Annotated in this window: 43 protein-coding genes and 1 pseudogene (1 of these 44 running past the window's edge); 26 read left to right on the forward strand and 18 right to left on the reverse strand. The window is 68.9% G+C overall.

Features of this window, described 5'->3' with window-relative positions; genetic code table 11:
* Positions 1-67: 67 nt before the first annotated feature.
* The 4 genes from ABZ793_RS10065 to ABZ793_RS10080 form a co-directional block, all read right to left on the reverse strand.
* A complete protein-coding gene (locus ABZ793_RS10065) occupies positions 68-1,378 on the reverse strand; it encodes a hypothetical protein (protein WP_357454781.1) in 1,311 nt (436 codons plus the stop codon).
* Entirely contained in the window at positions 1,375-1,899 is a 525-nt protein-coding gene (locus tag ABZ793_RS10070; RefSeq protein WP_357454784.1) for a SigE family RNA polymerase sigma factor, read from the reverse strand. Before ABZ793_RS10070 ends, ABZ793_RS10065 begins: the two co-directional genes overlap by 4 nt.
* An 86-nt stretch (positions 1,900-1,985) precedes the next feature.
* Positions 1,986-5,333, reverse strand: a complete 3,348-nt coding sequence (locus ABZ793_RS10075; RefSeq protein ID WP_357454787.1) for an AAA family ATPase — start codon at positions 5,331-5,333, stop codon at positions 1,986-1,988.
* A 72-nt stretch (positions 5,334-5,405) separates the two neighbouring features.
* Complete coding sequence (locus tag ABZ793_RS10080) at positions 5,406-6,101, reverse strand: hypothetical protein (protein WP_357454790.1); 696 nt, start codon at positions 6,099-6,101, stop codon at positions 5,406-5,408.
* Positions 6,102-6,313: 212 nt separating this feature from the next.
* Between ABZ793_RS10080 and ABZ793_RS10085 the strand changes: the two genes are divergently transcribed.
* Positions 6,314-7,042, forward strand: coding sequence for a DUF981 domain-containing protein (locus ABZ793_RS10085; RefSeq protein WP_357454793.1), 729 nt, complete (start codon positions 6,314-6,316; stop codon positions 7,040-7,042).
* 61 nt (positions 7,043-7,103) lie between these two features.
* On the opposite strand, the gene ABZ793_RS10090 is transcribed toward ABZ793_RS10085, so the two are convergent.
* The 3 genes from ABZ793_RS10090 to ABZ793_RS10100 are packed head-to-tail and all read right to left on the reverse strand — an operon-like array spanning position 7,104 to position 8,477.
* The gene (locus tag ABZ793_RS10090) at positions 7,104-7,505 is read right to left on the reverse strand and encodes a hypothetical protein (RefSeq protein ID WP_357454796.1); all 402 of its coding nucleotides are present in this window, start codon (positions 7,503-7,505) and stop codon (positions 7,104-7,106) included.
* The gene (locus tag ABZ793_RS10095; RefSeq protein ID WP_350703007.1) at positions 7,502-7,762 is read right to left on the reverse strand and encodes a hypothetical protein; all 261 of its coding nucleotides are present in this window, start codon (positions 7,760-7,762) and stop codon (positions 7,502-7,504) included. Before ABZ793_RS10095 ends, ABZ793_RS10090 begins: the two co-directional genes overlap by 4 nt.
* Before the next feature lie 4 nt (positions 7,763-7,766).
* Positions 7,767-8,477: a hypothetical protein gene (locus tag ABZ793_RS10100; RefSeq protein ID WP_357454800.1), complete on the reverse strand. Its 711-nt coding sequence runs from the start codon at positions 8,475-8,477 to the stop codon at positions 7,767-7,769.
* A 350-nt stretch (positions 8,478-8,827) separates the two neighbouring features.
* On the opposite strand from ABZ793_RS10100, the gene ABZ793_RS10105 reads away from it, so the two are divergent.
* Positions 8,828-9,049, forward strand: a complete 222-nt coding sequence (locus ABZ793_RS10105) for a hypothetical protein (protein WP_357454803.1) — start codon at positions 8,828-8,830, stop codon at positions 9,047-9,049.
* Positions 9,050-9,083: 34 nt separating this feature from the next.
* Positions 9,084-9,404 carry a GYD domain-containing protein gene (locus ABZ793_RS10110; protein WP_357454806.1) on the forward strand — a complete coding sequence of 107 codons (321 nt, stop codon included), beginning with the start codon at positions 9,084-9,086 and terminating at the stop codon, positions 9,402-9,404.
* A 60-nt stretch (positions 9,405-9,464) separates the two neighbouring features.
* Here ABZ793_RS10110 and ABZ793_RS10115 read toward each other — a convergent pair whose 3' ends face one another.
* Positions 9,465-10,826, reverse strand: a complete 1,362-nt coding sequence (locus ABZ793_RS10115) for an AAA domain-containing protein (protein ID WP_357454809.1) — start codon at positions 10,824-10,826, stop codon at positions 9,465-9,467.
* A gap of 179 nt (positions 10,827-11,005) precedes the next feature.
* On the opposite strand from ABZ793_RS10115, the gene ABZ793_RS10120 reads away from it, so the two are divergent.
* On the forward strand, positions 11,006-14,299 hold the full coding sequence (locus tag ABZ793_RS10120) for an NACHT domain-containing protein (protein ID WP_357454812.1): 3,294 nt from the start codon (positions 11,006-11,008) through the stop codon (positions 14,297-14,299).
* A gap of 56 nt (positions 14,300-14,355) precedes the next feature.
* On the opposite strand, the gene ABZ793_RS10125 is transcribed toward ABZ793_RS10120, so the two are convergent.
* Positions 14,356-14,598: a hypothetical protein gene (locus tag ABZ793_RS10125; RefSeq protein ID WP_357454815.1), complete on the reverse strand. Its 243-nt coding sequence runs from the start codon at positions 14,596-14,598 to the stop codon at positions 14,356-14,358.
* A 141-nt stretch (positions 14,599-14,739) separates the two neighbouring features.
* On the opposite strand from ABZ793_RS10125, the gene ABZ793_RS10130 reads away from it, so the two are divergent.
* The 17 genes from ABZ793_RS10130 to dpdD all read left to right on the forward strand — a co-directional run bounded on the left by ABZ793_RS10130 (position 14,740) and on the right by dpdD (position 40,440).
* On the forward strand, positions 14,740-15,195 hold the full coding sequence (locus tag ABZ793_RS10130) for a hypothetical protein (RefSeq protein WP_357454818.1): 456 nt from the start codon (positions 14,740-14,742) through the stop codon (positions 15,193-15,195).
* A gap of 567 nt (positions 15,196-15,762) precedes the next feature.
* Entirely contained in the window at positions 15,763-16,467 is a 705-nt protein-coding gene (queC, locus tag ABZ793_RS10135; RefSeq protein WP_088986540.1) for a 7-cyano-7-deazaguanine synthase QueC, read from the forward strand.
* Positions 16,468-16,472: 5 nt separating this feature from the next.
* Positions 16,473-17,111, forward strand: coding sequence for a 7-carboxy-7-deazaguanine synthase (queE, locus tag ABZ793_RS10140; RefSeq protein WP_231924450.1), 639 nt, complete (start codon positions 16,473-16,475; stop codon positions 17,109-17,111).
* Entirely contained in the window at positions 17,111-17,467 is a 357-nt protein-coding gene (queD, locus tag ABZ793_RS10145) for a 6-carboxytetrahydropterin synthase QueD (RefSeq protein WP_088986542.1), read from the forward strand. Before queE ends, queD begins: the two co-directional genes overlap by 1 nt.
* The gene (gene folE2 / locus ABZ793_RS10150) at positions 17,467-18,267 is read left to right on the forward strand and encodes a GTP cyclohydrolase FolE2 (RefSeq protein WP_357454824.1); all 801 of its coding nucleotides are present in this window, start codon (positions 17,467-17,469) and stop codon (positions 18,265-18,267) included. Before queD ends, folE2 begins: the two co-directional genes overlap by 1 nt.
* Positions 18,268-18,281: 14 nt before the next feature.
* The gene (locus ABZ793_RS10155) at positions 18,282-19,217 is read left to right on the forward strand and encodes a hypothetical protein (protein WP_357454827.1); all 936 of its coding nucleotides are present in this window, start codon (positions 18,282-18,284) and stop codon (positions 19,215-19,217) included.
* Entirely contained in the window at positions 19,217-20,359 is a 1,143-nt protein-coding gene (gene dbpB / locus ABZ793_RS10160) for a DGQHR domain-containing protein DpdB (protein WP_357454830.1), read from the forward strand. Before ABZ793_RS10155 ends, dbpB (ABZ793_RS10160) begins: the two co-directional genes overlap by 1 nt.
* Positions 20,356-21,594 (forward strand): tRNA-guanine transglycosylase DpdA, encoded by a 1,239-nt coding sequence (dpdA, locus tag ABZ793_RS10165; RefSeq protein WP_357454833.1) that lies wholly within the window; start codon positions 20,356-20,358, stop codon positions 21,592-21,594. Before dbpB (ABZ793_RS10160) ends, dpdA begins: the two co-directional genes overlap by 4 nt.
* Entirely contained in the window at positions 21,591-22,751 is a 1,161-nt protein-coding gene (gene dbpB, locus ABZ793_RS10170) for a DGQHR domain-containing protein DpdB (RefSeq protein ID WP_357454836.1), read from the forward strand. The genes dpdA and dbpB (ABZ793_RS10170) overlap by 4 nt, the downstream gene beginning before the upstream one ends.
* Positions 22,752-23,010: 259 nt before the next feature.
* Positions 23,011-26,277, forward strand: a complete 3,267-nt coding sequence (gene dpdE, locus ABZ793_RS10175) for a protein DpdE (RefSeq protein WP_357454839.1) — start codon at positions 23,011-23,013, stop codon at positions 26,275-26,277.
* Complete coding sequence (gene dpdF / locus ABZ793_RS10180) at positions 26,270-28,852, forward strand: protein DpdF (protein WP_357454843.1); 2,583 nt, start codon at positions 26,270-26,272, stop codon at positions 28,850-28,852. The genes dpdE and dpdF overlap by 8 nt, the downstream gene beginning before the upstream one ends.
* Positions 28,853-29,761: a protein DpdG gene (gene dpdG / locus ABZ793_RS10185; RefSeq protein WP_357454846.1), complete on the forward strand. Its 909-nt coding sequence runs from the start codon at positions 28,853-28,855 to the stop codon at positions 29,759-29,761.
* Complete coding sequence (gene dpdH, locus ABZ793_RS10190) at positions 29,754-32,807, forward strand: protein DpdH (protein ID WP_357454849.1); 3,054 nt, start codon at positions 29,754-29,756, stop codon at positions 32,805-32,807. Before dpdG ends, dpdH begins: the two co-directional genes overlap by 8 nt.
* Entirely contained in the window at positions 32,804-33,481 is a 678-nt protein-coding gene (locus ABZ793_RS10195) for a hypothetical protein (RefSeq protein WP_357454852.1), read from the forward strand. Before dpdH ends, ABZ793_RS10195 begins: the two co-directional genes overlap by 4 nt.
* Positions 33,478-37,944, forward strand: coding sequence for a protein DpdJ (gene dpdJ / locus ABZ793_RS10200; RefSeq protein WP_357454855.1), 4,467 nt, complete (start codon positions 33,478-33,480; stop codon positions 37,942-37,944). Before ABZ793_RS10195 ends, dpdJ begins: the two co-directional genes overlap by 4 nt.
* Entirely contained in the window at positions 37,944-38,465 is a 522-nt protein-coding gene (gene dpdK / locus ABZ793_RS10205; protein ID WP_357207563.1) for a phospholipase D-like domain-containing protein DpdK, read from the forward strand. The genes dpdJ and dpdK overlap by 1 nt, the downstream gene beginning before the upstream one ends.
* The gene (gene dpdD, locus ABZ793_RS10210) at positions 38,455-40,440 is read left to right on the forward strand and encodes a protein DpdD (protein ID WP_357454860.1); all 1,986 of its coding nucleotides are present in this window, start codon (positions 38,455-38,457) and stop codon (positions 40,438-40,440) included. The genes dpdK and dpdD overlap by 11 nt, the downstream gene beginning before the upstream one ends.
* 138 nt (positions 40,441-40,578) lie before the next feature.
* On the opposite strand, the gene ABZ793_RS10215 is transcribed toward dpdD, so the two are convergent.
* From ABZ793_RS10215 to ABZ793_RS10230, 4 genes are all read right to left on the reverse strand, one after another.
* A complete protein-coding gene (locus ABZ793_RS10215) occupies positions 40,579-41,508 on the reverse strand; it encodes a hypothetical protein (protein ID WP_357454863.1) in 930 nt (309 codons plus the stop codon).
* A gap of 140 nt (positions 41,509-41,648) precedes the next feature.
* Complete coding sequence (locus ABZ793_RS10220; protein WP_357454866.1) at positions 41,649-43,181, reverse strand: hypothetical protein; 1,533 nt, start codon at positions 43,179-43,181, stop codon at positions 41,649-41,651.
* Between the two features lie 375 nt (positions 43,182-43,556).
* A complete protein-coding gene (locus ABZ793_RS10225) occupies positions 43,557-44,336 on the reverse strand; it encodes a hypothetical protein (RefSeq protein WP_357454869.1) in 780 nt (259 codons plus the stop codon).
* Positions 44,333-45,913, reverse strand: coding sequence for an AAA family ATPase (locus tag ABZ793_RS10230; RefSeq protein WP_357454872.1), 1,581 nt, complete (start codon positions 45,911-45,913; stop codon positions 44,333-44,335). The genes ABZ793_RS10225 and ABZ793_RS10230 overlap by 4 nt, the downstream gene beginning before the upstream one ends.
* A 575-nt stretch (positions 45,914-46,488) precedes the next feature.
* Between ABZ793_RS10230 and ABZ793_RS10235 the strand changes: the two genes are divergently transcribed.
* The 4 genes and pseudogenes from ABZ793_RS10235 to ABZ793_RS10250 all read left to right on the forward strand — a co-directional run bounded on the left by ABZ793_RS10235 (position 46,489) and on the right by ABZ793_RS10250 (position 50,532).
* The gene (locus tag ABZ793_RS10235; protein ID WP_357454875.1) at positions 46,489-47,658 is read left to right on the forward strand and encodes a hypothetical protein; all 1,170 of its coding nucleotides are present in this window, start codon (positions 46,489-46,491) and stop codon (positions 47,656-47,658) included.
* A gap of 195 nt (positions 47,659-47,853) precedes the next feature.
* Positions 47,854-48,999, forward strand: a complete 1,146-nt coding sequence (locus ABZ793_RS10240; protein ID WP_357454878.1) for a DUF4238 domain-containing protein — start codon at positions 47,854-47,856, stop codon at positions 48,997-48,999.
* A gap of 254 nt (positions 49,000-49,253) precedes the next feature.
* Positions 49,254-49,637, forward strand: a pseudogene (locus tag ABZ793_RS10245) (DUF3427 domain-containing protein); the annotation flags it as partial.
* 16 nt (positions 49,638-49,653) lie between these two features.
* Positions 49,654-50,532 (forward strand): phosphorothioated DNA-binding restriction endonuclease, encoded by an 879-nt coding sequence (locus ABZ793_RS10250; RefSeq protein WP_357454881.1) that lies wholly within the window; start codon positions 49,654-49,656, stop codon positions 50,530-50,532.
* 539 nt (positions 50,533-51,071) lie between these two features.
* On the opposite strand, the gene ABZ793_RS10255 is transcribed toward ABZ793_RS10250, so the two are convergent.
* From ABZ793_RS10255 to ABZ793_RS10275, 5 genes are all read right to left on the reverse strand, one after another.
* Complete coding sequence (locus tag ABZ793_RS10255) at positions 51,072-52,175, reverse strand: hypothetical protein (protein ID WP_357454884.1); 1,104 nt, start codon at positions 52,173-52,175, stop codon at positions 51,072-51,074.
* Between the two features lie 72 nt (positions 52,176-52,247).
* On the reverse strand, positions 52,248-52,901 hold the full coding sequence (locus ABZ793_RS10260; protein ID WP_357454887.1) for a GNAT family N-acetyltransferase: 654 nt from the start codon (positions 52,899-52,901) through the stop codon (positions 52,248-52,250).
* Between the two features lie 17 nt (positions 52,902-52,918).
* Positions 52,919-53,593 (reverse strand): GPP34 family phosphoprotein, encoded by a 675-nt coding sequence (locus ABZ793_RS10265; RefSeq protein WP_357454890.1) that lies wholly within the window; start codon positions 53,591-53,593, stop codon positions 52,919-52,921.
* Entirely contained in the window at positions 53,590-54,609 is a 1,020-nt protein-coding gene (locus ABZ793_RS10270) for an acetamidase/formamidase family protein (RefSeq protein WP_357454893.1), read from the reverse strand. Before ABZ793_RS10270 ends, ABZ793_RS10265 begins: the two co-directional genes overlap by 4 nt.
* 5 nt (positions 54,610-54,614) lie before the next feature.
* Positions 54,615-56,024 (reverse strand): APC family permease, encoded by a 1,410-nt coding sequence (locus ABZ793_RS10275; RefSeq protein ID WP_357454896.1) that lies wholly within the window; start codon positions 56,022-56,024, stop codon positions 54,615-54,617.
* A 1,004-nt stretch (positions 56,025-57,028) separates the two neighbouring features.
* Between ABZ793_RS10275 and ABZ793_RS10280 the strand changes: the two genes are divergently transcribed.
* Positions 57,029-57,671 carry the 5' portion of a prolyl oligopeptidase family serine peptidase gene (locus tag ABZ793_RS10280; protein ID WP_357455257.1) on the forward strand. It continues 545 nt past the right edge of the window, so only the first 643 of its 1,188 coding nucleotides appear in the window; its start codon is at positions 57,029-57,031; its stop codon lies off the right edge, out of view.

A 57,671-nucleotide genomic window follows, 5' to 3' on the forward strand; every position in this document is an offset into this window, starting at 1 on the left:
CTACCCGGGGGGGGGGGGCCCCCCCCCCGGGGGGGGGGGGGGGCCCCGCCCCCGATTCGATGGCCGGCTAGCGGCCGACGGGAACGGTGACGGCCTCGCCGCCGGCGGCGGTGACGCGCACTTCGGTGGCGTCGGCGGGTAGCAGCGCCGCGTCCCGCCCGGCGTCCTGCCACCGCCCGGAGCCGATCCGGTAGCTCAAACCCGCACCCTCGGCGGCGACGAGAACACCCTGCCCGTCCGGCAGCCGCAGCCGCACCGGCAGCGGGGCCTGCCAGTCGACGAACCCGCTCGCCGCCGCCTGGAAGGGGGCGCCGTCGCGGGCGAGCAGGGCGATCACGCGGGCCGGGTCGTCGTCGTACTGGATGGTCTGGAGCAGCAGCCGCCGACCGTCGGGCGTGGCCCCGTAGAGGGTGAACAGGGGCGAATCCCCCCCTCGGTGGTTGCCGCCGGCGTCGATGTAGGCGGCGAGCGGGTCCGCGTAGTGAGCCGCCGGGTCAGCCTGCCCGGCGGGGTTGGGGCCCCAGGCCCGTTCCGCGCCGGGCAACGTGTGGACGAGCTGGCGCGGTTGAGGGCTGTCCTGCCCGTCGGGGAATAGGATCTGGCTCGCGTTGCTGATGTGCACGGTGTTCTCCACGCTGACCGGCGGCCGCGACAGGGCGACGGTCACCTTGTGGCGCTGCGACGGCACCGGCAGGACAGCGGCCCCGTCCCGGAACGTCACCCGCTGGAAGGTGCGCTCGATCCGGCCGTCGGCGGCGTACCGGAACGTCGGTGAGAACTCCACCGGGTGTCCGGCGTCGAGCAGGACCAGCACGTCCCGCTGTGGCCCGACCAGCGCGGCCTGGGAGTTGCCCTCCGTTCCGGCGTCGGTGAGGGTCTCGACCGTCATGACCCGCGGCCCGTCGGCGGTGGGCTCGACGAACCCGCCCAGACCGATCATGCGGTCGCCGGACGGCTCGGACACCACCGGGTTCCTGAGGGTCCGCTGGGCGACGTAGGCCGCGGGGCCGGCCGGGGTGTTGCCCGCCCAGACCACGTGCGGATCGCCCCGGAGGTAGGTGCCGGTCGCCCGCGCCCGCTGCCGCCACGCCTCCCGCGCCTGCCGCAGGTACCTTTCGTCGCCGGCCAGGTCGCCGCGGGTGGGCTCGTCGAACAGCGGCGAGGCGACCTCGACCGTGGCCCCGCGGTCCGTGAGGTGCAGCGCACCTCCCACGGGTACGGCCAACACGGCCGCGCACGCCGCGGCCAGCACCACCCGACGTCGCAGCAGCCGGCGACGCCCACCCCGCCGTACGTCGTCGAGCAGCGTCGGCGGGCCGGTGAGGTCATCGGTCACCCGGTGCAGGACGGCCCGGACATCACTCTCGTTGATGGTCATCGCGAACTCCTGGTGCCGGTCGGAAAGGGCAAAACGAGACTCGATCCGGCCAGCGCCTCCCGGAGGCGGGCCAGCCCGCGGGAGGCGTGGCTCTTCACCGCCCCCTCCGAGCAGCGCAGCGCCGCCGCGACGTCGGCGACCGACAGGTCCTCCAGGTAGCGGAGCACGACGGCGGCGCGCTGCCGGGGCGGCAGGGTACGCAGCGCCGCGACGACCGCCTGGCGGAGCGCGATGTCGTCGGCGTGATCCCGGGCGACCCCGTCGTTGTCACCCAACGCCTGCTCCGGCCGCCGGGCGCGCCACCGCCACCGGTTGATCGACCGGTTCACCAGCGCCCGCCGGGCGTACGCCTCCGGCGACGCCTGCACCCGACGCCAGCGCACGTACACCTGCTCCAGCACGTCCTGGAGCAGGTCCTCGGCCGCGTGCCGGTCACCGGTCAGCAGGTAGGCGACCCGCAGCAGCGCCACCGACCGGGTACGGACGAAGTCGTCGAACTCCGCGCCACGCGCGTCTCGCATCTGGCCTCCTGGTCTCGTCAGTCAGCAAGACACCGCAGCGGGCCGCGAGGTTTACCCGTCCTCCAAGTCGACAGCTGACGCCGGATCTAGAGGCACCAGGGCAGCGGCTCGGGCGGGAGGTAGCGGCAGGTGCCGCCGGTGGAGACGGTGTCGCGCAGGTGGGCGGCGAGCGCCGGGTGCCGGTCGTCGAGCTTGCGCAGCACGTCCCGGATGCGGGCGGTCACCGTCTTGCGGGCACGCTCGGCCTCGTCGCCGAGGCGGCGGCTGCGGCCGGCCAGCCCGGCGGCGGCCCGCAGCTCGGCGAGCAGGGCCGCCCGCTCGGCGTCGAGGGCCGCCACCTTCGCCTCGTCGCCACGCCCGGCGGCCCGGTCGATCTCGGCGTCCAGCCGCTCCAGGTGCCGGCGGTAGCGGGCCTTCGCCTCCTCGTCGAGGACCGGGTCGCCGCCCATCCGGCGAGCGGCGACGAGTTCCGGCCCCGCCGCCGGGTCGAGCAGCTCGACCGCCGGGACGTCGACGCCGGGCCGGGCCAGCAGCAGGTGCAGGTCGTGCAGGCCCTTCGCGTCGGGCAGGTGCACGACCATGCCGGCGTACCCGAGCTGCCAGACCGGGCCGTCGCGGCGGAACTCGTACGCCTCGACCGACGGCTGCCCGACGACGGGGCCGGCGGACGGGAGCCGCCCCTGCGGCCCCGGGACCGCCGGCACGGACGCGACAGCCGGCACGGGCGCGGCGACCCCGTGCTGCCGCCCATCCGCGACAGCCCAGTGCTGCCGCGCCGCCGGGACCGGCGTGGGCGCCCCGGTCGGGTGGCCGGCCACCTGGCGCATGCCGAGCGTGGCGGCGTCCCGGGCGACGGCGGCGCGCAGCGCGGTGGCGGCGGTCGCGTCGCCGGGGCGGTCGCGCCCGGCCAGCGCGTCCGCCAGCGCGGCACGGGCCAGCACCGACCAGGGGCGGGCGCCCATCCGGTCGGCGGCGTCGCGGGCCGCGGCGAACCCGGCCACCGCGTCGTCCCAGCGCTGCTCCGCCGCGTCGACGGCGGCGAGCCAGTGGTCGACCGGGCCGCTGACGTCGCAGCCGAACAGCGCCGTCATCCACTGCCCGCGGTGCGGTCGCAGGGCCTGCCGGGCCTCGGCACAGCGGTCGGGGTTGCGGGTGGCGGCGGCGACCTGGGCGCGCAGCCGCAGCCACAGCGGCGCCACCATCCGGCTGTACGTGGTGCCGTCGGCCTCGATCCCGGCGGTCAGCCGCAGTGCCGTCGCGCCGTCGCCGCGCTCGGCCGCGGTGATGGCCCGGACGACCTGTAGGTAGGGGTGGTCGCCGGGGTCCAGCCCGTCGAGCAGGGCGTCGGCCTCGTCGTGCCGGCCCTGGAGCAGCAGCCACGACCAGCGCAGGTGGTGGCCCATGAAGGCGCTCTCGGAGTGGTCCCACTCGGACAGCTCGTCCAGCTCGGCGAGCAGCTCGCCGGCGCGGGTGAAGTCGCCCCGGAACCCGGCGATGATGCCGTCGTCGATGGTCGCGCCGATCCGGTGCCGGGCGTCGCCCTCGCGTGCTCCGGTGACGAACGTGGTGAGTTCGTGGTGGTATCGCGGATCGCCGAGTTCCAGCAGCGCCACCCAGCGCAGCGAGGTCGCCCAGAGCTGGGTCTCGCGGTCGCCGGTCCGCCGCGCCACCTCGCGGATCTCGGCGGTGATCGCGGCCCGGTCGGTGGCCGTGCCGAGCCCCCAGGTGGTGTCGTGCCGGGCCCACAGGCTGAAGGTGAGCGCCTCGTCGTCCCGGCCGCGCCGGGCGAGCGACTCGGTGGCGGTGATCAGGTCGGTGACGAGTGTGCCGGCCGCGAGGGTGGCCGCCGGCTCGCCGATCAGCCGCCGGTACGCCTCCCGCAGCAGGCCGTCCGCGTCCGGGCTGCGCGCGGAGCCGGACTGGTGGCGGTGACGGTGGACGGTCAGGGCGACGCGGGCCAGCACCACCGGGTCGTCGACCGTCAGGGCCAGCGTGGCGGCCTCGGCGACGAGGTGTCGGGCCTCGGCGCTGTCGCCGCAGTGGTGCAGCAGTTGGCCCAGCTCGACCATGATCTTCACTCGCCGGGTCGGGTCGCCGGCGACCTCCAGCGCGCGGCGGAAGTGGACGATCGACTCGTCCACGGCCAGCCGGCCGCTCGCGTCCCGGGCGGCGGCCACCAGCAGGTCGGTCGCGCGGGCCGGGTCGAGCGCGTCGCCGGCGAGGTGGGCGTGGCGGGCCAGGTCGGCCGGGATCAGCCGCTCGGCGAGCGCCGCCGACCCGTCGACGGCCCGCACGACGGCGGCGTGCCGGGCCCGCCGGTCGTCGTCGGCGAGCCCGTCGTAGAGGGTCTCCCGGACCAGGTCGTGGGCGAAGGCGAAGCGACCGCCGTTGCGGGCCAGCACGAGCCGGGCGGTCACCGCGCGGTCGAGGAGGCGGTCGACCTGCGCCGCCGGGGCGCCCGCGGTGGCCGCGAGGACCTGGCGGTGGAACTCGCGGCCCAGCACGGCGGCGACGGTGAGCAGGTCGGCCACCGGCGAGGGCAGTTGGGCGAGCCGCCGCCGCACCGCCTCCCGTACGCCGGGCGCGATCGTGCTCACCTGGCCGTCGGCGCGCCACAGCCGGGCGGTCTGCTCCACGAAGAACGGGTTGCCGCCGGTGCGCCGGTGCACCTCGTCGACGAGGTCGACGTCCGGCTCGCGGCCGGCGGTGCGGGCCATCAGCGCGCCCACCTCGTCGCGGGACAGGCCGGTGAGGGTGATGCTGGTCGCCTTCGCCACGAGCGGCATCAGCAGCGGGCGCAGCGGGTGGTCGGCGGCCTCCACCTCGGCGTCGCGGTAGGTGCCGACCAGCAGCAGCCGTTCGAACCAGGTGTGCTGGGCGGCGAACTGGAGCAGCCGCATCGACGCCGGGTCGGCCCAGTGCAGGTCGTCGAGGACGACCATGACCGGCCGGCGCTGGGAGACCGCGACGAGCGCGCCGGTCACCGCGTCGTAGAGGTCGAATTCCTCCCGGTCGGCCTGGTCGTCCCCGCTGCCGCCCGCCGGCCCGCCGATCGCCTCGCGGATCGTCTCGCGGATGGCCCGGTCGGCCGCCGCGCCGGTCGTCTCGCCGAGCAGGGCGGCCAGGCCCGGCTCGGCGGCCTCCCGCGCCACCGCCCAGTCGTCGGGCGAGCGGCGCAGCCCGCGCAGCACCTGCACCCACGGCCAGTAGCCGGGCGCGCTGTCGGAATCCCAGCAGGCCGCGCCGAGCACCAGGGCGCCGTGCTGGCGGGCCTCCCTGGCGGCGGCGGTGACCAGCGTGGTCTTGCCGATGCCGGGCTCGCCGGCGACCAGGACGAGGCCGCCGTGGCTGGCAGCCGCCCGGTCGACCTCGGCGCGCAGCAGGCCCGCGGGGTGCTCCCGCCCGATGACGACCTCGCCGAACCGCGGCTCCATGACGCCCCGACCGTAGCGGAACCGTCGGACATCCCGCCGCCTCCGACCCGCCGCCGGCGGACTGCTGCTCGGCTACGCGCGCCCCGCCGGCTGAGGGACCGGTGCGGGGGCGGCGGCCGACTCCGACCGCTCGGCCGCCGCCGCGCCGGTCGCGGCAAGGACCGCGCAGCCGGCCGCCAGCAGGTACGCCGGTGCCGGCAACCACGCCGCCGCCGTCATCGTCTCCCCCACCCCCTGCCCGGCGAGGATCGCGACGTTGACCAGGTGGAAGGCGGTGAACGCGAGCAGCAGCGCCACCACGAACCCGTGGTACACCTGGCGCAACCCGGCCGCCAGCGTGCCGGCGGCGGCCAGCAGCAGCACCGCCAGCGCGACGGTCACCAGCGCGAACAGCTGGTAGCGACGCACCTCGGCCGGCTCCCAGTGGTCCTCCACGCCGGTGAGCAACGCGGCCGCCGCCGCCACGGTCAGCGCGGCGGCCAGTACGACGACCACCACCGCGACGATCCGCGCCCACCGCCGCCGCACCGCCACGGTGAACGCGAGCAACAGACCGACGTACGCCGGCAGCGGCGCCTGCTCCAGGAAGTACTGCGTCAACGGGTTCGGATTTCCGGGCAGCTCGGACTCGACGTAGCCCAGGTCCAAGCCGATGATCACGTCCCCGTTGTCGCCTTTGAACCACGGCAGCATGAAAAGCCCGAACGCCGCGAGGGCGAACAGCACGAAACCCAGCCGACCGGCGCGGCGCAGCATCATCCCCGTCACCGCACCGACAGTAGTGAAGCGCGGCGCATCCCGTTGGCCCCGTCCGGGCCGGCCAGCCCGCGGCGGCGCGCAGCTCGGCGTACCACCGGCAGGCGCTCCGGCGGGTCTGGCGTGGCGTTTCTGCGGCGTGATCGGGGGAACTCGCCGGGCCGCCCGCTTTGTCGTGCGGTCGTGCCGACCTGCGCCGGAAGCGGCGAGCGGAGGGAGACGCCGTGTTCGAGATATCCGCCCAGGATGACTTGAAGATCGACTGGGCGCAGATGCCCACCTACAACACGATCATGGCGCTCGCCGCGGGCGTCGGCCTGCTGCTGGTCGTGGCCCTCGGTTGGCAGATGATGAAGGACAGGCCGCTCGTCACCGAAGGGTGGGCGATCGCCTTCGCGATCCTGGGTACGATCCTCACCGTCACGGGCCTGCACATGACGCTGACCTGGCCGCTGGCACCCGGGGGTTTCGCCTTCGACAACATCATCTTCGGCGAGCCGTCCCTGGGCTTCGGGGTGCTGATGCTCGGGGCGGCAATCATCCTGTGGCGGCGGGGTGAGATCTTCGCCGAGGCGTCGCTGGAGAACGGCGGCCTCCGCACGGAGCAGGCGCGGCGACTGTTGTGGCCGATCTCGATCTTCGTGTTCGCGCTCGGCCTGGCCTGTTTCGGCATCGCGGCAGCCGGCTGGACGTACACGCTCTTCGCGGCGCCGCCGCAGGAGCCGATCTCGGGGGAGTTCGCGGAGTACCCGGAGGTCGAGGCGGCCTTCATCTCCGGCCTGTACGTCCTGGTGGGGATCGGTTCGGTTCTCGCCCCGTTCGCCCTGCTCAAGCTGAATCGCGTGCTGCTGGGAATCATCGGCGTGGCGTGGGCGATCGCCGGCGCCATCTTCACTCTCTTCGGAGCGTTGAACTACTTCACCCACATCGGCTTGATCGTCAACACTATGTGAGGCCACACCGTCATCACGACGCGGCGGACGACGACCCCGGCGACTTCGCCCACGGCGGCGGTCAGCGGGCGTCGGTGACCACGTGGGAGCAGGCTGCGCAGGCCGCGCGGCCCTGCTCGGCGTACCACCGGCAACTCCGTCGGATCGCGCAGCGCGGCAGGTCGGCCTCGGCCGGGCCGGCGGTGTCGCGGTACGAGGCGGCGACCCGTTCGCCGAGACCGCAGTGCTCGCCGGTCCAGAAGCCGCACTTCGCGGTGACGCACGGGCCGGCGAGCCGGTACCGGGACTCGACCGGCGCGTCCGTGCCGGCCTGGGCGAGGGCGACCTCGGCCGGGAGCGGCGGCGTGACGTAGGCGACCCGACCCGCCGGAGTGATCATGCCGAGGAAGACCGTGGCGTTGGCCGCGGGGGTGCTCGGGCACATCCGCTCCGGCGGGTCCGGCCGGTGGACGGGGTCCGTCACCGCTGCATCCAGAAGCCGATGTCGTTGATCTTCTGGCCGAGTTCCTCGGCGAACGGGCCGTCGATCAGCCACAGCCCGTACCACTCGGGCCGGAGCTTGATGTTGGCGTGCCCGACGGCGAGCGGGTTGGTCAGCTTGCTGCCGGCCACGGACAGCGCGTTGAGGCCCGCCTTCTGGATCTCGCCGGCGATGAGGCTCTGCTGTTCGGTGGTCAGCTCCACGCCGTCGACGACGAACCGGAATTCGCTTCGTGCCATGTCCTTACCTCCACAGGTCAGATGATTCGGTCCGCAGCCCGTGCCGCAGACTCGCCCTGGTGAATGCCGCCCAGCCGGAGCGGGAGCCGGGGTCGGCCGCAAGCCCGGCCCGGCTCGCGTGCGCCCGCCAGGTGGTCGCGTCGGCGGCGCGCAGCCCCCACAACTCCCGGCAGGCGGTGACGGCGAATGCGACCTGCTCGGCCGAGCCGGTCCAGCCGGCGGGGCCGTCGGTCACCCGCAACGCGCCGCCGGCCTCGACGCGGACCGACGGGAAGTGGTGGTGCAGGCTGGCGAGGGTGGCCAGGTGGGCGGCGTCCACCCGCCGGGCGGCGAAGGCGTCCCGCGTCTGGTCGTCGCGGCTGATCCGGATCACGTGCAGCGTGAACGCGTCGCCGTCCGCGCTCACCGTGCCCTCGACCTCCACCGGCGTGCTCCAGCTCCGGGGCGAGTTGGCCGACCAGAAGGCCAGCCAGGCGTCGAGGCGTTCGTGGAAGTCGGCCTGGAAGCGGGCCGGCCCGCCGGCCAGCCGTGCCGTGGCGACCCGGTCCCGGGCCACGAGGGGCTGGGTGGGTCGCGCCGGGGATGCTCCCCCGGCGGGTGGTGCGGTGGGTGGTGCGGCGTGCGCGGCGCTCGCCCCGGTGACGGTGACCGCCGAGGCCGCGGCGGCGCCGAGCAGGATCCGCCGCCGGGACGGTGAGGTGATGGGATGTGTCATGGCCCGCCTTTCATGGACGGCCTTTGCCCGTCACGCTATCGACCGACATTGATCAGATGAATCGTCGCTCTATCGGTAGGCCGACACGAATTCCGGTGATCGACGGCGGCGTGGACACGGGTCTTGTGCTGTCGGTCGGCTTCGTGTCCGGACCGGGTCGGATGCCCGCTTTCTCACGCCCTGTCGAGCTGCCCCGTCGGTAGGACCGTCGGCCCCGCCGCCCCGGCTCGCCGCCGACGTCGACACCCGCTTCCCCCGCTGCCGCCGGCCCGCCCCCGACCACCCGCCGCGCCGCTGCCGGCGACGGCCTGGCGATGACTAGCGGCCGGCGGACCGGGTACGCGCGGCGCATGGGTAGTCACAAGGAGAACAAGCACGATCCCGGCGGCGAGTCGGCGCGCGGCCGGCAACATCCCGGCAGCGGCGCCCGGGGCCACCAGGGCTCGTCAACCGAGCACTCGCCGAAGGCCCGCCACCTGCGTACCGCCAGCGGATCAGCGGGCACGGAACGCGACCAGGGACGGGCCAAGGTCGAGGGCGCCGAGCGGATCCAACGACAGGGAACGCGCTGAACCCTGGGCGACGATTTCGGGAGGTGATGGCGGCGTGGCCAAGTTCCTCTTGAAGTCGACCTACACGATCGACGGGATCAAGGGGCTCACCACCGACGGCGGCAGCAAGCGCGTCGAGGTCGTCCGGAAGATGATCGAGGGTGCCGGCGGGCGGCTGGAGTCGATGTACTTCGGGTTCGGCGCGGACGACACCTACGTGGTGTGCGATCTGCCCGACCACAGGACCGCCGCCGCGCTCGCCATCGACATCCGGGCGGCGGGCGGGGTGGACACGCGGGTCACGCCGGTGCTGACCGCCGCGGAGATCGACCAGGCGACCCGGGAGCGGTTCGAATACCAGCCTCCCGGCCGCTGACCCCACGGCTGGTGAGGCGAGTTCGCCGTTCGCGCCGGCCGGTGGCGTACCTGAACCTTGTCACCGGGCGGCGTGGCTCCCCGATCCGCTGAGGGCGTCCGCCGGGGTCGCCACGCCGGCCAGGAGCGCCAGGATCGTCTGGTTCGCCTCCCAGCCGTCCGGAAACTTCACCGGCACGTCGAGGTGCACGATCTCGGTGGACGGATGGGCGTCCAGCAGTTCGCCGATCCCGGCGCGCGCCACCACGATGCACGCGTGCCGGTGCCGGGACGTCAGCACGCAGAGCCGCCCCGACTCCAGGTGGAACGCCGTCGCGTCCCGCCGCCCCGACAGCGGGTGCAGCACGATCGTCACGTCGTACTCCCGGCCCTGGAGGCGGTTGGCGGTGTCCACCGTGATGCCGGCTCCGGCCTCGCCCAGGTGCGCGCGGATGGCCGCGACCTGGTCGCGGTGGGCGGCCCCGACGGCGATCCGGTCCGCGGTGACCGGCGCGCCCGCCGGCGCGTGCTCGGAGACGGCGACCGCGCCCCGCCGCAACACGCGCAGCGCCAGCGCCGCACAGGCCGAGGCGGCCTCCGCATCGGTACGCAGCGTGTGCCGCGCCGGCAGCTCGTGCAGCGCCCAGCCGGTCGACGCCGCCAGGTCCACCACCCGGTCCAGCGCGTCCCCCGGCCCCGACTCGGTGAAGGACAGGGCCCGGTCGGGCGCGGACGTGCCGGCGCGGAACCCGGTGAACGGGTAGAACGCCGCCGCCACCACCGGGGCCGCCGAGGCGGGCAGCCGCCACGACACCGGCAGCCGGTGCACCGGCAGCTCCGGGTTGTGCCGCAGCAGCACCGCCACCGCCGACTGCATCGGATCCCAGGTCAGCCCCGTCCACCGCGCCGTCTCCACCGTCGAGAACGGGTCGAGCTGACCGGGGTCGCCGACGAACAGCGCCCGCTCGAACCTGCCGGCCACGCGCAGCAGGGCGTCCGAACGCATCTGGTACGCCTCGTCCACGATCGCCCACGGCCAGGAGCCCTCCGCGACCGTGGCCCACTTGGCAGCCGTACCGATGATGACGGCCGGGCCGCCGAGGTCGGCGACCTTCGCGGCGACCCGGACCGTCTCGTGGCCCCGCACCCGCTCGGACGGCTTGTAGTCGGCGGCGGAGAGGCGGCCGATGCGCAGCTCGGGCGCCTTGCGGGCCAGGCGGTCGATGAGGTCGTCGACCTGCTCGTTGGTCTGCGCGACGATGATCAGCGGCTCGCCGGCGGCGGCCAGCTCGACGGCGGCCCGCACCACGAGGGTCGACTTGCCGGCCCCGGGCGGGGAGTCGACCACGACTCCTCGATGGTCGCCGGAGCGCAGGTCGGCCAGGACGGCCGTGATGACCCGCTCCGCCTCGACCGCGGGCGGCATCTCCAACCCGGTACGCATCGTCTGCACCTCCCCCAACGAGGTCTACGGGACCTTACGCCACACGACCGACGGCGGGCGAGGACCGGGGCCGAGGGGCCGGCGCGGGAATGCCGGAACCAGGCACTGGCCTGCCGCGACGGCACTAGCGTTGGCGTGGAGTGGAGGGCAGGCACGTCCGGTAGCCGACCATGTCGATCATGGGGGTGTCCATGCGCGGGCCGAAACGTGGTCCGGTCTGGGCGGCCCAGCTGTGGTTGCGCCAGCGGCGGCGTCGGTGGCGCACCCGACGGGAACGCCAGGCGGAACGGCACCGCCGCCGGCGTACGGACGAGCGCGGCGACCACCGGATGAGCTGGCGGCACCACCGCGGGCTGCGGTGGGCGATCGTCGCCATCGCCGGGGTGTTCCTGGCGTGGACCGCCCTCTCCCTGGTCCTGATGATCCTCGACACCGAGCCCGGCTTCCTCCGGGTGTCGGCGTGGTGCGCGGGCGAACCGCCGAGGTCGTACTACTGCGGCCAGGTGGAGGGCTTCGTCAAGCCGCCGATGGTCGCGGCGCTGGGCCTGGCGCTCTTCCTCTTCTGGCGGTACGTGCCGGTCCGTCGCTGGTACCGGCGCAACGTCCTGCGCAACAGCCGCATGCTGCTGCCCACCGCCGAACGGGACCTCGACCCGAGCAACGTCGTCGGCCGCGACGAGCTGTGCGAACTGATGATGCAGCGGCTGCGCGACGAGACGACCCGGCGCCCGCTGCTGCTGGTGGGCGGCATCGGCACCGGCAAGACGGCCACCCTGGCACGCCTCGCGGAGATGCTGATGGCCACCGGCGTCGTGCCGATCGGGATCGACCTGCGGACGGTCACCGACCCGGAAAAGCTGAACTTCCACCAGCTCGCCCTCGAACAGTTCCAGCGCACCATCGACACCCAGCTGCACGCCGCCGGCGAGGCGGACCGGATGTGGCGGCGGCTCTGGCTGGACAACCGCATCGTGGTGCTCGCCGACGGCCTGGAGGAGGTCCTCGCCGACGCCGCCCAGCCCGCCGATCGGGACAGCGTGCTCCGGGAGGCCGTCCGGGGCGCGGTCCGCGAGCGCCTCCCCCTGGTGGTCGCGTCGCGGCCCGACGATCCGCTGCGCGGCCTGGACGCGCTGCTGCTGCAACTGGAACCGCTCTCCCAGGGCGCCGCCCTGGAGTACGTGCGGGCCCACAGCCGCCGCTCGGACCCCGGGCACCGGTGGGACCGCATCACCGGGCTGGTCAAGGCCGCCGACGTCGCCGACTCACCGTTCTTCCTGCGGGTCATCGGGGAACTCCACGAGGTCGACCGCCTCGACCGGGTCGAGCCGGCGGGCCCCGGCAGGTCGGCGCTGCGCTGGAGCCTGCTGGAGGAGTGGTGCGACGCCACCGTCGCCGGCGACCTGTACGAGGACTACGGCATGCCGCAGACCGAACGGTCCGACGCGATCGAGGTGCTCTCCGCCCTCGCCTGCATCGGGTTGCGCAACAACCGGCTGTCGGTGCGTACGACGGAACTCACCGGCGGCGACGGCACGACCGACGCCGGCCGGCGGTGGATCCTGACCGAGCTGCGCGCCCGGCTGCACAAACTCAGCGCCGACAACCCGCAGGACATCGGCCTCGCCGAGACCACCGGGGACGCGCTGAACATCGTGGTGAAGCGGCAGGACGGGGTGCGTTTCCAGCACGGGGTGATCCAGGCGTACCTCGGCTCGCGCTTCCTCACCGCCGCCATGCGCGACGACGACTTCCTCACGCAGGCCTTCACCCGAAACCACGGCCCGGGGCGGGAACTGCTGTCCGCCCTCACCCTGCACACCCGCAGCGCGGGCGCGTTCGAACGACTGGACGGGCGGCGCAGCCCCACCGTCCGCCGCACCGACCTGCTCCGTGTCGCCGACACCGCCCGGCGGGCGGTCGGCCTGCCCACCAGCGGCCGGGACGAGAGGGCCACCCGGAACCGGTCGGTCGCGCTCGTGCACCGGCTCCTCGACGCGGCGACCGTGACACGCAACCGCACCCGGGCGCTGGAGATGTTCGCGGCCGCGCTGGAGATGGACGTCGCCACGGGGCACGCCTCGCACCGGCAGGTGGCCGACGCCATCCGCAATGCCTGGCCCCGCTACCAGGGCGACGGGTCCGTCACCGACCGCCCCCTCGAAGACGCCAAGATCGCCCTCGTGCACCGGTACGGCGACGCCGCCCGGCAACTCGCCGACCGGCCACCCGAGCCCACCGGACTCCGGTCACGGCAGCCCACACCGCAGTACCGGCAGCTGTTCCAGATGATGGCCGACGAGACGTCGTACCTTCCCCGGCTCGCCGTGGCCCGCGAGATCGCCAGCGGCGGCAACGCGGCCGTCCGCGCGCTGCGCGACCTGCTCGACGAGCCGCCGCAGGCGGCCGACCCGACGGGCCGGGAGCGCCTGGAGGAGTTGCGGACCTGGATCGCGCCGTCGCTGTTCCTCTACGCCGACAGCGCGCACACCCCCGGCGAGCCCCACTGGCAGCACGTCGCCCGGGAGACCCTGCGCCGCTGGGTGCACCGCCTGGCCACCGACGCCTCCGACGGGGCCCGCGTCTACGAGCTAACCCTCGCCCAGGGGTTCCGGCTCGCCGCCAACTGCCGCACGTACCCGGCGCACCGCAGCCTGCTCATCGAGGAGGCCGAGAAGGCGCTGCGGCACTCCCGGTTCTGGTACTCCCACCTGGTGCTCATCCAGGCGCTCACCCTGCTGGCCCTCCCCCGCGACCCCGGCGAGACACTGCACGAACGGGGCCACGGCTCGGACCCGCGCGGGCTGGTCGCCTTCTGGACCTCGATCGCGGGCGGCGGGCACCGCGCCCCGCAGCCCGGCAGCGGTACGGCGCACCCGCTCGTCCTCGAGGTGGCGGACCTGTGCGTCGAGGCGCTCATCGACCGCCACCCCGAGCGCCACTGCTGGGTGGACGAGCGGGAGATCGTCGGCCGGGTGGGGGCGGTCAGCCCACAGCCGGGCATCCGCCGCCTCCAGGACTCCTGGCTGCCGCCGTCGCACGGCTGGGCCGTCCTGGAACCGCGGGCCCAACGGCTGCTGGCCGACGTGATGCTGCTGCTCAACCTCGCCGACCGGGGCCGGGACAACGACGAGCGGGCGCGCCGGCTCAGCCGGGCCAGCCGCGCCGACCTGCCCCCGTGCCTCACCATCGACCGCACCGCCATGCGGGTCACCCTCAGCCGCCGCCAGGCCCACGACGTCCAGCCGGGCTCCACCTGCATCGACGACTGCCCGTTCCGGCTGTGCCCGCTGCCGCCGAAGGGCGACGAGCTGCCGTACCAGATGGACGAGGCGTTCTGCGCCCACCAGATCGACCTCGTGGGGCGCTGGTTCCGCTCGCCGGGGCGGGCGGACTGGCAGGCGGTCAACCGGGACGACCTGCGGACGTTCTGGCGCGAGATGTCCGAGCGGATGGCCCCCGCCTGGCGCAAGTGAGCAGAGGCGCGGCAGGTGCGGCCCCTGGACTTCCGAGGGTGTGATGACCGGCTTGCTCAGGCCCGCGAGCGGGTGCCGGCCTGGCTTGCCTTGCGCGCCTCGATTTCTTCCATCGTGGTGACCTGATACCGGCGTCGCCCCGGACGCGGCTCGGTCACTGCGAACAGCGCCTCGAACGGAGCCGCATGCTCCGCGCAGCGGTCGGTTTCCGCAGTCCGGCCCTCCGACACGACCTCGTACGTCTTGGCCTCACGCTGCCTGTCCTGACACACGTCACACACGGTGATGGTGACTTTCACAACCGTTCCTGTTCATGTCGCCGATGCTGCACCGCAGCCTACTGACCGTGGTTGACGTGTGGACCACCCGGATGTTCACTCTCCCCGCAGGTTGTTGATCAGCTGGCGCGCCCAGCCAGGAAGAAAGTCGAACGAATCGGGATGCCCGCAAGCAAGATCCAGAATGAGCAAGAGGTCCTGCGATGGTTCGAGGAGGGGCGAAGCTACCAGTGGATGGTGGAGGAGTACCGCCGCAAGTACGGCATCGACACCGTGCCCTCGCTCTGGGGAAACTTCCGCCGACGGCGAGGACTCCAGCGGCGGACGATCCGCGACGACGAGCTGATCCCGTGGCTCCTCAAGGACGAGCACCGGTGGCTCTTCCCGATCCAGATGTTGCGCACCGAAGCGCGCCGCCGCGCCGGCAAGCAACTGCGTAAGGAGGAGAAAGTCAAGCTGGACGCCTGGCTCAGGCGGCTCGCGAGGGAGAACACTGTTCTGCACTACGACCCGGACACCGAGGAGGGCTGGTTCTACGTTCCCCGGCGAGAAGGCATCGACACGGACATCATCCGCATACCCGAGCGCAAGACGACCACCCGCCCCGCAGCAGACTGAGGGCCAACCAGGCCGCCTCGGGCGCCATCCCTACTCTGCGTGAGTTCTTTTGTAGGCCGATCACCGGAACGATCTAACGCCGACCGCTCCCGGCAGGCCTGCCGGCGGAACGACGCTCACCGGCCGGCGTGCCGGGTCTGCCAGGTGCGGAGCGCCTCCTTGATGCGGTGGTTCTCCGCGCGGGATCATCCAGCGACGGCCACTCCGCCGACTTGCCCGATGCGCAAATTCGCACAGAGGTACTATCTTGACCTACCGGACAGGCGGTGAGTTTCTCGGAGAGGTTCAGCGCTGTTGGTGCAAGAAAGTGCGACGTCCTGCCACAGCGATCTACCGCAGTTAGCAAGAGGTGCTCCTTGAAATATCGACCGTGCTCACCCATCACAGCGACGGCAGTTGCGCTGGGTAGTCGACGCGACCTGCCTCTGCCGGTGATCGACTGGCGCTCCCCAAGGCGCGTTCCATCGTTCCCAGTAGTTCGGTAGGCTGACCGCCGAAACTGCAGCCGACCATCGGCGCGCGACCTTGCAGTTTCTCGGACCCGAGTGGAGAGGCGGAGGCCGGCATATGTCTGCGGCGAAGCGCAGGGCTGTGGTGCTACTTAGCGGAGGACTCGACTCGGCCACGGTACTCGCGATGGCGGTGCACGAGGGGTACGAAGCGTACGCGCTGAGCTTCCGCTACGGCCAGCGGCACACGGTGGAGCTCGAAGCCGCGAGCCGTGTAGCCGCGAACCTCGGAGCAGTCAAGCACGTCGTCGCTGACATCGATTTGCGCGTCTTCGGTGGCTCGGCGCTGACCGACGACGCTCTTGCCGTGCCGCACCACGACAGCGCTGACGATCTCGGTAGCGACATTCCGATCACGTACGTGCCCGCCCGGAACACGATTTTCTTGTCCTTCGCGCTGGCGTGGGCAGAGACCCTGGATGCCTCGGATGTGTTCATCGGGGTCAGCGCACTCGACTACAGCGGCTATCCCGACTGCCGCCCGGAGTACATCGCCGCCTACGAGCAGATGGCCAACCTTGCCACCAAGGCCGGCGTTGAGGGTCGCCAACGGCTGCGTATCCACACGCCGCTGATCCAGCTGACCAAGGCCGAGACGATTCGCCGAGGTCTGGAGTTGGGCGTGGATTACGCCTGGACACACAGCTGCTATGACCCGGTCGACGGGCGGGCATGCGGTACCTGCGACTCCTGCCTGTTGCGCGGTCGCGGCTTCGCGGAACTCGGCCGTACAGATCCCGCTCTGGCGCCGACGGCTGGGTGAGGTTGGTGTACCGCGTTAAGGAGATCTTTTACACGTTGCAGGGTGAGGGAACCCATGCGGGCCGGCCCGCGGTGTTCTGCCGGTTCACCAGTTGCAACCTGTGGACCGGGCGTGAGTCGGACCGGCATCGCGCTATCTGCCGGTTCTGCGACACCGATTTCGTTGGCACGGACGGCCCAGGTGGGGGTCGTTTCCGGTCTGCGGCTGATCTGGCCGCGGCTGTGGCCAAGACCTGGCAGGGGAAGTCCCATCCTCGTAGCCGCCCCTACGTCGTCTGCACCGGCGGTGAACCGCTGCTGCAACTGGACGAGGCCGCTGTGCAGGCCCTCCACGCCGAGGGCTTTACGGTCGCGGTCGAGACGAACGGCACTCGGCCGGCGCCAGCCGGGCTTGACTGGATCTGCGTCAGCCCCAAGGCGGGCGCCGACCTCGTGCTCACCCAGGGCCATGACCTCAAGCTGGTCTACCCGCAGGTCGGCGCTGAGCCGCAACTGTTCGAAGACCTCGCCTTCGAGCACTTCCTGCTGCAGCCCATGGATGGCCCCGACAGGGCGGCCAACACCGAGGCTGCGGTGCGGTATTGCCTCGACCATCCGCAGTGGCAGCTGAGTCTGCAGACACACAAATACCTAGGAATTGCCTGATGGAAATCTTCCGGGAGTTCACCTTCGAAGCCGCGCACCGGCTGCCGAACGTGCCAGTCGGGCACAAGTGCGCCCGCCTACACGGCCATTCCTACCGGGTTCAGGTTCATGTCCACGGCGACGTCGACCCCGAAGCGGGCTGGGTCATGGACTTCGGCGAGCTCAAGAAGGCGTTCCAACCGCTCCTCGACCAACTTGACCACTACTACCTCAACGAGGTGCCCGGCCTGGAGAATCCGACCAGCGAAGTACTGGCCCGCTGGATCTGGGACCGACTAATCGATCAACTCCCCCTGTCGACTGTCATGGTCCGGGAGACGTGCACCTCCGGCTGCATCTATCGAGGAGAGCGGTGATGCTTCCCGACGTGCAGGCGCTGCCCGACCAGCGGGGGGTTTCCCTCGATGAGGTCGGCATCGAAGGGCTGCGCTATCCGCTGCTGATCGCTGACGGCCAGGGGGCTAAACGCGAAACCGTCGCCACCATCGACATGTCGGTCAGCCTCGACGCCGAGGTCAAAGGCGCCCACCTGAGCCGATTCGTGGAAGTGCTGCACACCTGGCGAGACGGGGTCGCGTCGGACAGTGCGCTGCGCCTGGTGGAAGACCTCCGTATGCGTATGGGCAGCAGCAGCGCCCGCGTCCGTCTCACCTTCGCTTACTTCTTGGAGCGACAGGCCCCGGTCACCGGCGCGCGGTCCTTCAGCGAGTACCAGTGCGCGTTGACCGCCAGCGTGAGCACAGCCAATCCGGTCCTGACATTGCAGGCCCGCGTGCCCGTTACGAGCGTGTGTCCCTGCAGCAAGGCCATCAGTGATCGAGGGGCGCACAACCAACGCGGCTACGTCACCATCGAAGTCCACCCGGTGGGCCCGGGAGAACTATGGTTCGACGACCTCATCGATGTCGCCGAGGCTTCGGCATCCTCACCGGTCTACGCGCTGCTCAAACGGCCGGACGAGCGTCACGTCACCATGGCCGGCTACGACAATCCGGTCTTCGTCGAGGACATGACCCGCCACGTTGCCCTGGCGTTGCGCGATGACCCTCGTGTGAACCGATTCCGGGTGCGCGTGGTCAACGACGAAAGCATCCACAACCATGCCGCCTACGCGCGGCTCGAGTGGACCGACTCCACGACTGGCGGCGACGCGTGAGGTCGAGATCCGGCATGGCCGACCGTCCCGTGCACCTCGTGGTCACCTGCGCCAACCGCAAGACCCGCGTTGTGCCCGATCACCTGCGGCTCGGCAGTCTGCACGAACAGCAGCCAGGGCAACGTTTCGCCACCTGGGCCTCCCGGCTGTCCACCTCCGATGCTGACCGAGTTGCCGCCTTGGACCTGTACGCCGGCGAACACTGGCAGGTTGCCCGCAGCCTTCCCGCCACGCTGCCGCAGACTACGAAACTGTGGGTGTGCTCCGCTGGCTACGGGCTGATCGCAGCCGACACGCCGGTCGCGCCCTACGCGGCCACCTTCACCGCGGGGGAGGCCGACTCGGCCGGCTCCTCGTCGGCCGCCATGCGCGACTGGTGGAGCAGACTCAACCGATGGAGCGGCCCTGACACCCATGCCCCTCGCTCCTTCACAACGCTGGCTCGCCAGAATCCCCACGCGGTCGTCATCGCCGTGCTGTCCGAGGCGTACCTACGCGCCTGCGCCGACGACCTACGCCAAGCCGCAGACTGCCTGGCCGACCGCGAACAGCTGGCCATCATCGGCCCGCCCGGGCGGTGCCCGGACATCGACGACCTCATCGTGCCGGTTACCGCCGCACTTCGGCCAGTGGTCGGCGGCAGCCTGCAAGCGCTCAATGTTCGCGCCGCCGCCCACCTGCTCACCACAGCAGCCGACGACCTGTCTCACGCCAACCTGCGCAAACTCGCCGAACAAGCCACCACCACCGCGCCGCCTGACCCCAGCCGGCGACCCATCGGGCAGAAGCTCAGCGACGAAGCCCTGCGCGACCTTATCCGGCGCCACCTGGCCAACGGGCCCACCACCGCGACCAGCCTGCTGCGCCAATTACGTCAGTCCGGGCAGTCCTGCGAACAGTCCCGATTCCGCACCCTGTTCGCCGACGTCGCGGCCCAGGTGAGGCGCTGATGCCCGCCGCCCCCTCCGTCAAGAACCTTGTCCGCCGGGCGCTGCGGATCGACCAGAGTAGCACCTACCCCTTCTTCATGTTCGCGTTGCGCGCCGACGAGGTCCTGCAAATCGCCGACATCTCTCGAGTGAGTCGCGACGAGGCCGGCAACCTCATCGGCTACCAGCGCCCCGAGGTACGCCGGCACGTCGAGGAGATCATCGACTATCTCAACACCGACGGCGCGCTGTTCCCGAACCCGATTATCCTCGCGTTGTCCTCCCGCGCGAAGTTCGAGTCCAGCCGCGGCCCCAGCGTCGGCGACGGTCTGGCCACCTCCGGCAAGCTGACCATTCCACTACCGGCAAAGGGCAAGCCGAAGCCAGCTTGGATAGTTGACGGCCAGCAGCGGGCCCTCGCCCTGGCGCGGGCCCAACGCCGCGGCTTTCCGGTTCCCGTCACTGCCTTCGTCGCCGACAGTGTCACACTCCAGCGCGACCAGTTTCTGCGGGTCAACAACACCCGACCCTTGCCGCGCGGGCTCGTCACCGAACTGCTGCCCGAGGTCGACAGCCCACTGCCCCCTCGTCTGGCGATCCGCAAGGCGCCCGCCGCGCTGTGTGACGTCCTCAACACCGATCCGACCTCGCCCATGTACGGGCTGATCAAACGGGCCTCCACGAGCCGGGAACAGACACCCCACGCGGTGATCACCGACACCGTGGTGGTGAACATGCTCAATGAGAGCCTGACCTCATCGTCAGGCTGCCTGTTTCCGTACCGCGACGTCAGCCGCAACGAGACCGACTTCGAAGCGATCCTGCAGGCCTTGTACGTCTACTGGGCTGCGGTGCGCGACACCTTCCCCGACGCCTGGGGACTGCCGGCTACCAAGAGCCGCCTCATGCACGGTGCCGGGATCCGCGCGATGGGCCGGCTGATGGACCGCATCCTAGGCGCCGTCGACCCCCGCAGCCCCAACGCACCGGAGACCATCCGCCAACACCTTGCCCTCATCGCACCGCACTGTCATTGGACCGCTGGCGTCTGGGACGACCTAGGCCTACGCTGGAACGAGATTGAAAACATGCACCGGCACATCCAGGAACTGTCCAACTACCTCATCCGCCTCTACCACAACACCCGGGCAGAGCTGTCGTGAGGTTCTTCTTCCCTGACAGCCAGGACCAGGTCGACCCGGGCTTCGACTTCGTCACCGAAGAACGCGACCCGTTCCGCGTCCGGCAACGCGACGACCTGTACGCCCACGAGGTACTCACCCAAGCCCCCTTCGACGGGCTGCTGGTCTCCAAGGCCATCGTCGACGGCAAGGCCGGCGGAGGAACCGGCAAGTACACAGCCGCGCAACGCCACCGCCTTTACCGCGAGGGCGCCCGGCGCTTCTTCCGCCTCGACCGCGGCCACACACCGCTGAAGATCATGGGCGACTGTGGAGCGTTTTCCTACGTCGCTGAGGAGTACCCGCCCTACAGTGTCGACGAGGTCATCGACTTCTATGACGGCTGCGGATTCCACTACGGCATCGCCGTAGACCACGTCATCTTTCAATACGAGCCCAAGACAGCCCGCGACGACGAGCGCGCCGCCGAGTGGGTACGTCGCCAGGAGATCACCCTTGCTCTGGCTGCGGACTTCTGGCAGCGCTGCAAGGCCCGCCGAGTTTGCTTCACCCCCCTCGGCGTGGCCCAAGGTTGGAGCCCGCAGTCCTACGCCGACGCCGTCGTCGCACTACAACGCATCGGGTACCAACGCATCGCGCTCGGGGGCATGGTCCCTCTCAAGACCCAGGAGATCCTCGCCTGCCTCGCCGCGATCGACCAGGTCCGTGAGCCCACCACGCAGCTGCACCTGCTGGGCATCAGCCGCTGCGACGACGTCCCCACCTTCGCCACCCATGGCGTCACCAGCTTCGACAGCACCTCACCGTTCCGTCAAGCATTCAAGGACGACCGCGACAACTACTACACACCCACCGGCACCTACGTCGCCTTGCGCGTACCCCAAGTCGACGGTAACCCCAAGCTCAAGGCCCGCATCCGCTCCGGCGAGATCAGCCAAGCCCAGGCACTCGCCCTGGAACGCACCGCATTGACCCGGCTCCGCCAGTACGACGCCGACGAGATCGACGTCGACCCGGTCGTTCAGGCACTTGTCGACTACAGCGCCGTGTGGGACGGCAAGTCCGACCGTAGCGCGCAGTATCGTGCGACCCTGGCAGACCGGCCCTGGCGGGACTGTCCCTGTGACCTGTGCAAGGCGATCGGCATCGAAGTCGTGATCTTCAGAGGCACCGAACGCAACAAACGGCGCGGCTTTCACAACCTGTACGTGTTCGAACAGCGGCTGCGCGCACAACGAGAAAGGACTCCCGCGTGACCACGACCCGACGTGACCTCTCCGCAGGCACCACCCTCGAACTCCGGCTGCCCGCGTTGAAGATTCAGCAAGGTCGCGGACGCAGCCTCTACACCTTCGCGATGGACGGTAAACTCGTCCCGCAGATCGCCACCGTCTCGCGCATTCGACGCGACGAGACGACCGAACTGCACGGCTACCAGCGACCCGAAGTTCTCGCCCACGTGGCGGCTATTCGCCGGTACATCGAAACCGACGACAGCCCGCTGTTGCCCAACGCCATCGTCATCGCCTTCGACGAACGCGTGCGCTTCGAACCAAACCCCGCCACCGCCGCTGGCCCCAGCTACGTGGAGACGGGAACTCTGGTAATCCCGCTCATCGACGGACCGGAACACAACCGGCCAGGGTTCATCGTCGACGGCCAACAGCGCTGCGCCGCCATCCGCGACGCCAACATCGACGCGTTCCCAGTGAGCATTAGCGCCTTTATCGCCAACGACACCGCCGACCAGCGCTTCCAGTTCATCCTGGTCAACTCCACCAAGGCACTCCCCAAGGGCCTCATCCACGAGTTGCTGCCAGGCGCCTCCGGTGCGCTGCCCACCCCGTTGCGGGTCCGCCAACTGCCTGCCACCCTGCTCGAAAAGCTCAACTTCGATGAGCTGCGGTCCCCGCTCTACCGGATGATCCAGATGCCCACCAACCCAGGCGGCCACATCAAAGACAACTCGGTATTGCGGATGCTAGAGAACAGCCTGTCCGACGGAGCCCTTTATCGATTCCGCAACGACGAAGCGCTGCCGTACACCGGCGAGATGTTCACCCTGCTCTGCAACTTTTGGGCTGCGGTGAAGCAGGTCTTTCCTGATGCGTGGAACAAGCCTCCTCGCAGGTCACGTCTGATGCACGGTGCCGGGATTATCAGCATGGGGTACCTCATGGACGCGATCAGCCACGTCCGCGACGATGGCAACGGCATCATTGAGTCGGACGAGTTCGCCGCTGATCTCAAGGTGATCGCTGACGACTGCCACTGGACCGAGGGTGAATGGGTCTTTAGCGATGGCGTTGCGCGCAAGTGGAACGACATCCAGAACACCCCCCGAGACATCCACCGTGTCGCGGACTTCCTGCAGAGCCGCTACCGATCCAGCCAGGTGGCGCGAGGACGATGAAGTGGGTGGCTGTGTGCGGCTCGTTGGGGCCTCCGGCCGACACCAACAAGCCGTACGCGGTCCGGCTGCCTGCACTACTCGAAGGGCTCACCTTCCCTGAAGGGCTGGGGCGGCCGAGGGCTGGAACTCGCCTGGCTGTAGACGGCCATCCGTTTTCCGTGCTGGTCTGCCTGATGCGCGCAGGTCAAGTCCTATTTGGCTTGTCTTGTGATCTTGTAGGCGGGTAAAGGCTGTCGGCACCGTCGGATAGCCTGCGTGGGTGCCTTCTCGCACCCCTTCGGCGACCCTGATGATCGGCCAGTTCGTGGAGCACGCCCGCATGCCCGGGATCGGCCGGGTAGCGGAACGGGCCGGTGACCAGGTCCGGGTCGACGCGTTCGAATCGGTGGCCTCGCCGGTCGCCGCGTCGTGGTGGGTGCCGGCCGAGGAGTGTCAGCCGGTGCGCCTGCTGGAACAAACCCGGGTGTATTGGCACGACCCCGACACCGGTCGCTGGCTGGCCGGGCGGGTGATCGGCGGTGGTCCGGATTTGTACTTCGTACGCATCCCGAACCGTGACCGCGACTTCCAGGTACCGCAAGAGGACCTGCGGGTGCGGTGGGATCGCCGGATCCAGTCTCCGGTGGAAGTCCTGGCCGCAGGCGCCCACGAGTCGCCTCACTTCCGGGACGCACGGCTGCCCATGCTCGGTAGCCTCGTGGCGCAGCGGGCAGCCTGCGCCAGTCTGCCGGCACTTCTCTCCGCAGGCGTCGAGATCTATACCCACCAGGTTCAGGCCGCCATGACCGTGCTCAGCGACCCGGTCCAGCGGTACCTGCTGGCCGACGAGGTGGGGCTCGGGAAAACCATCGAAGCTGGTCTGGTCATCCGACAGCATCTGCTCGACCGGCCCGCGTCCCGGATTCTCATCGTCGCGCCCGACGTGCTGCGCCGGCAGTGGCAGGCCGAACTGAAGGCCAAGTTCTACATCGATGACTTCCCGGCCGCCACCGTGCGGATCACCAGCCACGAAACCCCCGACCGGTGGCCGGAATACCATGGCTTCGACCTCGTCATCGTGGACGAGGCACACCGCCTATGCCGCACCGACGACCCGAACCAGAGCCCGTACCGCGACTTGACCCTACTGGCCCACTCGACGCCGCGGCTGCTGCTGCTGTCGGCCACCCCGACCACCGCCCGCCCCGAAACGCACCTGGCCCTGCTGCACCTGCTCGACCCCACCCTCTACCGATGGCAGGACCGTGCCCAGTTCACGGCCCGGTTCCAGGACCGCAGAACGCTGGCGAGGGCGGTGCACAGTCTCGACGCGGACTTCGAACCACTGATACCCAGCGCCATCGACGAGATCGCGGCACTGATCCCGGAAGACACCGCCTTCCGACGGCTCGCCGACGACGTGACCGGCCTGCTCACAGCCGACGGGGACCTGCAGGACGAGGCCCTTCGACCCGTACTGCGCGTGCGGGTGGATGGCCTTCGCGCGCACATCAGCGAGACCTACCGGCTGCACCGCCGCGTCATCCGGCACCGCCGCCACAATGTCCTCGCCGCCAGCGCCGACTCCGAGGCGCTACCGTTCGAAGTCACCGGACGTCGCCGACCCGAACCCATCGCTATGCCAGCCGGGCGCGCCATGCGCGCCTGTGACGTCCTGCTGGGATGGCAACAGCAGGTGAGCCACTGGCTGCTGGACCAGGGAGCAGAGCAGCACGCCGGCGCCTATGGCCAGGTCCTGGCCGTCCTGTCCTCTCGCGTGGACGACCTGACCCAGGACCTACATGATGCGCTGCGCTGGCGGGTGCACCGCGACGAAGCCGCAGCCACCCGCGCCGGCCTCACCGCCGACGAGCGGCACCTGCTCGCCTCGCCCGCAGTCCTGGCAGCGGACGAACTCGCTCTCGACAAGCTCGCCGACGACCGCGGCGAAACCGAGTTCGACCCGCGCCCACTGACGCGTGCGGCGGCCCAACACTGCCGAACAGTGATCTTCTGCGGTGCCGGTAGCCTCGCCGGCCGACTCGCGGACTGCTTCAACGACCGGAAGGGCCTCAACATCCACGAGCACTCCCACCGGCGCAGCGCAGAGGACAACGCCGCGGCCGTCGACCAGTGGCGCGCAGACGGCGGCGTCCTTGTGGCCGACGACAGCGCCGAGGACGGGGTGAACCTGCAGGACGCGGACGCCGTCATCCACGTCAGGCTGCCTTGGTCACCGAACCGGTGCGAGCAGCGACTCGGCCGGATCGACCGGTTCGCCGGAGTCTTCGGTGCAGCGCGGCAGCCGGCACCGCAACTCGTCGTCCAGGTCGGAGTCGACGATCAAGACTTCACTACGGCCTGGTCCGCGCTGCTCACCCACTGCGTCAGGATTTTCGACGACTCGGTCTCCGCCCTGCAGGAAGCCTTGGACGGGATCGCCGAATCGGTCTGGGAAGCAGCCCTGCGCGATGGCCCTGCCGCCATGCTCCGCACCGCGACCAGCGTGACCGAGACCCTAACCCGGGAGCGCCGGGACATCGACGGCATGGACATGCTCGAGGCCGTGCACCAGGCGGCGCTCGGTCGCAGTGTGGCGGAGTCCACGAACGCCCTGGAAGTCGAATGGCGGCAACACGAGCGGGCGATGCGCGGTTACGCCGGCGACAACCCCGGTGGGTTGCGCTTCCGCTGCCGGACCCGGGTGGACGTCCAGCACGCCCTCCGGTTCGAGCGTGGTCCGCTGCTGGTGTCCCCCCGGCTGCTGTCACTCGCCGGGCACGCTGTACCCACAGCGGCGATGGAGGGCACCTTCAACCGCAACACGGCGCTTCGCCACCCTGAGCTTCGACTCCTGCGGCTGGGCAACCCGTTCGTCGACGTGCTGGCCCGCGTGGTCACCGTCGACGACCGTGGGCAGGCAACCGCGTACTGGCGGCGTGGGTATCACGGTGTCGCCCCTCAGCCATACTTCGGCCTGGACTTCCTGGTCGAGGCCGACATCGATCCGGCATTGGAGACCGTCGCCGACCGGGCCGACGCCCAGCGGGCACTGCGCCGGCAGGCAGACGTGATCTTCCCGCCGTTCCTGCAGCGCGTCTGGCTGACGGCAGGTGGCGAAGTCGCCATCGTGGACCGACAGTTGCTGGCATGGCTCGACGCCCGCTACAGCCCAGAGCGCGGAGACGTCAACCTCAGCGACGCCAGAGTCAACGCACTATGGGAATGGTTCGGCGGCCCCGACGCGTTCGCCGCCGCCGCCCGGCAAGCCGAACAGCACGGCCGGATCGAACTGATTCGCTCGGCAGACCTCCTCGCTCGCGGACAGCAGGCGCGAGCGGAGGCAGAGCGCGCCCTGGCGATCCGGCAGGCACAGGCCCAGGCCCGGCAACGAGCGGGCCGCCTGCTGTCCGACACCGAGAGTTATCTCGACGACGTCAATGTGACCTCCGCTCTGGTCACCGGGCTTGGCCGGCCCCGGTTGCGACTGATGGCGATCACCTGTCTCGTCGGCGGCCCATTGCCGTTGGAGCCGCCGAGTGTCTGACGCCTGGGCCGACGCGCAAGCACTGTGGTCGCTGTGGCCCGACCCTGAAGCCGCCCACCCCACGGATGCCACCGTCACCCGGCTCCGCGACGCCCTGGGCGGTCTGGCCAACGGTGAGACGGGTTGGCGTGACGCGGCGGCCCTTACCCGCCAGATCCTGTTGGAGCAGCAGGCACGCCGCCACGGCAGTTGGCCCTTGGAGGTGCCTATCGGCCCGGCGTTGCCCAGCCGAGAACAGTGGGAGCAGGCTGGCTGCCAGGCGTTGACCACACCGGCCGGGCTATCGCTGACCGCCCAGGCATGGCATCCGCCCACCCCATCGGGGGAGGCGAACCAGGCTGCCGACCAGGAGATGGCCGAGGTCTACGCCGGACAAGCAGCCACGCCGCCGCCGCATCCTGCCGATCCGTTCTGGACGCGAACCCTCGGCCCGCGCTACCAGCACTACACCTCCGTCGGACAGCGGGAAGCAGCGCGCTCCATCGTGACGGCGCCGCCGGGCAGTTGCCTCATCGTGTGCCTGCCCACCGGCCAGGGCAAAACCGAACTGGCCTGGGCGGCAGCCATACCCGCGACACGCCAGCGTGGAGTGGCCGTCATCGTCGTGCCCACCATCGTGCTGGCCATGGACATGGAGCGCCGACTCCGCGGACTGCTCGCCGAACGCGGCGAGCACGCCAGCCCCAGCGGTCACTACGCCTACACCGGCGGCCTCGCCGCCGACATCAAGCAGGCCATCCGCCGGGACATCCGACAGGGCCGCCAGCGGGTGGTCATCGCAGCGCCCGAAGCGCTGCTGGGTGGCCTCAACTCCGCGCTTGACACCGCAGCGCGCCAAGGCCATCTCACTCACCTCATCATCGACGAGGCGCACCTCGTCGAACAGTGGGGCAACGAATTCCGTCCCGAGTTCCAGGCCATCGCCGGACAACGCCGCACCTGGATCACGCTCGCACCGCCGGGGCGCGCGCCGGTCACCCTGGCCATGAGCGCCACCCTGACCCGCCAGCAGATCCACACCCTCCAGCACCTGTTCGGCACAGCAGGATTGACCGAACTGGTATGGGCTGCACAGACCCGGCGCGAGCCCAGCTACTTCATCGACGAGTACGAAACGGAAGCCGCTCGCAACGCTGCCGTCCTGCACGCCGTCAGCGCCCTGCCCCGACCGATGATCCTCTACACCACGCGTAAGCGCGACGCGCAGGCATGGGCACAGCGGTTACGCGATGCCGGTTTCCGGCGCCTGGTCGTGGTCACCGGCGACCTCGACGACACCGCGCGCCGCGCCGCCGTGATGGGTTGGCGCGGTGAAGACGCTGACGGCCGCCCAGCACGCACTCGCTACGACATCGTCGTGGGCACGTCCGCCTTCGGACTCGGGCTCGACATGGCCAACGTCCGCACCGTTATCCACGCCTGCGTACCGGAGACCCTCGACCGCTACTACCAGGAAGTCGGCCGTGGCGGCCGAGACCGCCGCCCCGCGATCGCCTACCTGGCCAGCGCACCCTCCGACTACCCGCTCGCCACCCGGATCAACCGAGAGGTCGTGATCAGCGCCGACAAGGGCTGGGACCGCTGGGGCAGCATGCGCCGATCTGCGACCAACCTCGGCCACGGCACCTACGACATCGACCTCGACACCCTGCCGACCTATATCCCCGAGGAGTCCGGCCACAGCCGCCAGTGGAATGTGCGCACGCTCAACCTGATGGTGCAGGCCAAGCTGATCGCTCTGGAAACGCCACAACCTCCGACACGGCAGCCCGAAGAACCCGAGGAACAGTGGCAACGCCGGCTCGACGAGTACCACGAGCGCTCAGACGCCCGCGTCATCGCGCATGTACGCGACGGGCGCACCAACGACCACGCCTTCTGGCAGCAGACCTTTGAGGCGCAACGGCGGCTCGTGACGACTGAACAGACGGCGGCGCTGGCACACCTACGTCAGGTGATCAAGGGCGACCGGTGCCTCGGTGAGATTCTCTCCGGCTACTACCGCGTACCGTGGTGCGGCGGCACCCTCCCCACCACCATCAACTGTCGGGGCTGCCCGGCGTGTCGACGGCGCACGCCGTCGCGGGCCGGCGGCGGCTACTACCGCAGTGCCGGCGAGCCGCTGCCCGGGATGGTGTGCTGGCCGAACCAGCCTGACCCTCTCGAACACCTGCGGGGCTCGGCCAGTTGGATGAGCCTATGGTGGCGTGATAACGCCATTCGCGACGACCTTCTGCCGCAACTGCTGACACAACTCGCCCGCCGCGGAGTGTCGGTGATCGTCGGACCCGGCGCCAGCACGGAACTGACCGTGGAGGTACAGCACGGTGCTTGGCCGAGGCCCGTCATCGTGGACAGCGATGCCAGTCTGGTCGACGGCTACGGCGGACCCCTGATCTGGGTCAGCGACGAGCGGCCCAGCCTCCCGCTGGAGGTCCGAACCCGGCTGGCGGCCGGAGCGCCGACCTACCTCGTGCACCCGCGCGAGTTGCCGGATCCCGAACATCCCCACCTGCGGCTTTGTCAAACCTGCGACGTGTCCCTGCCGATAACAACCGCACTCGGAGCGCTGTAAATGCCGATGCTCAACGACCCGGCTTCCGTTCCCACCGCGATGTGGATCATCACCCGGCACCTCGTAGGCTGCCCAGGACGACGGCAGAACCGTCAGACCTTAAAGGCCACCATAAGCCCGGTCAGCCTGCTCCCCCCAGACAAGAATGACAGCGACACCACTTTCGACTTCGCCGTGAAGACTCTCCTCGACCTCGATATCGCCGCCGAAGACGGGGAGCAGCTCGCACTCACCGACGTGGCGAAGAGGCTCACACCCGACGACGTAGCCGCCTTCGACGACCTCCTACGCCGACAAGCGCTCGACCCCAGCCGAAACGAGAACATCGCCGACAGCGGCAACCAAACAGGTCCCAAGGATCTCGTCCGAGCGCTGTCCTGGTTTCTCACCCTGGACCCGTACACGCCGATGAGCCACGACGACGTCGTCCAGGAGCAACGCGGAGCGTTTACCGAGAATCTCGGCAACCCCCTCGTCAACAACTTCCGCTGGAATCGGTTCACGTACTGGGCCCCCGCACTAGGATTCGCCGCACCACCACTCATCCCACGCACCGGAACGAAGAGCCAGACGCTGGTCCCCGACTGCACGACTGCAGTGCGGCGAACGATGCAGGCCAAATGGCCGCCCGGCACGCGCCTTCCCGCACGTGACGCGGTCGCCGTCATCATCGACGAGTTGCCCGTCCTGCCGGGCGGGCGCTACAGCGTGGCGCTTGGCCTGGCCGCCGACGCCCCCGACGTGTCCGCGGCGCTATCCTTTGCGCTGCTCTGCGCCGACGAGTACGGATGGCTGCAGCTGCGTCGCCGCTCCGACGCTGACGATGAAGTCCTGCTCGTCGACCCCGACCAATCCAACGGGACCCGGCGGGTGACGCACCTCGAGATCATGGAGCCCATCGATGAGTGACTTCCGGCAGCACCTGTGCTGGTCCCCCCTCACCGCCGGGCACACCATCAACACAGAGGCGGTTTCCCCCTCTCGGGCAGTCTTCTTCGCTACCCACGCACCGCTGCGTATCCGCCGGCGTCACCCTGAGGGGCGCGTCGACGCCCGCACTACCGAGGTCACGGAAAAACAGGTCTGCCAGGACTTCCTGGAGCGGCCAACCGCGAACGGAGTCCTGCTCATGCCGGTCGTGGGCGAGTCGGGCGCCGGCAAGTCCCACCTGGTGCGATGGGTCCACGAAAAGACGCCCGATACCCCCACACGATCCGTCATCTACTTGCCGAAGACCAGCACCAGCCTTCGCGCCGTCGTCCGGACCTTGCTCGACAAGCCCGACATCGACAGCCCCGAACTTGCCCAGCTGCGCGCCGACGTTGATCGGATGAGCACGGAACTGGACCAAGCCGCCCTCGAACGCCGGCTGATCAACGAACTCTCTGAAGCGGTGAGCACTGCCGACCCCAAACCAGGCATCGCCAGGATGCTCGCTGGACCTCATCGGCTCGCCGCCGTGCTGCTCGATCCCTACATTCGTGACTACCTGCTACAACCAGGCAAGCTGATCCCACGCCTGGCCGCTGCCCTCCTGTCCGACCAGCACGACGGCCTGAACGACAGGCCGACCCACTTCACCGTCGATGATCTTCCCCTTGATGTGGCCGACATCAACCTGGCCTCGGACAAAGCTCGCCAGGTGCTAGGGCATTTGTATGGAAAGCCCGAGTTGCAAGTCGCTGCGGCGGAGATCCTCACCGAACAGTTACCGGCGGCTGTCACCGCGGCATGGAACATCGGCGGCGGGCGCCTTCAGGAGGCGATGCTCGAAGTCAGGCGGCAGTACGCCCGCCAAGGCAAGGAATTGCTACTTCTCATCGAGGACTTCGTGGTCCTACAAGGCGTTCAACGGGACCTTCTCGACGCCCTCATCGAGGTTGGTGTGCGCGACGGACGCACCGTGCTCGCGCCCGTACGCACGCTGATGGCCGTGACACCGGGCTACTTCGGCCGACTTGCCGAAACCGTCTTGACCCGGGCAAAAGCTGCGACACCTTACATCTACGACCTCGACATCGTCTTCGATGTGTCGGAACGGGGACAGGCGGAGGTCGCGGCCTTCGTCGGGCGCTACCTCAACGCGGCACGGGTGGGCCGGGAACGGCTCGAGGAGGCCGGCGTCGGGGCGGGTGCCGAAGCCCCGAACCAATGCGAGGATTGCCCGTACAAGCAGCCATGTCACTCGGCGTTCGGCGTCTCGACCGAAGGACACGGGCTCTACCCATTCAACCGGCATGCGCTGCGGCGGGCCATACGCGCCCGCCCGGCACACAACAGCCCAGACTCCTTCAACCCTCGCGCCGTCATCGGGGAAGTCATTCGACCGGTACTGGTGGAACACGCCGAGGCGCTCGCGGCGGGAACCTTTCCGGATGCGAGATTCCGCGAGGACTACCCCACCGCCACCTGGTCCGGGGAAACATTCCTCTACGGCGCCATCAAGACACAGATCGACGAACTCGATCCGACTGGCAGTGAACGCCGCCAGACCTTCTTGGAGTTTTGGGGCGACGCTCCCGAGGAATTGGTCAATCTGTCACCCGACCTGCACCACGCCTTCGGCATTAGTTTGCTTGACCTCGCCGAGCGATCGGATCGGATCATCCGCGGGCCGCAGCGCCCACCTGCCGGCAGATCGACCGCCGGGCGCGCGGCCCCGCACCCCTCCGGAGTGGATGCCCTGCCGGCGCGGATGCGGAAGATGGTCGACGACCTGGAGAACTGGCAAGGCGGCGGAGGGCAGTTGCTGCAAGGTACGGCGCTGGAGTTGCGGACGATCATCAAGCAGGCGGTGGTGAGCCAGTGCGCGTGGAGCGAGCCGGTGATGGCTGAGCCGCTGGCCGCGCAAGTGGAAAAGGCATGGCCATCACGCTCTATCGTGGTGTCGATCGAGGACGCCGAGGGGGAAGGCATGGTCGGCACCAGCGACGCGCCGATCAAGTTCAAGCGAAGCCCGCGCAACGCCACCTTCTTTCAGCAACTGCTGCTGGCCGCCAATGGCGTGACCGCCGGGAATGCGGGGGCCATCCGGCGCCTGCACCGCATCGCGAGTCGGCATCAGCGAGACCTGCAGCGCGCCGTCCTTCGCGCCCGGTCGTTCTCCGACGAGGACCTCGTCGCCGCCATGCGCGCCTCCCTGCTCGGCGCCGTTCTCGCCGGCCGCGCGTGGCCGGACATGGCAAGTCCTGCGTTGCTGGACGCCGTCCTCGATGACGGCGCCTCGTGGAAACGCAGCGACGTTGACGGCTGCGTCGCGCCGTGGGTGGCGCTCTGGGAAGCCCACCGGGCCGCACGGCGCGAACTCGTTGCGAGGTTGCGCGAGAGCGTCGGCTATCGCCGCGGCACTCGAGGCGATGTACGCATAGTAGACGCGGCCCGGGCCATGCCGTTGCTCGCTCGCGCGGCCGAGGAGTGGGCCTGGCGACCCGATCGGCTGCCGGAATGGGTGGCCAAGGAGGCCGTAGCCGGATTCGCCAAGTTCGCCGACCTCGTCGAGGCGCAGGCCGCGCGGCTGCGCGAGGACGTCGCCGACATCCGTCGCGGCCTTCCCGCCGGCGTCAGCGGCAGCGACACCGTGGCCGCGGTCGAACAGGCGCTTGACGACGCGCTGCGCGAAGGGCTCGGCCCCGACGATCTCACAGCCTTCCGTGCCCTCGTCGAGGCCGCCCGCCACTGCGACTGGCGCCGAGTCGATCGACTCGAACGTCATTTGAACCAGATCGAGTCGCAAGCCGATGCGGACGTGCGCTACAGGGCCACACTGAGGCTGGTAACCGCCTACCGGGGAGACGATCTGCGAGTCATCCGTCAGTTCCTGACAGCAAGCGACGCTTGGCTGACGCGACAACTTGCCACGGCCCAACGGCGGGCTGGCGGATCTGGTGCGATCGCTGCTGTGCGGGTGCAAGACTTCCTCCGCCGCTGGGGCACCCTCGGTGGAGGTGCGCGTTGACCCTGAACTCGGTGTTGGACAAGGCCCGGGCGTTGAGCGCCCAAGCGGACAGACTCCGGGTAGGCGCAGCGGCGGAGGAGAACGCCAAACGGATCCTGACCAGGCTGGAGGAACTCAACGCCGTGCTTGACGAGGTCGAAGCGGCGTTGGGCGCAGCGGATCGGCTTCGTGAGCGGGGCGTGGACCTGCCCGCGGTTCGCCTTGCCCTCGGACGTGAGGCGCTTGCACGGTCGGCCGGGGACGCCGGCCTGCCCCCCATGCGGGCCTTCACCTCTGCCAAGGAGAAGATCGAGGGCGTCCGCCGCGACGTTCGCCTCAGCCTGTCGCAGGCGTGGTCGCAGTGGACCACCGCGCGGATGGCGGAATTGGCCCTGCACCGCATGGTCATGCTTCCTCCCGTGGAGCGGCGCACGGAAGAAGCGCGGTTGAGTAAACTGAACAAGCTCAGAAAGGTCGATGTTCCGTCTCGCTCCGACGTGGTCGAGTTCGCCGCCGTCCACGCTGGCCTGAAGGAAGATCTCGATGCGCTCAAGGATCCGGCTCCCGAACTGCAAACGCTGCTGACCCGCCTAGGGCAGCGGACAACGCTGGCCCACCTGTCGGACGACGACATCGCGCTGCTGCGCCGGTACGAGGTCGCCGACCAGATCGAAGTACAAAGGAGAAGTGGGTGACACTGCGGCGTGACGGTGGCTTCCTGTCGACGATCCTCGACGACTTGGAAGACCTCGAACTGCCGCTACTGACGTGGGGCGTCACCACAGGCAGCCTGGCCCACGACGAGGTCATGACCGTCATCGCCGAACGGCTCGGCGACCCGGACGCACCCACCGACGCCAGCGCCGACCAGATTCGCGAGGCTTTGCTCGACGCCGCGCTGCTGTTCTCGGTGCCCAACACGTCCCCGAAGCGCTACCGCACCCGCATGGGTGAAACGGTCCGGCTCACCAGCCGACTCCGACAACTGTTTCCCCTACGTCAGCCCGCCGCGCCACCGCCCCGATGGTGGCAGCACGGCAAGACACTCGTCGCCGACTTCCGGCTGCACGTCAACCGGCGCCGCTACCCGAGTCGGAACATCTCCGCCGACGCTGCGCTGGCCACACTCGCTGAATTGCCGGGGTGGTCTGATCACGACACGGCCATCGCCCGAGCGCAACTAGGCGACTTCGACTTGGCTGGGTTCCAGATCGAAGGCACGACAGCTGTCCTGAGCGACGTCAGGTCTCGCCGCAACGCCGGAATCATCGTCGGCGCAGGTACTGGTAGTGGAAAGACGCTGAGCTTTTACCTGCCGGCTTTCCTGGCCATGGCCGGCCACGCCCGGGCAGGTGGCACCGGCGTGCACACCCTCGCTTTGTATCCCCGCATCGAGTTGCTCCGTGACCAACTGTGCGAGGCAGTCAAGGCCGCGCTACGCGTCAACGCTGCCCAGGAGCAGCGCGCTGCTCGCCGCCTGCGGATCGGCGTTCTGTACGGTGACACCCCCCAAAGCCTGCAGCAGTTGGAGTCCGGTACCGCGGCACATCTCAAGCGCGGCTGGGCCGAGCGCGGTACCGATTTGCTCTGCCCCTACCTGAGATGCCCCACATGCGGCGGAGAACTGGTGTGGAGCAGACAGGATCGCGCGGACCACCGGGAGCGGGTCCGGTGCACCAGCGCGTCGTGCGGCACCACAATCTCCGATCTGGCGCTCACCCGTGACACGCTTCGGCAGTCGCCGCCCGACCTGCTGTTCACCACCACGGAGATGCTCAACCGCAACTCCACCGACCCCGGCCTCGGGACCCTCCTCGGCTGGTTCGGGCCACGGCGGCCCAGCCTCGTCCTGCTCGACGAGGCCCACACCTACACCGGAATGCACGGCGCCCAGGTCGGCCTGCTGCTACGCCGGTGGCGCTACGCACTGCGTGCCCCGGTGACGATCGTCGGGCTCAGCGCCACCCTTCGCGACGCCGCCGCTTTCTTCGGCCAGCTCACCGGGCTGCCCGACGCGTCGGTGGACTACATCACCCCTGGGGACAACGATTTCGAGGAGGAAGGACGGGAGTACGCCATCGCACTGCGATCCGACCCGGTGTCCGGCGCCAGTCAGCTGTCCACGTCGATCCAGACCGCGATGCTCTACGGCCGAGTCCTCGACCTGCCCGGCCGAGAGTTCCTGCACGGATCGAGGGGGTTCCTCTTCACCGACGATCTTGACGTGACGAACCGCTTTTACGACGACCTTCGTGACGCCGAAGGGCAGCAGGGCATCCAGCGCGCACGTCGAGCCGGCAACGTGCTGGCAGGCCTGCGGTCGCCCGACGCGCAGCACTGGAGCGAGCGCTACACCGATGGCCAGTCGTGGGATCTTGTCAAGCAGATCGGCCGAGACCTCGACCCGATGGCCACCGTCGGCGAGCTCCAGATCGGACGAACCTCCTCGCAGGATGCCGGCGTCGACCAACACGCCGATCTCATCGTCGCCACCGCGTCGCTCGAGGTGGGCTACGACGACGACCGCGTTGGACTCGTCCTTCAGCACAAGGCCCCACATGACGCCGCCGCGTTCATTCAACGCCGTGGCCGGGCAGGCCGCCGCCGCGGTACCCGCCCCTGGACCGTGGTGACTTTATCCGACTACGGCCGCGACCGGCTGGCCTACCAGGCCTACGACACGCTGTTCTCGCCAGAGCTGGCCGCCACCCGCCTGCCCATCGGCAACCGCTTCGTCCTGAAGATCCAGGGCACGCAGGCCATGCTTGACTGGCTCGCCGCTATGCTGCGTCGCAACCACGTCGACGTGCGCCGCGTACTGACCGCGCCCGTGCCCGGCGCCCGGCCGATACCAGACCACTACGTCACCCCCCTGGCCGACCTGCTGGAGCAACTGCTCACCGACGCGGCGCTGCAAGACAGTCTGATCAACCACCTTCGTCGCGCTCTCGACATCAGCCAAGACGAAGCCCAGGCCCTGCTGTGGGAGCAGCCCCGCGCACTTCTACTCGGAGTCGTGCCAACTGCGCTGCGGCGGCTGCGTTCGGCCTGGAAGCCCGCAGCAGCCGTCGATCCCGGCGCGCATCCGCGAAGCCTGCTGCCCGAGTTCATCACCGGAACCCTGTACGAGCCACTCAACGTTCCCGAGGTCACCTTCGAGTTGCCGTTCACCGATGAGGAGGAAACCCTCTCGATCGAACGAGCACTTCGCGAGGCGGTGCCCGGCAAGGTCAGCCGCCGTTACGGACACCGCCGCAGCGACGACAGAACCTGGGTGGCACTACCCGACGCATCAGCGGGCGGGAACCTCGACGTCGGCAGGTTCGTCAGCGCGTTCACCCCGCAAGGTGTCTGGAGCCCGGACGGGCACCCACCGGTCCAGGTCGTACGACCCCACGTGATCGCGCTGCGCCGCCCACCCACCGACATCGACACCCGATCCCAGGGCATCCCGATCTGGGCCTCCCAGGTGCTCGCACCTACCAGCGGCCTGTTCTCGGCCGATGTTCCGCAGCCCTCCGCCTGGGGCACGCGCATCAGTGCCGTCGGGTTCGCTACCAGCGCGGCCGGAAACCCGGCAGAAGTCCGACGCATGACGATCGGTGCCGAGTGTGAGACCACGTACACGCGCCCGAACCGTACCGAGTCCAGCAGCGTCCGCTACACCCTGGACGGGCAACCAGCCGCCCTCGGGTTCCGCCTTACCGTCGACGCGGTCAGCTTTGGTCTCGCATCCCTTGACCTGCAACGCGAAACGGTCGACACCTACCTGCGCTCACCGCAGTGGCGCCTACTCGCGTTCACCACAGCTATCGCCGAGGATGCTGAGCTCGATCAAATAGCGAACACCTTCCAGCGCACTTGGCTGAGCCTGGTCTACACCACCGCGTACGCGCTTGCCGCTACCCAGCCTCACCGCACCATGCAGAGCAGCGAAGCAATCCACGCCGTGCTGCGCGGCGGGGCTTGGGGCGCTGACATCGACGAGATCCTGCGGGTGCTGTACCGGGACGCCAACCCCGGCAGCGCCGCGCCCGAGCGGCTCGTCACCACGCTGACCGAATTGAGCCGGCACCCCAAGGTCATCGAGCGGTTGGACCATCATGGGCGGCTGCTGTGGGCCGACGAGGTCGCCACTAGCAGCGGCGACCTCGCCCGCCGGGTCTACCGGGACACCATCGCCGCGGCCATCCTCGCCGCAGTGCAACGCGCCTGTCCTGATGCCCAGGACCGCGATCTCATCGTCGACATCCAGGAACCGACTCAACCCGACGCTCCTGCCACGATCTGGCTCAGCGAGACCTCCCTCGGCGGCCTGGGTATCGTCGAGCAGTTCGCCACCTACTACGCGCAAGATCCACGCCGCTTCTGGGCCCTGGTCGACAGCGCGCTCGGCCCCAGCGACCACGAACATGTGCACGAGTCACTCGTGCGCCTGCTCGACCACGTCGTTACCCACCCCACCAGTGCGGCGGCGCAGGCCATGGACGGGCTCCGGCAGGCGCGGTCAGCGCACGACGCGGACCATGCCCTGCGCCAGTTGCGTGAGGCATGGACCGCGCTCGACGGTTACCCGCGCCATCAAGCAGTCGCCGCCCTCTCCGCGCGACTACTGCGCCCCGGCAGCACCCGCGCCATAGACGCCACCACCTTGGCCCTGGTACGGGAGTGGGATGCGCTGCAGGAGCGACTCGGCCTCGAGATCGACGCCACCGCATTGGCGTATCTGGTCGGTGCGGGCCGGGTGACGCTGCCCGGCGTGAGCGGGTCAACCCTTACCGCCGACCAGGTCTTTAGCCTGCTGTGGCCCCGCGGTAACCGCGCCCGCACCCAGCACCTGCAGCACTACCAGCCCTACGCCGGGCCGCCACTGCTCGACCGGCTTTTGGTCCAGGCAGCCCACGACGAGCGGCTGCCCACCGTCGATGTCACAGGCCCGGACTGGTTGGAGCAGTACACCACCGAGATTGGCAAACGTGGTGCCCTAGCTCTCGTCGCACCCGCCAGTAGCGCGCAAGCGTTCAGGGCCGCCCTGCAGGCGGTGCCCGCGGTCGCGGTCGACCGAGACGTGCTGCGGGTATATGGGGAGGTCACCACTGTGGTCCGCGATGCCGGCCTGCTGCGGGCAAACGTCGAGATCCGCGAGGCACTGCAGTGATGCTGGAACGGATCGTTCGTACCGGCCGGACCACAGGGCTGCGCATTGACAATGTCCTGTCCGCCGTCCTTGTCGCCGAGCTCGTGTCGCCCAGCCGACTGCTATGGCTGGTGTCGCCGTGGATCAGCGATGTCAACGCCATCGACAACACCACCGGCGGCTACGACAGCGTCTTTGTCGAGGCATCCAACCGCACGTATCAACTGTCGGAGGTCCTCGCACTGCTGACCCATAGCGGTGCAAGCCTTAATGTTGTCACCCGCTCCGATTCCCACAATGACACCTTCCTGGGGCGCCTGCGGCGCCTCGCCAAGGCTGAGAACCTTTCCGTCGTCCAGGACGACGACGTGCACGAAAAGACCTTCTGTGGCGACGAGTGGCTGCTCACCGGATCCATGAACCTTACGGTCCGCGGAATGCGCATCAATGACGAGGCTGTCACCTACAAGATCAGCGAGCAGGTCGCCGCTACTACCCGGCTCGACCTGCGTCGGCGCTTCGGGACGGCGTATGCACACTGACCCCACTGTCGATGACTACTCCCTCGCCGTCGACGTCTTCATCGAGGCCTTCTTCGGCCCCGCCAATCCGGTGTGGTCGGACCGCGATCCGAACTCGGTCATCGGCCGCCGCCTGGCGCCGTACCTTCAGGTCCTTCGGCACGGCAGCGGCGTCCCTATCGTCCTGCCGCGACAAAACCCGCAAACGCGCCAATGGGTCGCCTACGTCATCCCGCGGCATGCGCGTCACGCCGGCGCAGTGTCCGAACTGCTTCAAGCATTTGTCGGTCCTACCTACGCACGGTTCGACGGCCTACCCACGCAACTGGCTGACGAGGACCCGATCGACCAGGCCGTAGTGCGTTTCGCTGGCCACCGCCTTATATTCGTCATCGAAAGCCCGCGAGCCGTCGAAAAAAGGATGTGGGATGCCCTACGCCTGCTGCAACAGACCCTCGCTGTACGGCCGCACCGATCGTGGCATGCACCAGTTCCGGTAGGGCGACTCCTGGCACAGTTTGAGATCGCACTGGCCTCAGGTGCCAACGCCGCCTCGGCCGCGATCCTCGACCAACTCACCGCGACCGGTGGGCTGAACGCCACCAACCTCAGCCATCTGCGGATCAAACGGCTCGCAAAGCTCGGACGAAGCAGCGAGATGCTGCGGTTGCCCGATCTCGTCGACGTGGCCACCACGAGGCCACCCGCCCCCGTGCGGGACGCGATCCTCGGCGCCGTCTACGCGACGGCACTCGCTGAGCCTCTATCCACCGGCGACTTGGAAACGGCCAGATCGCGCCTCATCCACGCAGGAACCATGGTGCCAGCCCTGATGGAAGGGCCCCTTACTGACCTCAGACCACAAGCGCTAACGGTGCTCGCCATGGCCGCCTGGGTCGCCGACAGCACACCCATTGGCGAACTCCTCCGCCATAGCCCAGAAATGCTCGCCGCGGTGGAGCAGTTGGCTCCCGACCTCGCTGCTCATTACCGGGAACCCGCGCCCACGGCAAAAAGCGACGGCCTGCCCGATGGCGACCAGCCTGAGTCGGCCGATACCCCAGCCGGCCCCAAGTCCTGGCTAGAATGCATCACCAGACTTCCCGAGCATGACGCAAATCGCGAGATCCTCGACCAGGAGTTGTGGCGTTCCTGGGCCCCGGCGGCCGACGCCGACAACGACATCGCCGCAGCCCTCCAGCAACTCGACGACGAAGCGGCCGGACGCGTCTGGCACCTGGTCGGTGCCTTCGTCGATTCGGATCAGTACCGACGACCAGCCGCCGAAACGGCCCGTGAGCTTCTCAGCAACGCCCTCACACACAACCGCTTCAGCCCAGGTGATCTCGCGGGCATCGTTGCGCTGGCCGAGATATTTCTCCGGGCGAGCCCAGACGCTGAGACATACGCGCGGCTGCTCGACGACCTGGCCGCCGAAGCGACCCGGTGGGTCGGGCCCGACCGCGCCACCGTCGTGCTCGACCTGGCCGACCTCCTAGCCAGCGCCTCCTGCCCCGACGAGGAAGCCAGGCTTCGGCTTGCTTATCAACTTCTACGGCCGCTCTCCGACCATCCCAAGCGGCTCGACGCCGATCAGTTGACCTTCGCGGCGCGGCTGAGTACAGAACTAGGCGCAAGACTGACCTGGCCTCAACAGGATGACCTAGGCACGGCCAGCATTTTGCCTGACATACCGGCACAAGATCTGCTGTTGTACTCCCTCGACGAAAAGGTCCTCGACCGCGTGCGCGCGGAACTCCAACTGCAAGCCCCCCAAGTCAGCGTTACCGTAAGTCACGACCACGTCGGCAGCCGGCAGCTCAAACAGTGGACCCGGAGGGCCGACGCCATCGTCCTGGCCACCCGATGCGCAACTCACGCTGCAACCGGGTTCATTCGCGCCCATTGCAGGCCAGACGCCATAGTGCGAGAAGCAGACGGGAGCGGATCAGCGTCGCTGCTACGCGCCGCCACGATAGCTATGACCCGCCGGTGAGAAGGTCCGTGATAATCGAGTACGTCGTAACTGACCAGCGCCCCACAAACGTGAACTGGAGCTGCGAGGAACGGCGCTCCTCCTGACCCAATGCCTTCATCCGAGCAGAGTCAGCTGGGGCACCGCCTTCAGGGCGATTCACCACCAGCGGCTCCTGACCTTGATCTCGCGCACGGGTATCTCGGAGGGATGTAGGGGGCGTTCGACGACGGGGCGCATCGTGTGGGGTGTGATGCGGTCGCGTTCGTGCTCCTCGGCGAACCGGGCGGCCTGTTCGTGTTCGCCGAGGTTGTCCAGGGCCTTGAGGAGATCAGTTACCAGGATGTCGAGGCGGTGGGTTTCGGCTTCGGCGGCGAGGAACCGTTCGTGGTGGGTGACTGCCCGGTGACCGCACCACTGGCGTAGTAGTTCGTGACGGGGCCGGTCATGGCGGCGGTACCAGTCGTACTCCCATTCCGGTGTCGTCGACCGGCTGTCGCGGCCGACGCGGTAGTCGTCGCCGAACTTGCATTTGTGGCGGGATTGGGCTTCCTGCTCGATGACGAGGTCGAGGACCTGGGTCGGATGGGCACGGCACGCGGCCTCGACCAGTTGGAGGGTGCCGGCCGGGGACAGGATGGTCCGGCCGTCGTGGTCGAACCATTCAGCCGAGGCGAGGATGTCGTCGATCGGGCCGTCGATGATCTCGCTCAGCCGGGCCCTGTCGCGGATGTCGGTGGCGCATGACACCGGGGACCAGAGGAGTTCGGCTACGTCATCGCTGCTCAAGAGGCCGAAGATCTCCTCGACGCAGGCTTGCTCTGTGCGATCGAGGCTCAGATCGTCGATGCGTTGCCAGTTCGCCATCAGCGCGTCGAAGGTCCCGACCTCGTTCCACGGCACCCGCAGCCGCGACCCGGGGACCTTCTCCACCCGTTCGTCGGGGTCGTCGAGGAATCTGATCTCGAGGCGGGCGCTGTTCTTCTTTGGCTCGACGGCCAGGATGCGGACGCGTTCGGACGGTCCGTGGTCCGACTGCCGGTACGCCCATTCGTCGCCGACGGTGAAGCGGGAGGGGTCGATTCTCATCCAGCCGTCCTTCGGGTAAGCGTCGCTTGTTGCGTGGTATCGGGTCGTGCTGGCGGTTCGCGTCGCGATGGCGGCAGGTCCTGGCGCAGGCTCGTGCGCATCCGGCCGGTGTGTGGTGGCGGTTGAGGTGTGGACGCACTTCAGGCGCCGCGGTCGAGCAGCCCGTGGTGCCACGATTCGGCCTGTCGGCGGATGCCGGCGTGGGCCTGCCGGTCGTGATCAGGGCGGTGCTCCTTGCGTGGTCCGTGAGCGCTCCAGTCACCGAGGAACGGGCGCAGGTCGTCGGGTCCGGGTTCGGGGTTGTAGTTGATGTCAGCCAGCACGCGGGGATTGCGGATGGGGTCGATCCGGTCGGCGGCGGCCCTGCCCCACGCGACCCAGCTGGCGAGGTACCCGTCGGCGCCGGTCCGCCCCTCGGCCGCTTGTTCAAGGGCGGTGCAGAACGCGCGGATGTCAGCTGCGGTGGTCCACGCCTGGTAGGCGTTGCGGAAGGTTTCCGCGCGGATGTTGTCCGTGGCCCGGACGCGGGCGTCGGCCATCGCGGCGTGCCATTGGGCGAGGGTGGCCTCCTCCTGCCGTCTGCGCTCGGCCGCGGCTTCCTCCTGCCGCCGCCGGTGTTCGGCCTCGGCCTTCTCCCGCGCGGCTTCGGCTGCCCGCCGTTGCTGTTCGTCGGCGGTGACGCCAGCCTCGAACCCTTGGATGATCTGCGCGACGCGCTGCTCCAGGCGTACGCGAGCGGTGTCGGTCCAGGTGTCCCGGTTGTCGTGTCCGGCCCGGGCGATCTCCAAGCGGAGCCTGCCGGAGTCGACGACGTCGAACTCCGCGGGTTTCATCCACGGCCGCAGGCGCAGCACCTTCAGCTCCTCGGCGGTGGGTTCGTGCGGGACCTGGTCGCATTCCTCGGTGAGGGTGACCGTGCGTCGGACCTGCCCGGCCTGGAGGAACACCCGCGGGTGTTTCGCCTTGGTGTTGACCCCGAGCCGGTGCCCACGTCGGGCTGCCTCGCCGGCGAGTTGCCGGATCAGCAGCAACGCCCGGGGCAGTAGGTCCGGGCTGACGGCGAGGTTGGTCGGGTCGGCTTCGAGGGCGCTGAACGCCAGATGCGGGTCGGTGGTGACACGTCGGGTGTTGAGCCGGATCCGGTTCCAGTCGGTCTCGTCCGGACCGGCGTCGGTGTACAGGCGGATGACGATGTCGCCGGCGTCACGGCCAGTGTGGCGCAGATGGTGACCCGCTGGCACAAGTCCCTGCTGCTTGAACGCGTGAATGATCCGCCGGTACCGGGCACGCGTTCCACTGTCGGGACTCTCGATACGGACCATGCCGCCCTCGTGCTGCAGGCGGTCGAGCAGTTCGCGAGCCGATCGCAGCAGATCAGCCGACGAAGCGCCGCCAGCGATGCCGCCGGATGCCGGCGTCTCGGACCGCGGGAGGGAAGCACGGTGGTCGGGATGATCGGGATGGTGGCCATGCTCAAGGTAGAAGCGACCGGCATCGGTCGAGCACGCCCTCCACACCCCTGCCTTGCGTGTCACCGTCACCAGGTTCCGGTCCTGGAGCGCACGCGCCGACCGGCGGTACACAACGCCGTCCGGGCCGCCGAGGTCATCGCCGCCGTGGATCCGGCGAAGCAGGTCGAGCTGCCGCTCATTGAGCGAATCCCATCGCTGCACCACCCGACAGTAAGGGGCGCGGCGTACTCGATGGAGCTGGACACGGCTGTATGTTGCATCCCGGTCCGGAGAACGGACCAAACCAGCACGCTTCGCCTGGTCCTGCCCGAGGCCCCTATACCTGCGGGCAGCACAACGTCCGCACATCCAGCAGGCACGGCTGACAGAAAGTGTCAAACCTCGGACATTCATTATGCGGGATCCACGCCATAACGCCCTGTAATACATGAAGAGCTGACACTTGGTTCACTAAGGCGGGCCGCAACATCGATGACCTAGTGATTGAGCTACGGGGTGACCGCCACCCGAGCAGGCAGTACCGGCCGGCAAGTCACTAGTCAGTGCCGGTCCTCCAGTTCCTCGAAGTAGGAGTTGCTAACGCTTTTGAACCTCGTTGACCTCTCGGTACGCCAGCGCCTCGAGCGCGTCACGGAAGGCACCGAAGTCGCTGATTGGCTCGGTGGTGTCTTCATCGAGCTCGAAGTCGCGCCGCATAGTCCGAATCTGGCTCTTCAGCGCCTCCGCGTCGACCGAGTTGTCCAAGGCGGCCTCGATGTCCTCGAGGAGCAGCAAGCCCTGTTCCTTGCTGGCGTTGGTGGGGTGATCCAACAGGAATGACCGCTTGATGCGCTTGATCTTGGAGCTCGTCTTCTCCGTGGTGATCTGTCGCATGGCTTGGCGCTGCCTGCGGCCGAGCTCACGGAACAGGACCCGGAAGTTGGCGTCCAAAACTTTGGCCGCGCCGGTGAGAGTCTCATCTTCCCGCACCGAGTCCAGCACGCTGCGGGCGAAGCCGACCTTATCCAGATGGAATCCCTCGAGCTTTGCCTTGGCTGCGCGCTCGAGCGCCTCGTGGGTGCCCGAGCAATCCTCGAAGCTCACGTCCTTCGGCTTGAGGGTGCCTAGCTTGGCCGACTCCAAGGGGTCGAGGAACTCGCCCGCGTATCGCTTGACGGCTGCGATGCCGATCGGAAGTGGAATGAGGTCCTCGATGGCGACGACGCCGCCAGGGCGAGTGCTGACCAGAGCATCAGTTGGGAGCTCACCCAACTGCAGGATGAACTTCGCGTCGATCACAGGCTTACCGTTGGGGCCCTTCCTCAGCGACTTGACCGCTTGGTCGCCGGAGGTGTCGCTATCGAGCAGGACGATCACGGCGGGCCGTCAACGTCGCGTCCCCTCGCGAGATACACCAGGTAAGGGATGTGCGGCGCAGACCCGGCGGGCACAAGCGTCACCGTGTTCAGGTCTAGGCTGTCGGTCGACGGGGTTTCTTGCCGACGCAACCGCGTGGACATCCCGGCCAGCATGACCTGATCGGACATGCCCTCCAACATCACGTTGCAGTTGCTGATGAAGGTGGTCTCGGCCACGAACCCACCGAACGCCGAGCGCAGTGGTTCGTAGTGATTACGGGCAGCGTTGCGCACCACGCGGGTGCCCTCGTCGCCTTCACCCTTCTCCAAGACACGGATGCGCTCACCGTGGTTCTTGTCGATGAGGAATGGGGAGTGTGTGACGTAAACGACCTGGCAGGAGGACCGCGTTGGTTCCTGCGGATCAGCGAAGTCTTCGAAGATTCGCAGCAGGTCCTGCTGGCCAGTGCTGGACAGATAGGCGTCCGGTTCGTCCATCAACAGCACCTCGCGAGCGCCCGACTTGGGTGGCTCGTGGGCGAGGTACTGCACGAAGTAGCTGAGAAAGTACTTCAGACCTCCACTGCGTTCGTCTGCGGAGTACTCCGTGCCGGTCCGATCACGGATCGTAAACACCAAATCTTGGTCGCGTAGAGTCACCAACAGCTGGAAGTGCAAGTCCTGAGACCACCACTTCGGAAAGTTCAGCGCTGCAGAGAGCCCGCGGTTAATCCGCTCTACAATTCCGTTCGCGAAGCCGTCCTTACCCTCCTCAACGGCGTTGAGGAGTTCCTGGAAGGCAGTCCGATCGATCCGAGCGACCTTGAGTAACAGGTCGTCTGCGAGCGCGAGCTGCTTGTCGTGCTCGTCGTTCTGGGTGCTCGCGCTAGAAAACGTGCTCAGGAGCGTCGGCGTAGCCGCCGTGACGCCCTCGGGCGAGCCAAACCAAGACTGAGCGTTCTCGAGGATCGTGTTCACCAAGCCCAAGCGGGTCTTGCGAGGACTCGTCTGCAGTGATCGCTCGGCCGCCGCCAGGTATTTGATCGGCACACTCTGCGGCAGCGCGATTGTTGCATCGATCTCGAACCACTGCGGCATGAGCGCGTCGAGGGCCTTCTTGTCCCTGACGGGATGCTTGGTCCAGTCCTCGCCCTGCCTGACGTAGACGACTGGGTCCTTCCCGCCGACACGGAACATCGAGAAGCCCTCGGTGTCATCGTCGAGCTTCACCTTGCATGCCTTCCCCAGCATCTCGAGATCGTTGAGGTCCAGTTGTTTGAACTCAAGCCCGAAGTCGGGGAACGCCATGGCCCTGTTTACCGCGAAGAACTGGGAGTAGCGGCAGAAGTCGCCCCGCTGTATGCCTTTCCCGGTCAGCCCGTGCTTGATCGCCGACAGCAACTGGCTCTTGCCTGACTCGTTCGCGCCCACCACGGTGGTCACGTCCCGCTCGAGTGGCACCTTGACGAACGGATACTGCAGCCCGTCCGGCTCCAACACATCCCACGGGTCTGGGGCGAACTCGCGGTGCGCCTTGCGGAGATAGTCGAAGTTGAACGAGCGAAAGAAGCGGATGTAGACCGCGGAGATGTACATCCATGCCCACTTTCGGCTCGAGGCGATCAGCAGCGAGGGGCCATGCTACTGCGCTGGTGCGACAACATCTGCCCGCCAAACACCTTGGGTCGAGTTCCCCAGTACGTTCCGGGTGAGCCGTACGCCCCTGCACGCGCCGTCGGTGTCGGCGGCACCAGCACGCCGGCCCGGCTCGGCATGGATGTCCTCTATCGAGGAGACCTGGGTAGCGGCTCCAGCAGCCACCGTCACCCCCAAGGCCGCGGTGGCGTCGGGTGGGGTGGTCAGCCACGGGCGTCGGCGTGGTGGGACTCGTTGATGCTGCTGTGCCCGTCGTCGTGCCCGGCGGTGACGTCGCCGCCGGTCAACGCACGTGCCCGGCGGCGACCTGCGGGCAGGCGTTGACTGGAATCACTAGCCGGCTGCGGAGAAGCCCCGTGAGCAACCCTGGGCGTTCAACCTCGACGTGCACTCCGGCCAGGAGGCGCTGGTGGGCGTGCTGTGCCTGGCGGTGTCATATTCGGCTTGTCCCGGGATCTGTACACCGCGACTATGGTTACTCCGTGGCGAGTTGACCATCGGAGGACTATGTGGGAGTGCTGGACGATAAGGACCCGACCGGCGCTGCGCGGCTGAAGGAGTGGGCCGAAGGCCTACGAGAACTCCCGCCGGGCACGCCGCCTACCTTCGAGTTCCAGCGGATGATTCACCCCGGAATGGTGCCCGCGGACGGGGACGGGCTGCTCGCCGCGGACGGCCAGGGCCTGCTGGAGGTTCCGGGTGAGCACATCCAATCGGTGACGGTGCTGCACTACATGCGCGCGGGTTCGCCGTCGGAGCAGTTCGACACGGTTGGCCGGGATGCGATGTTCGGCGCCCTGCTGACTCTGGTGACCGACCGTCGCTGCCAGGTCGTTCCGGAGGTCATGGCGAGGGTCGAGGGGCAGGAGCATTCCTTCGCGCTGCCGCTGGCCGGGGCGGTGGACACTCATCTCGGTGCGCCCATGCCTGACTGGCCGCAGGTCGACGCGGCGTTCCGCGAGGCGGTAGCCCGACTCACCAGCCTCCCCGACGACGACATGCGGGCCCTCAGCGCGGCGATCCACATGCACTACTGCGCCTCCCTGCTGAGCACCCGTGACCTTGTCGGTGCGTACGCACTGATGGTCGGGGGCATCGAGTGCCTCGCGCAGTACTTCGGCAGTCCCCCAACCGAGTGGGCCGACTGGGACGAGTCGGCGAGCTGGGAGAAGTTCATCGCTCGCCAGGACTTCACCGAGGCCCAGGCCGCAGCCCTGCGTGCCCGCCTGATGAAGGACAAGCACATCAAGCTCGCCGAGACCTTCGCGACGTACGCCATGACGCGGCTACCAGCCGGATTCTGGCAGGAGCCGGTGCGCGCCTACACCTGGGGCGTGGACGCGATGAGCGCCCGCCCGCGGGAGGGTTCCTGGTCTGATCCGCAGCCGCGCGGCGCAGTATTCGCTGACGATCCGGCGGTCTTGAAGGCGGCGTTCAAAACCGCGTACAAGCTCCGGTCCCAGTTCCTGCACGCGGGCAAGCGGGCTATCTCGTTCGCCGGTGACGTGTTCGCGACCGTCGTGGCTACGGACCGACCCGCTGGCGAAAGTCCACGCCTGAGCGCCGCCCAACTGCGCGCCGTCCTGCGGACCCTGATCCTGCAGGAGTTGACCGACCGTGGCAGCACCGATCCTCGGGGCTTGGACGAAATCACGTTCGTCACGGGCTTGACGCCGACGTCCTGAACTGACGCCCCGCGTGTCTGGTGGCCGTGTCGAGACCGCTCCGCGGACCGTGGCAGGCGGATACCAACGCAAGGCGCTCCTGTCAGCAGCGACAAGTCGCGCTGGGGATGAACGGGTTCGACAATGTCGGACGCGAGGTAGACCATCGAGATAGCGGCCAAAGCGTCGCGGCGGGACGTGCGGTGAGAAGGCGGGATGGTCGGCGAGAACGGGTGGGATGACGAGCCGTGGCGGTGCTGGGTCGACGACATGATCGACTCGGATCCGAGCATCCTCGACGAGATCCAGCACTGGTGGGACACGACTTCGCCGGTGCCGATGGTCGGCAGCCGGCACCACACCGTCCCGCGCCGCTATCTCGAACGCTTCTCCGCGTCAGGCCAAATCCGCGTCCGCGACTGGGTCACGGGACGGGCGAGCCTCCGCAACACCAAGGACGTTGGCGCGATCCGCGACTTCTACACCTTCATCAACCTCGACGGTGAGCGAGACGGACGGCTCGAACGGATCCTCGGCGTGATCGAGGACGGGGCAACCGCTGTCATCGACCGCATCCTCGACCCCTTCCAGACACCGCGACCGCTCACGCCAGAGGAATCACTGCACCTGAGCATCTTCATCGGCTTCCAACTGCTGCGCACGCCCCGACACCGTCGCGAGGTCGAGTTGATGGGCGACTACATCATCCGCTCGTCGCGGCCGGACATCCGCGGGATCACCGAGGTACGGGTGGTTCCGGACCCGAACCTGCACCTCGACTACCTCACCAAGAACGCTCCCAAAGTCGCGCAGGCGTTCTTCGGCCGCCCGGCGACGCTCGTCACGATCGACCAACCGCTATTCATCACCTGTGACGAGCCGGTGATCCTGCGTACCCGCGGGGACGTCAGCCACGTCCAGCACCTGCCGAGCTGCGCGAAGCCCCAGCGGCGCAGGAAGAAGGACGCGCGTAAGCCCAGCAGAAGCCGCGCCCGCAACGCCGACACGGTCCACGTGTACCCCAGCCGACCCGGCGTGGGCCAAGCGCACGAGGCAGCCCTGCCGCTCACACCACGAGCGTTGCTCGTCATCGGCCCGCACGGCGTCGCCGACGTGGCACCCCACCGCCGCCTGCGCGGTGAAGCGGCCGTCGCCCTCGCGAACGACGTGAACTCCCGGCTCCTCGCTCACGCCTACCAATGGGTCGCTGCTCACCCCACCCATCCCACGTTCACCGACATGGAACTTCCCGAACCTGGGCCCATCGTCCATGTCTGCGACGGCGGCACCGCCTTCGCCCGGGAGCTGCAACAGCCACCCGCACCTCGACAACCCGAGCTGTTAGGCCGCCGCGGTCGCTGAGGAGGGCCACGATGTGCGCATCGTTCTCAAACGGGCAGGCAGACGTCGCTCCACGGCGCTTCCTGCGCCTAGCTGATCTTCAGCAGGCGACCACAGCACCGCCGCTGTGCGACTGGCCACCGCAGGAAGGAAAAGGAAAAGCCGCAGGTCACCCGCCTGCGGCTACGCGCGGAGCGTCGTCTTAGGAAACCGTTGCTCTATCCCCTGAGCTACAGGGGCGCGAGGGCCTAGTCTCGCGACCTGCGCGCTGACCCGGGATGAAGTGGCTGCCGGACGCCCAGGCCGACCTGTTCTTCGTCACGCTGGTCAAGTCGGAGGCCCACTACTCCCCCACTACCATGTACGCCGACCGCGCCATCACCGACACCCTGTTCCAGTGGGAGTCGCAGAGCACCACGTCGTCGGCCTCGGCGACCGGCCAGCGCTACATCCACCACGCCTCGCGCGGATCGACGGTGCACCTGTTCGTGCGGGACACCCGGGTCGCCGACCGGGACCTGGGCGCGCCGGCCTACCTCTACGCCGGCCCGATGACCTAACGGGAGCACACCGGCGACCGGCCCATGCGAATCATCTGGCGGCTGCACCACGCGCTGCCCGCCGACATGTACGCCGCCGCCCGGGCCATCGCCGCATGAGCACCCGGCAGGCGGGGTGTTGGATCGGCTGACCTCGCTGCGGCTGCACCAGCAGCGCGGCCGGCGCGCACCGCACAAGCCGCTGCTGGTGCTGCTGGCGCTCGGGCAGCTCACGCGCAGCGGGTCGAGCGAGTTGCCATGGTCGGCGACGCAGGAACGGCTGAGTGACCTGATCGCCGAGTTCGGGCCGGCGTCGAAGACCGGGCGGGCGCAGAGTGCCGCGTACCCGTTCACCCGGCTCGGCAGCGACGGCGTGTGGCCGCTGAACCGGGATGTGCCAATTGATCTGGTCGGGCCGCTGGCGACCCACAACGTAGTGGGCCGTCTCGACGCCGCCACCGAGTCGGCCCTGCGCCGGGACCCCGAGCTGGTGCGGCGTGTCGCCCGCGCCCTGGTGGAGCAGCACTTCCCGCCCACCATCGCACCCGACGTGCTGACCGCGGCGGGCCTGGACCCCGACGACATCCTCCAAGCGCCGGGCGTCACGCCGATACCGGCCCGGTGGCGGGAGGCGGCGGGGCGGGTGGCGGTGCTCCAGGCGTGGGACCGGCAGTATACGTTCTGCGGGTACGACGGTCAGCTTCGCCACGCGTCGGTCGGCGTGGAGGCCGCGCATGTGCGCTGGTGGGTCTTCGACGGCCCGGACAGCCCCGACAACGGCCTGGCGCTCTGCGTGCTGCACCACAAGCTGTTCGACTTCGGCGCGCTCGGGCTCGACGCCGACCTACGCGTCGAGGTGTCGGCCGCCTTCACGGCTCGTACACTGGCCGGCCGGTCGACCTACGACCTGCACGGCAGGATGCTGCGGCCCCGCCCCGGGACGCAGGTCCCCGCAGTCGAACACATCTCCTGGCACCACCGTGAGGTGTTCAAGGGCGAATCCCTCGCCGCCTAACTTGATCTATAACCCGTGCAGCAAGGGTGGGAATTGACGGAATTCGCCTTCTTGACAACTGCCCGATCCTCTATCTACGCCACCCGCCCGGCGTCAAGGGCAAGGCCGGCCCGAACCGCTACGGACTACTGCATCCACGGACTGATCTTGGATGAGCTGTCTTGGACTTGGCCCGTAGCGGCAGGTCATGCACCCAGCACGGGCGTTAGCCGTACTCCTTTTCCAAACCGTTGCGATGACGGAGTCTCCGGATCAACCCGAACCGCGACCCGCTTACCCAAGGGGTGGCAGATAAGCCCGCACATAAACAAACGAGCAACCCACGAGCATCCCGAACCACAGTGGATTGCCGGGGCGTGGCATTTCCAAATATCATGTGCCTGATCGTCTATGCGCCAACAGGAATTCTGCGGATTGATTCTTCAGCTCTGCCTATTGCGCTAACGACCCGCCGATACACGGGCGGCCCGACGAGTTACGGCTGGGCGTGCAGCGCTCGTCGCGCATGCGGATCCTCCACCACGGCACTACGGCCGTGGTCAGGTGTCATGGTGATGGCCCTTGGCGGCGCAGTCGCGCCAGATGCGGGTCAGGTGCTGGGTCATCCGGGCGGTGGCCGGATGTGCTGGGTGGTGGCGTCGGTGGATGGTGATGGTGTCGGAGAGGAGGGTTCGGGCGGCTTGGCAGTGGCCGAGGTCGTGGAGAACGAGAGCGGTGGCGGCGTGGGCGGCAAGGGTTCGGTGGGCATGAGGGCCTTCGTGGGTGAGGTGGTCAGCGAGCTGGCGGTATAGGTGGTAGGCGCGTTGGTGGTGTCCGGCGCGTCGGTGGGCGATGGCGTGGAGGTGGAGGGCGTGGAGGGCGTGCGGGTGGGTGGGCCCGTGGAGGTGGGAGGTGCTGTGGTGGGCGTAGGTGGCCCAGGTGATGGCGTCGGCGGTGTGGCCGAGCCGGAGTTGCAGTTCCGCCAAGAGCGCGGCGGCTTCGGCGTGCAGTGGGTGGGCGGGCGCGGTGGCGGGGTCGACGCCGGTGAGGGTGCCCTGCAGGAGTTGCCGGGCGCGTAGTGGGTCGTTGAGGGCGAGGTTGTGGGCGGTGGCGACACGGTGGGCGCGTTCGGCCTCGAGCCGGTCGGCGACGGGTTTGGGTGTGGCACGCCAGGCGAGGGTGATGTCGGTGGGGGTAGCGCCGATGGTGATGCGGGCGAGGACGCGGTGTGCGTGGATGGCGGCGAGGTGTGGCGGTGTCGGCGCGCCGGTGGTGGGGATGATCCGGGGCGCGTGTCGCAGGATGGCCCGGCCGACGGTGTCGGCGACGGCCGTGGCGTCGAGGGGTCGGGGACGGCAGTCCGCCTGACACTGGTAGCCGTGCACAGAATTCTGCAGCTCGGCCTGGTCCATGGGCTGGTGGCAGAGCTTGCAGTGCAGCAGCCCCGCCGGCAGGTATACCTCACACGGGTCACCGGTTTCGGCAGGTGTGGCGGTGGGTGGTGTGGTGGCTTTGGTGACCCACTTCTGCACGAGGCGGGGGTCGAGGTTCAGTTGCCGGGCGACGGTGGTGATGGCGCCGTAGGCGCGGATGGCGCGGGCGTCGGTGACGCGCTGGACGACGGTGTCGATGAGGTCTGGCGGGTATCTGCGGGGGAAGGCCATGGGTGATGTCGGTGTCCGTGGGATGGCTGTGGTCGGGCTGTGCCGGAATTTGCGGCCGGGCCCGGCTGGCGGTTAGGCGTGGAGGTCGTGCCAGTGGGCGTCGGCGGGGCGGTTGGCGTTGATGGGCATCGCGGGGTTGTCGCGGTGGGTGTTGCGGCGCATCGGGTGCAGGGTCGGGCCGTCGGGCAGGGTGACGGCGGGTCGGGGTGTGTAGCCGTAGCGGGCGAGCAGACGGTCGCCGCCGGTGAGGGTGGTGGTCCAGGACGGCAGGTCGACGCGGTTGAGGCGGTCACGGTGGTAGCGCAGCATCGTCCTGGCCAACCCGGCGTGCCGGGCGTCGGGGTGCACGGCGAGCAACGCGAGGTGGTAGTGCGGCTCGGTGGGCTGCCTGTCGGCAACGAGCGTGTCCAGTAACTCGAATCGGTCGGCGTGCGCGGCGGTGGCCTTGCGGAGTCGGGTGTGGTAGTTGGCCGGTGGTGGGATGGGCCGGTAGCGGTGGAAGCCGACGGTGGTGGCGGTGAGGTCGTCGGTGAGGTGGATGTCGCCGAAGTACATCGCGTGTTCCACCCAGATCGCGGCGACGTCGGCCAGGGCCTGGCGCCGTCGTGCCGGGTCGGGTATCAGCCAGGCGGCGAGCGGGGTGGGGTTCAGAGCGTCGGCGATCAGCCCGGCGACGGCCTCTCGGTCCGACCAGCGGGCAGCACGAACACGACTGCGCGAGGACATGGTTGTGCTCCGATGGGTTAGCGGTAGGTGGCGGTGGCGAGGTCACCGACCGCGGCGTCGACGGTGGCGGTGATGTCGCGGACCGGGTGGTGGTGCTGGGCGGCGATGGTCTTCAGGTGCGCGGTCAGCGTGGTGGTGTCGTCGTCGAGGTAGAGGTGGGCGGTCAGGCCGAGGACGGCGACGAGGCCGGCGAGGGCGGCGGTGTGGTTGTCGGGTTGCTCCCGGCCTTGCGCGAGGTAGCGCAGGCGGGCGCGGGCGACGACCGCCCACTTGCTGTCGGTGGCGAGGTAGGTGTCGGTCCGAACGATGCCGCCGAGGCGGCCGCGGGCGGTGTGCCGGAGGACGCCTGCGGCGACCAGGCCGGCGCGGGTGCGCTCGTACAGGTCGTCGGCGAACCCGCGCAGCCACACCTTCACCGGTGGGGCGGTGCGGGCGTAGCGGATGGAGGCCAGCGCGGTGTCGGCGATGAGGTCACCGACCGGTCGGTCGAGGTGCAGGCGCAGCCACCGGTCCGCGGCGGGACGGTCGTCGTTCGGGCCGAGAACGATCCGTCCGGCCAGGAACAGGTCGATCAGTACCGCGCCGGCGAGGCCGAGAGCGAGGGCTTGGCGGTGGATGTGCGGCTGGCCGGTGTCGTCGTTGTGGCCGAGCAGGAACAGCTCATCCCGCAGCGGCAGTTGAGGAACGATCATCTGCGGTCGCCCCTACCGCAGCCCGCCGCGGACTGGCGTAGCCGGGTGTGCACCCCGTTATAGGCGGCGGCAGGTGCCGGGAGCAGCGCCTTGTCGACGGCGGCGAGGACGGTGTAGTTCGGGTCGCACACGTTGCCGATCGGCGCCCAGCCTGCCTGTGACACCAGCTGATAGGCGTCGAGGGTGCCCAGGCCGGTCAGCGTGCTGACCCAGCCGACCATGTCGTGGTGCGCGATGCGGTAGGCGTCCTCCAGCGGGCGGGCACATCCGATGGACATGATCGACGTGTCGGTCTCCAGGCGCGGCCAGACCGTCGGCGCACCCTTTATGACCTCGATGATCAGGGTTGTGGTGGTGGCGATCTCCACCCCGACACCGCAGGCCTCGCCCTCGCCCTGGCAGGCGTGGCCGTCTCCGAGGGCGAGCATCGCCCCGTGCACATTCACCCCGAGATACAGGGTGCTCCAGGCTCTCACATGGGGCGTGTCGAGGTTCCCGCCGTGGGTGTCCGGGACGATGGTGGAGCGGGCCTCCATGCTGCCGGGGGCGACCCCGATCGTGCCGATCATCGGATCCAACGGGAGGTCGACGGTGTGGTCGCTTTCGGTGGCCTTGAACCGCACCGTAGCCGCCTGATGGTCGATGCCGTACATCCACACCCGTTCTTCAAGGGGTGGCTGCAGGGTGGCGGTGTGGGAGGTCGATGTGAGGGCGCCGAAGTGCGGGAACGTCGAGGACACGCCCCAGTCCCGGGCCGGTGTGATGGAGGCGATGTGGATGGCGAGGGTGTCGCCGGGCTCGGCGTCCTCGACGAAGAACGGCCCGGACACGGGGTTGAGGTAGGGCATGCGGCACACCTGCGACGGCAGGTCCCCCGGCCCACGAACAAGCCCGCCGAAGCAGTCCTCCGTGAACACCTCCAGCACGTCACCGGAGCGCACATGCGCGACCGGCATCCGACCGCCGAATGTGTAGGCGAGCTCGTCCCGCGCCGGCCGGTAGGTGAGCTTCTCCATGCCGATCACACCCTCTCCACGTCGCGCAGCTGCTGCAGCGCGGCGGGGGCCAGGCCGGACAGCACCGGCCGGCGGCCCGACAGGTACAGGCCGGCAAGGACGACCACGCCGAGAGCGAGCCAGGCCAGGCCAAGGCGCTGGGCGGCGATGTTGGCGTTGACCACCACGAAGGCGAGGATCACGAACCCGATGCCGGGCATCACCAAGTGCGCCCACCAGTTGCCGCTGCGCCGGCGGATGAGGTGGTGCACGACCACGGAGACATGCAGGACGAGGAAGGCGACCATCGCCCCGAAGTTGATCAGCGACGACAGCAGCGTGATCCCATCCGCCCGGGTCGCCATGTACAGGCCGAGCACGAGGGACACCACGCCGGTGAGCAGGGTCGCGTTGATTGGCACGCTGCGACGGATCGACACCTTCGCCAAGAAGGCGGGCAGCTGCCGGTCACGGGCCATCGCGTACAACAACCGCGATGTGGCGACCTGCGCGACCATCGAGTTCGGCAATCCCCACGCGATAGCCGTCGCCACCGCGCACAAAGTCGCCAGCCAGCCCCCGCCGGCCAGTGCGGCGGCGTCGTAGAACGCGGTGCCGTTCACGTCGCCCTCAGCCAGCAGGGCATCGGGGTCGGGCACGAGCATCGCCGCCAGCCACGTCTGCGCGATGAACAGCACGCCGGCCAAGACCAGGACGGCGGCCATGGCGCGGCCGATCTGCCGGGAGCCGCCCTTGGTTTCCTCGGCCAGCATGCTGATCCCGTCGAAGCCGAGGAAGGACAGCACCGCGATCGACACCGCCCCCGCCACCAGAGACCATGTGAACGTGTCGGAGTTGTAGAAGGCGTCCCAGCTGAACCGGCCCTTCCCCGTCGCGAGGGCCCAGCCGGCGACGGCCAGGAAAATCGCCAGAACGATGAGCTCGCCGACGAGCATCGCCCTCGTGACCACGGCGGTCATCCGGATCCCGACCGAGTTAACGACTGTGTTGACCGCGACGAAACCGACCAGCCACAACCACACCGGCACCGCCGGCACCGTCGCATGCATCGCCACCGACGCCACCAGATACAGCAGCCCCGGGACGAGAACGTAGTCGAGCAGGATCACCCAGCCGGCCAGGAAACCGACTGGTGCGCTGATGCCCCGGCCCGCGTAGTTGTAGACGCTCCCCGACATGGGAAACGCCTTCACCATCTGCGCGTACGAGAACGCGGTGAACACCAGGGCCACCACACCGACCGCGTACGCCAGAGCCACCATCCCACCCGAGCCGGCGTAGACGCTGCCGAAGATCGCCATCGGCGCGATCGGCACCATGTACACCAGCCCGTACGCAACCAAGTCCCGGGACCGCAGCCTCCGGGCCAACTCCTGGCGATAGCCGTAGCGCGACAATTCCTCCTGTAGTTGCATCGGACCCTTCCATTGAGGTCGTTATCGGGGACGGAACATTCATTGCTGCGCCGCCCATGAATGGCCTTACCGCTCCGAATGCTCGCTCGATTCGAATGGCTTGGTCGATACCGAAGATGCGGACAAGAACTATGTCCGCATCGACGTCGCCCCGTGAGAACGAACGGGCCGGCGGGCAGTTTGAGAGAGGACATCCAGCGGCACAGATATGCGCTCGGGCGTAGAGTCGGCCACGTCTGAGTACTCGCGCCGGCCCGGAGGCCCGAGACTTCCGCTGGGCCCTCGCCGGCGCCCCGGCGACCGGTTGACAGCCCACTGCCGTCCGGTCGCGTGGAAAGTTTGTTCGAGGAGGACGCGTGAGGCTGGCGGACAGGATCGCTGCAGTGTCGATGGATGACGCCGTCCGCGCCTCGGTGAGCTATGACCAACTGCGTACCGGTGATGGCGGCCTGTACTGGCTGGAGACTCGCCCCGATGCCGGCGGGGTTACGACGCTGACATGTTGGCGGCCCGGCGAGGGCAAGCGTGATGCCAGTCCGAAGGGCTTCGATATAACCAGTGGCGTTCACGCGTACGGAGGTGGATCGTTCGCTGTCGTCGAGGGAACGTTGTGGTGCGTCGGCGGAGATGGCCTCTACCGGAGCCGTCGTCACGGCGAGGAACTCGACTTGGTCAGCCAGGGATCCTTCGGTGACCTGACGATCGGTGACGGCGAGTTGCTGGCTGTGCGGGAGTCGGAGCAGGGTGACGAACTCGTCGCGGTATCGCTCACCGGTGCTCCGCAGATGCGGACTCTCGCCGTGTCCCGGGGGTTTCTCGGTGCGCCTCGGCCAGGTCCGGAGTTGTTGGCCTGGACCGCGTGGAGGGAGCGCGACATGCCCTGGGATGCGTGTGAGGTGTGGGTGGCTTCCTACTCGCCGCGTGGTGTGGTCGAGGACCCGGTGAGACTGGCCGGCGGCCCGGATGAATCGGCGGTGGAGCCGCGGTGGGGACCCGACGGGGCGCTGTACTTCGTGTCCGACCGTAGTGGCTGGTGGAACCTCTACCGGTGGGATGGCCTCAAGGTGGAGGCGGTGGCACCGATCGCGGGTGAGTGCGCCGCGGAGCCATGGGAGCTGGGTTACGCGTCGTACGGCTTCCTCGACGACGACCGGATCGTCGTGGCAGTGCAGGAGGGGCCGCGACACCGCCTTGTCGTCATCGAGCCCGACGGCACTGTCCGCCCGGTCGACCTCCCGTACACGTCGATCAAGCCGTACCTGGCCGTCCGAGGGATGACGGTGGCGTTGATCGGATCGTCACCGACCGCAGCCCCGCAGGTCGCGCTCGTGGATCTAGCTGGCGCCCATCCCCAGGTCGAGGTGCTTGCCAGGCCCGAGCACGCCGAACTCGACGGGGCGCGAGTATCGACGCCGACGGAGCTGCGTGTTCGAGTGGCAAGCGATCGGGAGGTGCTTGCCCTGGTGTATCCGCCGACGGGCTCGGCGGCGGACTGGCGGGCACCGGTGATCGTTCGGGCGCATCCGGGGCCTACCGCTTCCTGCCTGCTGCGCCTCGACTGGCAGGCGCAGTTCTTCACCAGTCGCGGGTTCGCCGTCGTTGATGTCGACTACCTGGGTAGCACCGGGTATGGCCGGGCGTTCCGGG

Origin of the sequence: Micromonospora sp. NPDC047465, assembly GCF_040643125.1 — a bacterium.
In the GTDB taxonomy this organism is placed as follows: domain Bacteria; phylum Actinomycetota; class Actinomycetes; order Mycobacteriales; family Micromonosporaceae; genus Micromonospora.

Excerpts from the sequence above, each read along its gene's own strand:
- ABZ793_RS10065 (WP_357454781.1), bottom strand. The coding sequence starts at position 1,378 with ATGACCATCAACGAGAGTGATGTCCGGGCCGTCCTGCACCGGGTGACC.
- ABZ793_RS10070 (WP_357454784.1), bottom strand. The coding sequence starts at position 1,899 with ATGCGAGACGCGCGTGGCGCGGAGTTCGACGACTTCGTCCGTACCCGG.
- ABZ793_RS10075 (WP_357454787.1), bottom strand. The coding sequence starts at position 5,333 with ATGGAGCCGCGGTTCGGCGAGGTCGTCATCGGGCGGGAGCACCCCGCG.
- ABZ793_RS10095 (WP_350703007.1), bottom strand. The coding sequence starts at position 7,762 with ATGGCACGAAGCGAATTCCGGTTCGTCGTCGACGGCGTGGAGCTGACC.
- ABZ793_RS10100 (WP_357454800.1), bottom strand. The coding sequence starts at position 8,477 with ATGACACATCCCATCACCTCACCGTCCCGGCGGCGGATCCTGCTCGGC.
- ABZ793_RS10105 (WP_357454803.1), top strand. The coding sequence starts at position 8,828 with ATGGGTAGTCACAAGGAGAACAAGCACGATCCCGGCGGCGAGTCGGCG.
- ABZ793_RS10115 (WP_357454809.1), bottom strand. The coding sequence starts at position 10,826 with ATGCGTACCGGGTTGGAGATGCCGCCCGCGGTCGAGGCGGAGCGGGTC.
- ABZ793_RS10120 (WP_357454812.1), top strand. The coding sequence starts at position 11,006 with ATGGGGGTGTCCATGCGCGGGCCGAAACGTGGTCCGGTCTGGGCGGCC.
- ABZ793_RS10130 (WP_357454818.1), top strand. The coding sequence starts at position 14,740 with ATGCCCGCAAGCAAGATCCAGAATGAGCAAGAGGTCCTGCGATGGTTC.
- queC (WP_088986540.1), top strand. The coding sequence starts at position 15,763 with ATGTCTGCGGCGAAGCGCAGGGCTGTGGTGCTACTTAGCGGAGGACTC.
- queD (WP_088986542.1), top strand. The coding sequence starts at position 17,111 with ATGGAAATCTTCCGGGAGTTCACCTTCGAAGCCGCGCACCGGCTGCCG.
- folE2 (WP_357454824.1), top strand. The coding sequence starts at position 17,467 with ATGCTTCCCGACGTGCAGGCGCTGCCCGACCAGCGGGGGGTTTCCCTC.
- ABZ793_RS10155 (WP_357454827.1), top strand. The coding sequence starts at position 18,282 with ATGGCCGACCGTCCCGTGCACCTCGTGGTCACCTGCGCCAACCGCAAG.
- dbpB (WP_357454830.1), top strand. The coding sequence starts at position 19,217 with ATGCCCGCCGCCCCCTCCGTCAAGAACCTTGTCCGCCGGGCGCTGCGG.
- dpdG (WP_357454846.1), top strand. The coding sequence starts at position 28,853 with ATGCCGATGCTCAACGACCCGGCTTCCGTTCCCACCGCGATGTGGATC.
- dpdH (WP_357454849.1), top strand. The coding sequence starts at position 29,754 with ATGAGTGACTTCCGGCAGCACCTGTGCTGGTCCCCCCTCACCGCCGGG.
- dpdK (WP_357207563.1), top strand. The coding sequence starts at position 37,944 with ATGCTGGAACGGATCGTTCGTACCGGCCGGACCACAGGGCTGCGCATT.
- dpdD (WP_357454860.1), top strand. The coding sequence starts at position 38,455 with ATGCACACTGACCCCACTGTCGATGACTACTCCCTCGCCGTCGACGTC.
- ABZ793_RS10215 (WP_357454863.1), bottom strand. The coding sequence starts at position 41,508 with ATGAGAATCGACCCCTCCCGCTTCACCGTCGGCGACGAATGGGCGTAC.
- ABZ793_RS10230 (WP_357454872.1), bottom strand. The coding sequence starts at position 45,913 with ATGTACATCTCCGCGGTCTACATCCGCTTCTTTCGCTCGTTCAACTTC.
- ABZ793_RS10240 (WP_357454878.1), top strand. The coding sequence starts at position 47,854 with ATGGTCGGCGAGAACGGGTGGGATGACGAGCCGTGGCGGTGCTGGGTC.
- ABZ793_RS10255 (WP_357454884.1), bottom strand. The coding sequence starts at position 52,175 with ATGGCCTTCCCCCGCAGATACCCGCCAGACCTCATCGACACCGTCGTC.
- ABZ793_RS10260 (WP_357454887.1), bottom strand. The coding sequence starts at position 52,901 with ATGTCCTCGCGCAGTCGTGTTCGTGCTGCCCGCTGGTCGGACCGAGAG.
- ABZ793_RS10265 (WP_357454890.1), bottom strand. The coding sequence starts at position 53,593 with ATGATCGTTCCTCAACTGCCGCTGCGGGATGAGCTGTTCCTGCTCGGC.
- ABZ793_RS10270 (WP_357454893.1), bottom strand. The coding sequence starts at position 54,609 with ATGGAGAAGCTCACCTACCGGCCGGCGCGGGACGAGCTCGCCTACACA.
- ABZ793_RS10275 (WP_357454896.1), bottom strand. The coding sequence starts at position 56,024 with ATGCAACTACAGGAGGAATTGTCGCGCTACGGCTATCGCCAGGAGTTG.